Source organism: Kitasatospora sp. NPDC056184, assembly GCF_042268405.1.
GTDB lineage: Bacteria > Actinomycetota > Actinomycetes > Streptomycetales > Streptomycetaceae > Kitasatospora.
Map to the genome: position 1 here is coordinate 554,995 of NZ_JBHJUI010000002.1, position 56,979 is coordinate 611,973.

The 56,979-nt window shown below is 74.8% G+C and carries 46 protein-coding genes (1 of these 46 only partly in view); 23 read left to right on the top strand and 23 right to left on the bottom strand.

Annotated elements, in window-relative coordinates; genetic code table 11:
- Positions 1 to 225: 225 nt before the first annotated feature.
- Positions 226 to 1,005, top strand: a complete 780-nt coding sequence (locus ACFC0B_RS07320) for a GntR family transcriptional regulator (RefSeq protein ID WP_376083447.1) — start codon at positions 226 to 228, stop codon at positions 1,003 to 1,005.
- 63 nt (positions 1,006 to 1,068) lie between these two features.
- On the opposite strand, the gene ACFC0B_RS07325 is transcribed toward ACFC0B_RS07320, so the two are convergent.
- Both ACFC0B_RS07325 and ACFC0B_RS07330 read right to left on the bottom strand, forming a co-directional pair.
- Positions 1,069 to 1,617, bottom strand: coding sequence for a hypothetical protein (locus tag ACFC0B_RS07325; protein ID WP_376083448.1), 549 nt, complete (start codon positions 1,615 to 1,617; stop codon positions 1,069 to 1,071).
- Between the two features lie 125 nt (positions 1,618 to 1,742).
- Entirely contained in the window at positions 1,743 to 2,423 is a 681-nt protein-coding gene (locus tag ACFC0B_RS07330; RefSeq protein WP_376083450.1) for a TetR/AcrR family transcriptional regulator, read from the bottom strand.
- A 68-nt stretch (positions 2,424 to 2,491) separates the two neighbouring features.
- Here ACFC0B_RS07330 and ACFC0B_RS07335 point away from each other — a divergent pair, with 68 nt between their 5' ends.
- Complete coding sequence (locus ACFC0B_RS07335; protein WP_376083451.1) at positions 2,492 to 3,604, top strand: FAD-dependent oxidoreductase; 1,113 nt, start codon at positions 2,492 to 2,494, stop codon at positions 3,602 to 3,604.
- 32 nt (positions 3,605 to 3,636) lie between these two features.
- Here ACFC0B_RS07335 and ACFC0B_RS07340 read toward each other — a convergent pair whose 3' ends face one another.
- The 5 genes from ACFC0B_RS07340 to ACFC0B_RS07360 form a co-directional block, all read right to left on the bottom strand.
- Positions 3,637 to 4,623 (bottom strand): helix-turn-helix domain-containing protein, encoded by a 987-nt coding sequence (locus ACFC0B_RS07340; RefSeq protein WP_376083453.1) that lies wholly within the window; start codon positions 4,621 to 4,623, stop codon positions 3,637 to 3,639.
- Between the two features lie 119 nt (positions 4,624 to 4,742).
- Positions 4,743 to 5,561, bottom strand: a complete 819-nt coding sequence (locus ACFC0B_RS07345) for a carbohydrate ABC transporter permease (protein ID WP_376083600.1) — start codon at positions 5,559 to 5,561, stop codon at positions 4,743 to 4,745.
- Between the two features lie 8 nt (positions 5,562 to 5,569).
- Positions 5,570 to 6,538, bottom strand: coding sequence for a carbohydrate ABC transporter permease (locus ACFC0B_RS07350; RefSeq protein ID WP_376083455.1), 969 nt, complete (start codon positions 6,536 to 6,538; stop codon positions 5,570 to 5,572).
- Positions 6,510 to 7,760 (bottom strand): extracellular solute-binding protein, encoded by a 1,251-nt coding sequence (locus ACFC0B_RS07355; protein WP_376083457.1) that lies wholly within the window; start codon positions 7,758 to 7,760, stop codon positions 6,510 to 6,512. The genes ACFC0B_RS07350 and ACFC0B_RS07355 overlap by 29 nt, the downstream gene beginning before the upstream one ends.
- Before the next feature lie 248 nt (positions 7,761 to 8,008).
- Entirely contained in the window at positions 8,009 to 10,756 is a 2,748-nt protein-coding gene (locus ACFC0B_RS07360; protein WP_376083458.1) for an AAA family ATPase, read from the bottom strand.
- A 589-nt stretch (positions 10,757 to 11,345) separates the two neighbouring features.
- On the opposite strand from ACFC0B_RS07360, the gene ACFC0B_RS07365 reads away from it, so the two are divergent.
- The 3 genes from ACFC0B_RS07365 (at position 11,346) to ACFC0B_RS07375 (ending at position 14,798) form a co-directional block, all read left to right on the top strand.
- Entirely contained in the window at positions 11,346 to 12,203 is an 858-nt protein-coding gene (locus tag ACFC0B_RS07365; RefSeq protein WP_376083460.1) for a helix-turn-helix domain-containing protein, read from the top strand.
- Between the two features lie 337 nt (positions 12,204 to 12,540).
- Entirely contained in the window at positions 12,541 to 13,539 is a 999-nt protein-coding gene (locus ACFC0B_RS07370; RefSeq protein ID WP_376083462.1) for an alpha/beta hydrolase, read from the top strand.
- Between the two features lie 284 nt (positions 13,540 to 13,823).
- The gene (locus ACFC0B_RS07375) at positions 13,824 to 14,798 is read left to right on the top strand and encodes a phosphotransferase family protein (RefSeq protein WP_376083602.1); all 975 of its coding nucleotides are present in this window, start codon (positions 13,824 to 13,826) and stop codon (positions 14,796 to 14,798) included.
- 164 nt (positions 14,799 to 14,962) lie between these two features.
- Here the strand turns inward: ACFC0B_RS07375 and ACFC0B_RS07380 are convergent, their stop codons facing one another.
- From ACFC0B_RS07380 to ACFC0B_RS07390, 3 genes are all read right to left on the bottom strand, one after another.
- Positions 14,963 to 15,499 (bottom strand): ATP-binding cassette domain-containing protein, encoded by a 537-nt coding sequence (locus ACFC0B_RS07380; protein ID WP_376083464.1) that lies wholly within the window; start codon positions 15,497 to 15,499, stop codon positions 14,963 to 14,965.
- Between the two features lie 875 nt (positions 15,500 to 16,374).
- Positions 16,375 to 17,040 carry a nitroreductase gene (locus ACFC0B_RS07385; RefSeq protein ID WP_376083466.1) on the bottom strand — a complete coding sequence of 222 codons (666 nt, stop codon included), beginning with the start codon at positions 17,038 to 17,040 and terminating at the stop codon, positions 16,375 to 16,377.
- Positions 17,041 to 17,247: 207 nt separating this feature from the next.
- Entirely contained in the window at positions 17,248 to 17,871 is a 624-nt protein-coding gene (locus ACFC0B_RS07390; protein ID WP_376083467.1) for a TetR/AcrR family transcriptional regulator, read from the bottom strand.
- A 312-nt stretch (positions 17,872 to 18,183) separates the two neighbouring features.
- Between ACFC0B_RS07390 and ACFC0B_RS07395 the strand changes: the two genes are divergently transcribed.
- Both ACFC0B_RS07395 and ACFC0B_RS07400 read left to right on the top strand, forming a co-directional pair.
- Positions 18,184 to 19,404, top strand: a complete 1,221-nt coding sequence (locus ACFC0B_RS07395; RefSeq protein ID WP_376083469.1) for an MFS transporter — start codon at positions 18,184 to 18,186, stop codon at positions 19,402 to 19,404.
- A 171-nt stretch (positions 19,405 to 19,575) separates the two neighbouring features.
- Positions 19,576 to 21,408 (top strand): sulfatase-like hydrolase/transferase, encoded by a 1,833-nt coding sequence (locus ACFC0B_RS07400; RefSeq protein ID WP_376083471.1) that lies wholly within the window; start codon positions 19,576 to 19,578, stop codon positions 21,406 to 21,408.
- Between the two features lie 330 nt (positions 21,409 to 21,738).
- Here ACFC0B_RS07400 and ACFC0B_RS07405 read toward each other — a convergent pair whose 3' ends face one another.
- From ACFC0B_RS07405 to ACFC0B_RS07415, 3 genes are read right to left on the bottom strand one after another with little or no spacing between them, the layout of a single operon-like run.
- Entirely contained in the window at positions 21,739 to 22,626 is an 888-nt protein-coding gene (locus ACFC0B_RS07405) for a glycosyltransferase family 2 protein (protein WP_376083472.1), read from the bottom strand.
- Positions 22,623 to 23,336 (bottom strand): HAD family hydrolase, encoded by a 714-nt coding sequence (locus tag ACFC0B_RS07410; RefSeq protein WP_376083474.1) that lies wholly within the window; start codon positions 23,334 to 23,336, stop codon positions 22,623 to 22,625. Before ACFC0B_RS07410 ends, ACFC0B_RS07405 begins: the two co-directional genes overlap by 4 nt.
- The gene (locus ACFC0B_RS07415) at positions 23,333 to 24,223 is read right to left on the bottom strand and encodes a PfkB family carbohydrate kinase (RefSeq protein WP_376083476.1); all 891 of its coding nucleotides are present in this window, start codon (positions 24,221 to 24,223) and stop codon (positions 23,333 to 23,335) included. Before ACFC0B_RS07415 ends, ACFC0B_RS07410 begins: the two co-directional genes overlap by 4 nt.
- A 244-nt stretch (positions 24,224 to 24,467) precedes the next feature.
- On the opposite strand from ACFC0B_RS07415, the gene ACFC0B_RS07420 reads away from it, so the two are divergent.
- From ACFC0B_RS07420 to ACFC0B_RS07430, 3 genes are read left to right on the top strand one after another with little or no spacing between them, the layout of a single operon-like run.
- Positions 24,468 to 26,465, top strand: a complete 1,998-nt coding sequence (locus ACFC0B_RS07420; RefSeq protein WP_376083478.1) for an aminotransferase class III-fold pyridoxal phosphate-dependent enzyme — start codon at positions 24,468 to 24,470, stop codon at positions 26,463 to 26,465.
- Positions 26,462 to 27,370, top strand: coding sequence for an inositol monophosphatase family protein (locus ACFC0B_RS07425; protein WP_376083480.1), 909 nt, complete (start codon positions 26,462 to 26,464; stop codon positions 27,368 to 27,370). The genes ACFC0B_RS07420 and ACFC0B_RS07425 overlap by 4 nt, the downstream gene beginning before the upstream one ends.
- Positions 27,371 to 27,382: 12 nt before the next feature.
- Positions 27,383 to 28,642: a hypothetical protein gene (locus tag ACFC0B_RS07430; RefSeq protein ID WP_376083482.1), complete on the top strand. Its 1,260-nt coding sequence runs from the start codon at positions 27,383 to 27,385 to the stop codon at positions 28,640 to 28,642.
- Between the two features lie 15 nt (positions 28,643 to 28,657).
- Here the strand turns inward: ACFC0B_RS07430 and ACFC0B_RS07435 are convergent, their stop codons facing one another.
- Positions 28,658 to 29,533: an SDR family oxidoreductase gene (locus ACFC0B_RS07435; RefSeq protein WP_376083484.1), complete on the bottom strand. Its 876-nt coding sequence runs from the start codon at positions 29,531 to 29,533 to the stop codon at positions 28,658 to 28,660.
- A 49-nt stretch (positions 29,534 to 29,582) separates the two neighbouring features.
- Between ACFC0B_RS07435 and ACFC0B_RS07440 the strand changes: the two genes are divergently transcribed.
- From ACFC0B_RS07440 to ACFC0B_RS07450, 3 genes are read left to right on the top strand one after another with little or no spacing between them, the layout of a single operon-like run.
- Positions 29,583 to 30,620 carry a zinc-binding dehydrogenase gene (locus ACFC0B_RS07440; protein WP_376083485.1) on the top strand — a complete coding sequence of 346 codons (1,038 nt, stop codon included), beginning with the start codon at positions 29,583 to 29,585 and terminating at the stop codon, positions 30,618 to 30,620.
- An 11-nt stretch (positions 30,621 to 30,631) separates the two neighbouring features.
- Entirely contained in the window at positions 30,632 to 32,737 is a 2,106-nt protein-coding gene (locus tag ACFC0B_RS07445; RefSeq protein ID WP_376083487.1) for a beta-galactosidase, read from the top strand.
- Positions 32,734 to 33,684, top strand: coding sequence for an ROK family protein (locus tag ACFC0B_RS07450; protein WP_376083489.1), 951 nt, complete (start codon positions 32,734 to 32,736; stop codon positions 33,682 to 33,684). Before ACFC0B_RS07445 ends, ACFC0B_RS07450 begins: the two co-directional genes overlap by 4 nt.
- Before the next feature lie 24 nt (positions 33,685 to 33,708).
- On the opposite strand, the gene ACFC0B_RS07455 is transcribed toward ACFC0B_RS07450, so the two are convergent.
- Entirely contained in the window at positions 33,709 to 34,770 is a 1,062-nt protein-coding gene (locus ACFC0B_RS07455; RefSeq protein WP_376083491.1) for a polysaccharide pyruvyl transferase family protein, read from the bottom strand.
- Entirely contained in the window at positions 34,767 to 35,969 is a 1,203-nt protein-coding gene (locus ACFC0B_RS07460; RefSeq protein ID WP_376083493.1) for a hypothetical protein, read from the bottom strand. Before ACFC0B_RS07460 ends, ACFC0B_RS07455 begins: the two co-directional genes overlap by 4 nt.
- Positions 35,970 to 36,291: 322 nt before the next feature.
- Here ACFC0B_RS07460 and ACFC0B_RS07465 point away from each other — a divergent pair, with 322 nt between their 5' ends.
- Positions 36,292 to 37,251 (top strand): ABC transporter ATP-binding protein, encoded by a 960-nt coding sequence (locus ACFC0B_RS07465; protein WP_376083495.1) that lies wholly within the window; start codon positions 36,292 to 36,294, stop codon positions 37,249 to 37,251.
- Positions 37,248 to 38,081: an ABC transporter permease subunit gene (locus ACFC0B_RS07470; protein WP_376083497.1), complete on the top strand. Its 834-nt coding sequence runs from the start codon at positions 37,248 to 37,250 to the stop codon at positions 38,079 to 38,081. Before ACFC0B_RS07465 ends, ACFC0B_RS07470 begins: the two co-directional genes overlap by 4 nt.
- Positions 38,082 to 38,229: 148 nt before the next feature.
- Here ACFC0B_RS07470 and ACFC0B_RS07475 read toward each other — a convergent pair whose 3' ends face one another.
- The 3 genes from ACFC0B_RS07475 to ACFC0B_RS07485 form a co-directional block, all read right to left on the bottom strand.
- Positions 38,230 to 41,316 carry an amino acid adenylation domain-containing protein gene (locus tag ACFC0B_RS07475; protein ID WP_376083499.1) on the bottom strand — a complete coding sequence of 1,029 codons (3,087 nt, stop codon included), beginning with the start codon at positions 41,314 to 41,316 and terminating at the stop codon, positions 38,230 to 38,232.
- A gap of 138 nt (positions 41,317 to 41,454) precedes the next feature.
- Positions 41,455 to 41,766, bottom strand: coding sequence for a hypothetical protein (locus ACFC0B_RS07480; protein ID WP_376083501.1), 312 nt, complete (start codon positions 41,764 to 41,766; stop codon positions 41,455 to 41,457).
- 104 nt (positions 41,767 to 41,870) lie between these two features.
- The gene (locus ACFC0B_RS07485) at positions 41,871 to 42,140 is read right to left on the bottom strand and encodes a hypothetical protein (RefSeq protein WP_376083503.1); all 270 of its coding nucleotides are present in this window, start codon (positions 42,138 to 42,140) and stop codon (positions 41,871 to 41,873) included.
- On the opposite strand from ACFC0B_RS07485, the gene ACFC0B_RS07490 reads away from it, so the two are divergent.
- The 7 genes from ACFC0B_RS07490 to ACFC0B_RS07520 all read left to right on the top strand — a co-directional run bounded on the left by ACFC0B_RS07490 (position 42,139) and on the right by ACFC0B_RS07520 (position 50,972).
- Positions 42,139 to 43,371 (top strand): GNAT family N-acetyltransferase, encoded by a 1,233-nt coding sequence (locus ACFC0B_RS07490; protein ID WP_376083505.1) that lies wholly within the window; start codon positions 42,139 to 42,141, stop codon positions 43,369 to 43,371. The two genes, ACFC0B_RS07485 and ACFC0B_RS07490, sit on opposite strands and share 2 nt — an antisense overlap.
- A 115-nt stretch (positions 43,372 to 43,486) precedes the next feature.
- The gene (locus ACFC0B_RS07495) at positions 43,487 to 44,722 is read left to right on the top strand and encodes a DegT/DnrJ/EryC1/StrS family aminotransferase (protein ID WP_376083507.1); all 1,236 of its coding nucleotides are present in this window, start codon (positions 43,487 to 43,489) and stop codon (positions 44,720 to 44,722) included.
- On the top strand, positions 44,719 to 46,149 hold the full coding sequence (locus ACFC0B_RS07500; protein ID WP_376083509.1) for an NAD(P)/FAD-dependent oxidoreductase: 1,431 nt from the start codon (positions 44,719 to 44,721) through the stop codon (positions 46,147 to 46,149). Before ACFC0B_RS07495 ends, ACFC0B_RS07500 begins: the two co-directional genes overlap by 4 nt.
- A complete protein-coding gene (locus tag ACFC0B_RS07505) occupies positions 46,146 to 47,576 on the top strand; it encodes an aspartate aminotransferase family protein (protein WP_376083511.1) in 1,431 nt (476 codons plus the stop codon). The genes ACFC0B_RS07500 and ACFC0B_RS07505 overlap by 4 nt, the downstream gene beginning before the upstream one ends.
- Positions 47,573 to 47,968 carry a hypothetical protein gene (locus ACFC0B_RS07510; RefSeq protein ID WP_376083512.1) on the top strand — a complete coding sequence of 132 codons (396 nt, stop codon included), beginning with the start codon at positions 47,573 to 47,575 and terminating at the stop codon, positions 47,966 to 47,968. Before ACFC0B_RS07505 ends, ACFC0B_RS07510 begins: the two co-directional genes overlap by 4 nt.
- A complete protein-coding gene (locus ACFC0B_RS07515; RefSeq protein ID WP_376083514.1) occupies positions 47,965 to 49,428 on the top strand; it encodes a GMC family oxidoreductase N-terminal domain-containing protein in 1,464 nt (487 codons plus the stop codon). The genes ACFC0B_RS07510 and ACFC0B_RS07515 overlap by 4 nt, the downstream gene beginning before the upstream one ends.
- A gap of 14 nt (positions 49,429 to 49,442) precedes the next feature.
- Positions 49,443 to 50,972 (top strand): GMC oxidoreductase, encoded by a 1,530-nt coding sequence (locus ACFC0B_RS07520; protein ID WP_376083516.1) that lies wholly within the window; start codon positions 49,443 to 49,445, stop codon positions 50,970 to 50,972.
- A gap of 30 nt (positions 50,973 to 51,002) precedes the next feature.
- Here the strand turns inward: ACFC0B_RS07520 and ACFC0B_RS07525 are convergent, their stop codons facing one another.
- The 4 genes from ACFC0B_RS07525 to ACFC0B_RS07540 all read right to left on the bottom strand — a co-directional run bounded on the left by ACFC0B_RS07525 (position 51,003) and on the right by ACFC0B_RS07540 (position 55,248).
- Positions 51,003 to 51,965 carry an ROK family protein gene (locus tag ACFC0B_RS07525; RefSeq protein ID WP_376083518.1) on the bottom strand — a complete coding sequence of 321 codons (963 nt, stop codon included), beginning with the start codon at positions 51,963 to 51,965 and terminating at the stop codon, positions 51,003 to 51,005.
- Positions 51,962 to 52,483 carry a pyridoxamine 5'-phosphate oxidase family protein gene (locus ACFC0B_RS07530; protein ID WP_376083520.1) on the bottom strand — a complete coding sequence of 174 codons (522 nt, stop codon included), beginning with the start codon at positions 52,481 to 52,483 and terminating at the stop codon, positions 51,962 to 51,964. Before ACFC0B_RS07530 ends, ACFC0B_RS07525 begins: the two co-directional genes overlap by 4 nt.
- Positions 52,484 to 52,630: 147 nt before the next feature.
- Entirely contained in the window at positions 52,631 to 53,932 is a 1,302-nt protein-coding gene (locus ACFC0B_RS07535; protein WP_376083522.1) for a hypothetical protein, read from the bottom strand.
- 11 nt (positions 53,933 to 53,943) lie between these two features.
- The gene (locus ACFC0B_RS07540; RefSeq protein WP_376083523.1) at positions 53,944 to 55,248 is read right to left on the bottom strand and encodes a hypothetical protein; all 1,305 of its coding nucleotides are present in this window, start codon (positions 55,246 to 55,248) and stop codon (positions 53,944 to 53,946) included.
- A gap of 272 nt (positions 55,249 to 55,520) precedes the next feature.
- On the opposite strand from ACFC0B_RS07540, the gene ACFC0B_RS07545 reads away from it, so the two are divergent.
- Positions 55,521 to 56,979, top strand: partial view of a carbohydrate binding domain-containing protein gene (locus ACFC0B_RS07545; protein ID WP_376083524.1) — the 5' portion only. Its footprint extends 176 nt past the window's final position; the window shows 1,459 of its 1,635 coding nt (coding positions 1–1,459); the start codon lies at positions 55,521 to 55,523; the stop codon falls past the right edge of the window.

Genomic DNA, 56,979 nt, shown 5'->3' on the forward strand with positions numbered 1-56,979 from the left:
GCGGTGGCCTGGCGGGGGGGGGGGCCCGCATTTTTGTGGGGGGGGCCGTTCGGCGGGCCCCGGGGCCGGGCCCGGGCACCCCCCCCCGGGCCCGCGCCCACCGCGGTCCGCGTCGGCGCCCGCCGGGACCGGCGGGCGCCGATTTTGTGCTATCCCCGCAGAGGTACGAACATTCCATGCGTGCCCCTCACCACCCATCCGACCCCTGACCCCCAGGACGACGCCGTGACCTCCGAGCCCGGCCCCAGGCCCCTCACCCGAGCCGCGGGCAACCCGCTCTGGGCGCAGCTGCGCGCCGACCTGCTGCGCCGGCTCGACGAGGGCGAGTTCCGTGACGTCTTCCCCGGCGAGCACGAGCTCGTCGCCGAGTACCGGGTCAGCCGGCACACGGTGCGCGAGGCCCTCCGGACGCTCCGGGAGGAGGGCGTCGTCAGCGCGCAGCGCGGCAAGGCCTCCCGGTTCACCGCGAGCCGCCCGCTGGAACAGGACGTCGGTGAGGCGTACAGCCTGTTCCGCGCCGTCGAGGAGGTCGGCGCCGTCCAGCGCAGCGTCGTGCGCGCGCTCGACCGGCGTGCCGACGGCGTGATCGCCGCCCGCCTGGGTCTTGAGGAGTCCACACCGCTGGTCTACCTCGAACGCGTCCGCCTGGCCGACGAGGAGCCGCTCGCCGTCGACCGCGTCTGGCTCCCCGCGGACGTCGCCCACCCGCTGCTGGACGTCGACTTCACCCACACCGCGCTCTACGACGAACTCGAACGCCACTGCGGCAGCCGCATCGACGGCGGCTGGGAACGCATCCGCGCCGTCGTCCCCGGCCGGGGAGAGCGCATCCTGCTCGACTGCCCCCCGACCACCGCGCTCCTCGCGATCGACCGCCTCGGCCGCGACACCGACGGGCGCCTGATCGAGTGGCGCCAGACACTCGTCCGCGCCGACCGCTTCGCCGTCGCAGCCGCCTTCTCCGCCCACGACTACCGCCTGGGCGCCCCGGTCCAGACGCCCTGACGCCCTGATGCCCTGACGGCTCGACAGCCCGACGCCTCTACAGCCCGACGGGCGGCGGGCGGATCAGCCGGTCGACGGGACGCTGAGGAGGACGGCCGTGCTGCTCCGGATCGCGTGGCCGTCCAACTCGACCGCGACGGTGTAGGCCGTCCCGGTGGAGGTCGGCCCCTGGGGGATCGCGACGGCCGGGGCCCGGCCCGTGTTCCCGCACGTGCCGCGCGGCAGGTCGAACACGTCGCCGACCATGAACGGGCCCTCGTCGAGGCGGGTGAGCCGGCCGGCGTCCAGACCGTTCGCGGTCAGATGGGCGCTCATCGCCTGCCGGGTGCTCCGGAAGGCCACGGTCAGCTTCGGCTCCCCGTCCGGCGGACGGGCGCGGGCGGTGTAGTGCACGTCCGCCGCGTCCGGGGGCAGCGTGATGCCCCGGGCCTCCAGGGCCCGTTCCAGCGGCACATCGGTTCCCGCGCAGGCGCGTTCGTCGCCGAACGGGTGCCCGTTGCCGTCGGAGAGCCACCGGTAACCGGCCACCCCCGCGACCGCCAGCGCGGCGACCAGTGAAGCGGCCACCGCGGTGGCCAGGGCGGGCCCCGCCCACCGTAGCGATCTCCCCATGCGTCCCACCCTCCCCCTCGACCGGGGACGCTAGCACGACGCGTCAGGGGGAACGGGGCCGGGGCGCCCGGCCGTTCGACCGCGATGCGTGCCGACCGGCCCCGCCGCGCACGGCGAGCCCGGCGTCAGTCCGCGAGGCGGGCCTCGATGCCGTCGAGGAGGAAGCCGAGGCCGATCCGGAAGGTCCGGTCGGCGTCCAGGTGGGGGCCGTCGCGGACGACGGCGGCCAGCGCGGGGTACCGGCCCGTGGCCAGGGTCCGCTTCAGGTAGGGCCCCGAGGCGGCCTGCCACTGCCTCAGGTCCATCCCGGTGGCCCGCTCGGCGCGCCGTTCGGCGATCTCGCGGCGCACCGCGCCGATCACGTACGCGTTGACCGCGGCGACCGCCGGGACGGTGACCTCCAGGTCGGCATCGCCCATCGCGGCCAGCACCGCCTCCCCGACGGCCAGCGCGTGCGGCCCGAGCTGCGGCCTCCCGCCGATCAGGTCGGCGAACCACTCGTGCCGGTGGGCGGCCTGCCGGGTGGCGTCGGCCAGGGAGTGCAGCACCTCCCGCCGGCCGTCCCCGGTCGGCCGGATCTCGGCGTGGACCGCGTCGACCATCAGGTCGAGCAACTCGTCCTTGGTGCCGATGTAGCCGTACAGCCGCATCGGCCCGACGCCGAGCGCGGCCGCGACCTTGCGCAGCGACACCGCCTCCAGGCCGTCCGCGTCGGCCAGCGGGATCGCCGCGCGCACGATCCGGTCCCGGCTCAACGCGGCCGGAACCGGTCGATCCGGCGGCTCCGGCCTCTCCCACACCACCATGCCGTCACCCTACAGGGGTTGAGCGATACAGTGTATTGACCGATACAGTGGATCGCCGGGGGGCCATCATGACCATCGCCATCGTCGGAGCCGGCCTGGGCGGCCTGCTCCTGGCCCGTGTGCTGCACGTCAACGGCATCGACGCCGTCGTGTACGAGCGTGAACCGGAGCGCGGCGCGCGCGGGCAGGGCGGGATGCTCGACCTGCACTCCGGGACCGGGCAGCGGGCGCTGCGCACGGCCGGCCTGATCGACGGCTTCCACGCGATCGCCCGTGGTGAGGGCCAGGACCTGCGGCTGCTCGAACCGGACGGCACCCTGCTGCTCCAGGAGGACACGCCCGACGACGCCCCGCTCGAACAGCCGGAGGTCGACCGCGCCGATCTGCGCGACCTGCTGCTGGACTCCCTCCCCGAGCACGCGGTGCGCTGGGGGCACGAGTTCACCTCGGCCGCCGCCGGCCGGCTGCGGTTCGCCGACGGCGGCGGCGCCGGGTACGACCTGCTGGTCGGCGCCGACGGCGCGAACTCCCGGGTCCGCGCCCTGCTCACCGACGCCCGGCCGGCGCACACCGGCCAGAACGTCGTCGAGCTCGGCATTCCGGACATCGACCGCGCCCACCCCGACCTCGCGGCGATGGTCGGGCGCGGCAACTACTGGGTGCTCGGCGACGGACAGTCCCTGGCGGCGCAGCGGAACGGCGACGGCCGGGTCCGCGTCTACCTCAGCTTCTACCGCACCGACGAGGACTGGTTCGCCGCGAGCGGGATCCCGTTCGACGATCCGGCCGCCGCCCGGACCCGGCTGATCGACCTCTTCGCCGGCTGGGACCCGCGGTTCCTGGCCCTGATCGCGGCCTGCGAGGACACGATCGTGCCGCGGCCGATCACCACGCTGCCGGTCGGCCTGACCTGGCCGTCGGCGCCGGACGTCACGCTGCTCGGCGACGCGGCGCACCTGATGCCGCCGGTGGGGCAGGGCGCCAACATGGCGCTGCTCGACGGCGCCCTGCTCGGCCTCGCCCTGGCCGCGCACCGGGACGACGTCCCCGCCGCCGTCCGGGAGTACGAACGCGAGATGGCCGAACGCACCGGCGCCGCCGCCCGGCAGTCCGCGCGGATCCAGGAGGTCCTGGCGTCGCCGGACGCCGGCCGGAGGATGCTCGCGTTCTTCCGGGGCTGACCGCCGCCGGACGCGAGGAGGTGGCGGGCGCGTCAGTCCGCCGGCCTGCCGCGGACCTGCCAGTCCCTCGGGGAGACGCCGTACGCCTCGCGGAAGGTACGGCTGAAGTGGCTGGAGTTGGCGAAGCCCCAGCGCCGGGCGATCCCCGCCACCCCGAGCTCCTCGGCCATCGGCCGGAGGAGGTCCCGGCTGCAGCGCTCCAGCCGCTGGGTGCGGATCCAGGTGCCGAGGGTGACGCCCTCCTGCTGGAACAGCTTGTGGAGGAGGCGGAGCGACATGTGGTTCGCCTCGGCGATCCTCGACGGCGACAGGTCGGGATCGCGGAGGTTGCGCAGGATGTGGTCCTTGACCCGCTCCAACGAGGCCGCGCTCTGCGAGTCCTGGGACCGGGCCTGCCCGCTGCGGTCGTCGACGAGCAGCGCCAGCAGGTCGAGCGCCGTCGCCGCGGCGCGGCGTCCGACGCCCTCCTCCAGCCCCGCCGCCTCGCGCGCCAGCCGCGTCAGATAGGTCGCCAGGAGTGCGGCGCTGCCCTCGGCGCGGCTGAACGCCGTGGCGGTCAGCCCCCGCAGCGCCTTCTCCGGCACGTCCAGCTCCGCGCGGGGGAAGTGGAAGGACGTGAAGGTGAAGTCCTCGTCGATCTTCTTCCGGAAGGCGCGGGACGAGTCGGTGAGGGAGAACTCGCCCGGCCGGACGAGCGACTCCCGCCCGTCCTGTTCCTTCAGCGCGGTGCCGCGCTCCTGGAGGCTCAGGATGAGCGAGGGAGGTCCGCCGGCGGCGATCATGCGCCGGCCGCGGGTGACCATCTGCGGCCCCGCCTGGATCCTCGATATCCGCACCGGGCCCAGCCGGTGGCTGACGAGCGTCCCGGGCGACGGCACCTCTTCGAGGAATCGCACCGTCATCGGCATGAAGGTGTGGGACACCGCCTCGTGCCAGGCCTCCGCCCGGTCGGACGCGGACAGCGGCGCGGTGGAGAGGGAGGCGCTCCCCTCCTTGACGTCCTGAACGCCGGGTGCCATGGGCTCCCTTCCTCCCGCTGATGTGCCTTCCGGAACACCACCCTGTCAGCGGGGCGGCGGGGGCACATCACGTGAACCCGCTAGATCCGGGAACGGACCGGGCCGAACGGGGCGGCTGCTCACTTGAGGGCCCCGTCGGTGGCGGCGGTGGCGAGGTGGCGCTGCGCGAGGACGAGCAGCACGGCGGCGGGAACGGAGGCCAGGACGGCGGTGGCCATGACGGCGTTCCACCGGTCGGTGTGGGCGCCGAGGTACTGGTAGACGCCCAGGGTGATCGGCCGGACGGTGTCCGTGGTGGTCAGGGTGAGGGCGAAGAGGACGTCGCCCCAGGCGAAGAGGAAGGTGAAGACGGCGGCCGTGATCAGGGCGTTCCTGCTCAGCGGCAGCACCACGGAGCGGAAGACCCGCAGCGGGCCGGCGCCGTCCAGGCGCGCGGCCTCGACGATCTCCCCGGGAATGCTCCGCATGAACGCGTGCAGGACGAGGATCGCGAAGGGGACTCCGGCGGTGGAGTCGGCGAGGACCAGCCCGAGGCGGGAGTTCAGCAGCCCCAGGTCGACGTAGGCGCCGTAGAGCGCGTTGGCGACGACCATGCCCGGCACCAGTTGGGTGACCAGGACGCCGAGCAGCACGAGTCCCGTCCCGCGCAGCCGGAACCGGGCCAGGGCGTAGGCCGCCGGCGCGGCGAGCGCGAGGCTGAGCGCCACGCTGCCGAGGGACACGACGAGGCTGGTGACGAGGTTGGGCCCCTGGTCGCGCAGGGCGGTCGCGTATCCGCCGAAGTCGGGGTGGAGCGGGAACCACCCTCCCCGCACGGTGTCGCCGGCCGGCTGGAGCGAGGCGTTCACCATCCAGTAGACGGGGAAGAGCATCAGCGCGAGCAGAGCGGTCCCGATGAGGGTGGACAGCCATCCGCGGCGGCCGGGCGCGCGCTTCACGGGGCCGCTCACGAGGCGGCCTCCCCGGTGGTCCGGGCGCGTCGGCCGGCGCGCAGGTGGACGAGGGCGAACACGAACGACAGGACGACGAGCAGGTTGCCCATCGCGGCACCGCGCCCGAAGTCGAACTGTCGGAAGGACAGTTCGTAGGACTGGGTGGCGAGGGTCTCCGTGGCGTTGGCGGGTCCGCCGCCCGTCACCACCAGGATGATGTCCAGCACCTTGAGCGTGTAGACCACGCCCAGCACCAGCACGACGCTCACCACGGGCCGCAGCAGCGGCCAGGTGATGTGGCGGAACGAGGCCGCCGGCCCGGCGCCGTCCAGCTTCGCCGCCTCGTACAGCTCGGTGGGGATCTCCTGCAGCCCGCCGTACAGGAGCGCGGTGTTGAAGGGGACGCCGACCCAGATGTTGACGAGGACCACCGAGACCAGCGCCTGCGAGGTGCCGGTCAGCCAGGGGACGCCGGAGGAGGAGAGGTGCAGGCCGCGCAGCACCGCGTTGACGACCCCCGCGTCGGCGTCGAGCATCCACCGCCAGACGGTGCCGGAGGCGACCAGCGGCAGCAGCCACGGCAGCAGGAGGAGCGAGCGCAGCACGCCGTTGAGCGGGAAGCGGCGCCGGAAGAACAGGGCGAGGGCCAGACCGAGCGTGAACTGCCCCAGCACCGAGCCGACGGTGAACAGGACCGTGGTCAGCAGGGTTTCGGGGAACAGTTGCGAGGAGAGGACCCTCGCGTAGTTCCGCAGCCCGACGAACGGCGCGTCACCCGTGTGGAAGCTGGTGACCGTGTACTGCTGGAAGCTCATCACGATGTTCTTGACGAGCGGGCCGCCGAAGAACAGCACCAGGTAGGCCGCGGCCGGCGCGACGAACATCCACTGCGCCGCCCGCTCCCTGAACCGCGCCGGGCCGAACCGCGCCGGGCCGAACCGCTTCGGGGAGCGGTCAGTTGCCGGTCGCGAGCCGCTGCGCATGCCTGAGGGCCTCCTCCGGGGTCCGCTCGCCCGTCAGCGCGGACTGGACCGCGGTGTAGATCCCCGTGGCCGCGGCGGGCCAGTCGACGCCGAGCTGGGCGGTCCGGGCGCGTGCCGCTTCCACGCTCCTCGCGAAGGCGGCCATCGACGGGGTCTGCGCGGCGTACTCGGCGGCCACCGCGGTGCGGGAGGGCACGGTGAAGTGGTCCCGGGCCGCGGTGAGCATGTTCGAGGAGGTGTTCAGACAGGCGAGGACCTGTGCGGCCTTCTCCTGCCGGGCCCTGGAGGGGCCTTCGGGGACGGTCCACACCTCGCCGCCGAGCGGGGTGACCGGGGTCTGTCCCAGCTGGGGGACGGGCACGGGAGCCACGTCCCAGTGCAGGCCCGCCTGCTGGTTCAGGGCCGGGATCCGCCACGGGCCGTTGATCATCATGGCGGTCCGGCCGGCGACGAACTGGTCGTGGACGTCGGCCTGCGTCCAGTTCAGCACCGACTTCGACATCGACCCGCTGTTCACCAGGTCGACCCAGAGCCGGAGCGCCTGGGCGGCCTGGGGGGTGTCCAGCTGCCGCTCGTCGCCGCCGTTGGACCACAGGAAGGGCAGGAACTGCCAGGTGCCCTCGAAGGTGGCGTTCGCGTCGACCGCCATGCCGTAGCGCCCGGGACGGGTCAGTGCGGCGGCGGCCGCCTTCAGCTCCTCCCAGGTCCTCGGCACGGCGACACCGGCCTCGGCGAGCATGTCCTTGTTGTAGATCAGGGCGACGGTGCTGACGTTGGGGGCCAGTCCGTACACCTTTCCCCGGTAGCTGCCCGCCGACCGGATGCCCTCGGCGAACCCGTCGGCGTCGATGCCGAACTCGTCCAGCGGGGCCAGCGCGCCGGTCTGTGCGATCTGCTGCAGGTCGGGGTTGTCGAGCATCAGCAGATCGGGCAGGGTGCGCGACGAGGCCTGCTGGAGGACCTTGGGGACGAGCGACGCCCCCGGGACGCTGGTCTGCTCGACCTTCACGCCGGCGCTCCGGCCGCACGCGTCGAGCAGGGCGCCCCACTGGGCGTGCTCGGTCGCGTCGGTGTAGTAGTCGAGCGCGGTGATCGAGGTGACCTCGCCCTCGGCGGACCGGGACCCGGCTCCGTCGCCGCACCCGGCGAGGGCCGGTACCAGGAGGACGGTTCCGGTCAGGAGGGCGGCGATCCGCCGCACCGACGGTCTGGCCGGTGACATCATGCTGGTGCCTTCAACGGGTGACGGGGTGACCGGGGGCGGTCGTGGGTGGGGGGACACGGAGCGCCGTCAGCAACGGCCCAACCGGACTCCTCTGTTCGAACGCCATTTAAACACCCCTGGGGTTTCCATCGGATCCGGGTGTCCGGAAGCCCTGCCGCGGCACCACGGCGTGCGGGGCGTCCAGCAGGTAGTCGGCGGCCGCCATGCGCTGGGCCGTGAAGCGCCGGCCGACCGGCCGGTCCCGGTCAGTTGTCGGGCAAGGACGTGACCAGGTTGGCGAGCTGGACCCGGGAGCTGATCGAGAGTTTGCGGAAGACCGACGTCAGATGGGTGTTGACCGTGTGCGGGGACACCACCAGCGCGTCGGCGGCCGACCGGTTGGTGTGGCCCTGGGCGATGAGGCGCGCGACCTTCTCCTCGGAGGCCGTGAGGGACCCCCAGCCATGGACGGGACGCGGTGCGCCGGCCGCCCGGCGGCCGCCGGCCCCGGCGCCGTCGAGGGCGCGCTGCAGGCGTGCCGCCGCGGCGTGGGCGCCCGCCTCGGCGAACGCGCCGCGCGCGTGGGCCAGCGCGGCCACCGCCCGGTCCTTGCGGCCCGCCGCCAGGAACGCCCGCCCGAGGTCGGCGTACGCGGCGGCCCGGGCCAGCGGGCGGGGGCCCGCCCCGAGCAGTTCCACGGAGTGTTCGAGCAGGGCGGGATCGTTCCGCACGAGCCCGCGGGCCTGCGCCGCGATGCCGGCGGCGGTCGGCACGGACGGGTTGCGCTCCGCGTGGGCCTCGGCCTGCGCGGCGAGCTCCTCGGCGAGTGCGTGGTTCCCGTCGCGCAGGGACATCCGGACCGCGGAGTCGACCCAGTCGCGCAGCAGCCGCCAGCGCATGAACGATCCTTCCCGCTGGACCTGGCGGATCCGGTCGACGGCGAGGCCGGTGTCCCCCTCGGCCTCGGCGTGGACGGCCTCCAGGAAGCGGACCGCGGCCGTGTTGCCCGGATTCGGCTTGGCCGCCAGCCCTTCCCGCGCCGCGGCCAGGTGCTCCCGCGCCGCCTCCCGGTCGCCGCGCAGCAGGGCGGTCCGGGAGCGGATCACCCGGCCGTTCACCTGCTGGACGGGGACCCGCACCTCGTTCTCCAGGCGCTCCATGGTCGCGAAGCCGGCGTCGGCGTCGTCGAGCCGGCCGAGCCCCAGGTCGTGCTGGCCCTGCGCCCACAGCAGCATGGCCTGACGCGTCGTCCCGGCCTTCTCCGCCGCCCGCAGGAGCAGGCGCTCGGCGGACCCGAAGTCGTCCAGGTGCAGGTGCGCGACGATCTCCTCGGGGAGGAACACGGAATCGACGGCGCTCAGCGCGGCGAAGCGCTCCAGCGCGAGCGCGTTCTCACCCGCGTTCAGCGCGATCTCGCCGAGCCCGGAGAGGGCCAGCACGTGGGCCTCCCGGTCCCCGGCCGCGGTCGCGTCGCGCAGCGCGCTCTCGCCGGCCTCGCGTGCCGCGGCGAGATCGTGGCCCCGGGACAGGGCCAGGGCGCGCAGGGCGGCCAGCCGCGCGCAGATCTCCGGGGCGGCGCCGCCCACGGCCAGGGCGGCCTCGGTCCGGCGGCGCAGCTCCTCGGCGAGGTCCATGGTCCACAGCGTCCCGCCGAGGGCGGACTGGAGCCGGCCGAACACCTCCAGCGGCGGACGGTCGGCCAGCAGCCGGTCGCCCGCCGACAGCGCCTCCCGGTTCCGGCCGGCCCGGGTCAGCGTGAGGATCGCCTGCTCGCCCACGGAGAACCTCAGCGGACCCGGCGCCGGCACCAGGTCGAGGGCGCGCGTGATGAGGTCGGCCGCCAGGCCCGGCGTGACCGGCAGCACGTCGTCGGACGCCCGCCGCAGCAGCGCCACCGCCTCCTCGTCCCCGGGCAGCGAGCCCCGGAGGAGGTGCGGCACCGCGTCGGCCGGCGGCCGGCCCGCGGCGACGAGGCGGTGCGCCGCCTCGCGGTGCAGGGCCTTGCGGGCCGACGGCGGGATGTCGGCGTAGACCGCCTGGCGCAGCAGGTCGTGGCGGAAGACCAGCTGCTCGCCGTCGTCGTCCAGGAGCCCGGCCCGCACGGCCTCCTCCAGGGCAGGGATCAGCGCGGCGGCCGGCCGGTCGCAGAGCGCGGCGGCGTCGTGGAAGCCGAACCGGCGTCCCAGCACCGCTCCCATCCGGAGGAAGCGCAGCGTGTCCGGCCGCAGGGACCTGAGGCGGCCGCGCACGCCGACCACCAGCCCGGAGGGCACGGCCTCCGCCGAGGTGTCGGCGGTCCGCAGCCCGGCCAGCATCTCGACGGCCAGGAACGGGTTGCCGCCGGCGCCGTCGAGCAGGTCGCGGACCCGGGCGTCGACCGCCGTGCCGAGGGTGTCGTCGGCCAGCTGGCCGATGGCGGCGCCGGACAGCGGGCCCAGGGACACCGTGACGGTCGGCAGGCTGCCGGTCGCGGCCGCGACGATCTCCTCCGCCGGTTCGGCGGGCTCCCGTCGCCCGGTCAGGATCCAGAGCACCGGCGAGGTCCGCAGGCGGGTCGGGAGCTGCTGCAGGGCGAACCGGCTGAGCGCGTCGGCCCACTGCACGTCGTCCAGGCCGATCAGCACCGGTGTGCTGCCGGCCCTGGCCTCGATCGCCTCCGCCAGGCGCTCCACCAGCCAGATCCGCTGGTCGTGATGGCGGGCGAGATCGGCGAAGGCGTCGCCGGAGAGCAGTGGCGGGTCGCCCTGCAGGACGCTGGCGGCCAGGGAGGACAGCGGCACGACGTGGTGCAGTTCGTCGGCCCTGCCGAGGCCGACCGAGAAGCCCGCCGCCCCGGCCCTGGAGGCGGCCTCGGCGAGCAGGGTGGTCTTGCCGATGCCCGGTTCCCCGTGGATCAGGGCCAGCCCGCCGCTTCCGGTGCGGGCCACCGAGGTGATCAGCGCCTGGAGCTCGTCGAGCTCGGCCTCCCGTCCGCGGAGGCCACTGCGGGACAGCGGACCGCCCGACCCTGCCATTGACGCCTTCCCGTTCGCACCCGTCCGCCGGAGCCGTGTCCGGCTCGGCCCGTGTCCGGCCCGTGTCCGGCCCGTGTCCGGCCCGGCCCGTGTCCGCGGACGATCCTGTTCTGCCGCCGTTCGCGGCTACCCGAGGGTACGCCGTCCGCGGGCACCGGGTGTCCCGGGGCCGTCCAGGGCGTCACCGGAAGCGGCGCCGGCGGCCGATGTTCCGGCGGCGCACCGCGACGTGCCGGTCTGCGCACCGGTGACGGGGTGGGACGGGGGTGCTCCGCCGTCGCGGCTGTTCGGTCCGGCTCGCCGCCCCGGTTGTCGCCGTCTTGCCGCCCCGGGCCGAACGCCCTTGCCGCAAGGGCGATTTCACGCGCGCCCGGACCTGTCCGACGGATCGGCGGCGCCCGCGGCGGCCGCTCGTCCGGACCGGCTCGCGCTGCGGGGACGGCGATTGTTGAATGTTTGTCGACCTGTTTCGGGCCTTGTATGAATGGCGCCGGAAGGATCTTGAACACCGTCGTGGTGAGCGGCCGTCCCCATGTCCCCGGCTCCCACGAAATGTCCCCAGCACCCTACGAACCGATCGGAGCCCCCGGTGATCCCGTCGGGACCCTCCCCCCTCCCCGAGAACGAGTACCCCCGGCTCGCCCGGGACGCCGAAGGCTGCATCGACATCCTCGCGGCGCCCCCCGGCGTCGACCCCGAGGACTGCCTCCACGTCGTCCTGCACGCCGACGGCTCGGCCCTCGTCCGGCGCCACGGCACCAGCACGGTGCTCGCTCCCGGGGACCTGCTGATCGGCACCTCCCCGCATCCGGCGGGCCTGCTGTGGGACGCCGGCTGCCGGATGGTCCGGTACCGCGTCCCGTGCTTCTACCTGGGCGTGTGCCGCGACGACGTCCGGCGGACGGGCGGGCTGCTGGTGCGGGGGAGCGAGGGGGTCGGGTCGCTCGCCTCGCAGCTCCTGCGGACCCTTGCCGCCCGGGCGCGGGCGCACCGGGCCCGGCCGGGCGACTACCTGGCGCGCAGCGCCTCCGACATCCTCGCCGTGGTGGTCACCGAGCTGCTGGAGCGGGAGGCCCCGGAGGATCCGAGCGGTTCGGCGCGGCTGCTGGCGCGGATCCGCGCCCACATCGAGGAGAACCTCGCCGATCCCGAGCTGGCGCCGGCGTCGATCGCCCGGTCGCAGCACATCTCGGTGCGCTACCTGCACAAGCTGTTCCAGCAGGACGGGACGACCGTGGGCCAGTGGGTGCGGCAGCGCCGGCTGGACGCCTGCCGCCGGGAACTGGAGCGGCCGTCCCACCGGCCGGTCAGTGTGGCCGCCGTCGCGCACCGGTGGGGGTTCGTCAGCCACTCCCACTTCAGCCGCGCCTTCCGCGAGGCCTACGGGATCTCGCCCCGGGAGTGGCAGGCCTACGCCGCACGGGTCGACGGCCGTCGGCCCTCCTGAGCCCGCGTCTGTGCTCCCCGTGCACCGACTCCTGCCCCACAGCGCACGATCGCACCCCGGGAGGGGGCACGGGACGGGCGGGCCGGAGCCGTGGAACAGAATGGAACCCGGACCCGGGGTGCGCCGCGGACCGGTGCCGGATGACGCACCACTCGCCCCGGCATAGAATCCGTGCACGATCAGACCACTGGGGCCGACTCCCGGCAGTAGCGTCGGGTGGCGTGCTCGTGGCGTGTTCGCGGCGTCGGCGGGTGGCCTTCCGTCCGGTGTGGACCGGGTGGACACCCGGGGCACGTGCCGCGTGCAGCGACTTTCCGATCACGCCAGGAGCGAAGAGTTGTCCGACCCCACGCCCCACCGGGCCCGAAGACTGGTGCTCGACCGGGAGCTCCAGGAGTTCCTGGACGCCCGGGCCGGAGCGGCGGCGACGGAACTTCCGGACCTCTCCTTCCTCGCCCTCGACAGCCTTCCGAGCGTCAAGCCGGACGCCGACCAGGATCCGGACGATCCGTACGGCACCGAGACGGAGTGGCTCGTCCTTCCCTGCGGACCGACCGGGCGGGTGCGCGTCCAGGTGACCAGGCCCGCCGGCACCTCCGAGCCGACTCCCGTGGTGCTCTTCCTGCCCGGCCTGGGCTGGTCGCTCGGCGACGCCGGCTGCTACGCGCGACTGGTGCGGGACTTCGCCCTCGGGGCGGACGCCGCCGTCGTGTACGTGGACTACGACCGGGCGCCGGCGACGCGCTATCCGGTGGCCGTCGAGCAGTGCTACGCGGTGGCCCGCTGGATCCACGAACACGGCCGCGCGATCGGACTGGCGGGGGACCGGATCGCCGCCGTCGGCGACTCCGCGGGCGCCAACCTGGTGGCGGCCCTGACGCTGCTGGCCCGCGAGCGCGGGGACGTCCGGCTGCTGCACCAGGTGCTGCTCTGCCCGGTGACCGACGCGGACTTCGACACCGCGTCCTACCGCCGGTTCGCGACGGGGTACTTCCTGCACCGCGCGCACATGCGCCGGTTCTGGGACGACTACCTGCCCGACGCGTCCCGCCGGACGGAGGCCACCGCGGCACCCCTGCGGGCCCCCTTGGAACAGCTCGCCGGACTTCCCCCGGCGCTCGTGGTCACCGCGGAGGCCGACGTACTGCGGGACGAGGGCGAGGCCTACGCCGCCAGGCTCCGCGCGGCCGGCGTCCCGGTGGTGTCGACCCGCTACCAGGGGGTGATGCACGGCTTCCTGCTCGTCGGCGCGCTCCACCCCACCGGGACCAGCCGGGCCGCGCTGATCCAGGCCGTCGACACCGTCCACATGGCCCTGCACCGCCGACCCTGGTGAGGCGGTGCCGCCCGCCGCGCCCTGCTCACGGCCCGGGGATCCCAGGAACCCACGCGTGAGTGGTTCCTCGATAGCCTTGAGCACGGCGGGTTCAGAGCCTGATGCCGGTGACCCGGCGCGATCAACTGTCACCAGTTGCCCGCGGGCAGTCCATAAGGCAGTGAGTGATCTTGACTCGCAGGGACCCGGATGCGGAGTGAGCCAGTCTCCTCCTCGCTGGTGCTCCCGTAGGGTTCGCGGGTTGTCGCGATGGAGAGGTGGTTCGGAACGTGGCACCCAGGACAGTGACGCGGGAACAGTTGGCGGGGGCGGCGCGCGCCGCGCTGGGGGACGGGCGGCGGCTGGAGGGGGTCGAGCGGGTCGCAGGCGGCAGCAAGAAGGGTGTGTACCGCCTGGTCATGGACGACGAGACGACGGCGATTGCCTATTTGTGGGACGACACCGAGAACTACTGGCCGGCGGCCGAGGGCGACGACGACCTCACCGACCCGTTCTCGCCGGGCCTCGGGCTCGATCTGTTCCAGGCCGCGCACGCGCGGCTGGACGGGCTCGGCGTCCGCGTTCCGGCGATCCGTCTCCTCGATCGCGACGGGGCTTACTGCCATGCGGACCTTGCGATCGTCGAAGACCTTCCGGGGGAGAGCCTTGAGGAGTTGCTCGCGCGCGACCCGGGCGCGGCGGCTGTGGTCATGGTCCGGCTCGCGGAGTCGCTCAAGGCGATGCGAGGTCACCGGGCACCGGCGTACGGCAAGGTGGCAGTGGTCGACGCCGGAGGAACGTCGCGCGGTACGTCGTGCGAGGGTGTGGTTCTTGACCGCGCGCTGCGGGACCTCGCCGAGGCGGCCTCGCGCGATCCCCGAATTGTGGGTGTCCGCGGCCGGCTGGAAGAGCGGCTGCTGAGCCTGGCGGCGGCGGTGCGGCCACGCACGGAGTATGCGGTCGTGCACGGTGAACTGGGGCCCGACCATGTGCTGGTGGACGCGGACGGGAATCCCGTGGCGATCGACATCGAGGGATCGATGTACTTCGACGTCGAGTGGGAGCACGTCTTCCTGCGAATCCGTCTGCACGACGCCTACCAGCCTCTGGATGTGGACGGCTTGGACCAGGACCGGCTCGCGTTCTACATGCTCGCGCAGCGGCTTTCGCTGACGGCGGGTCCGTTGCGGCTGCTCGATGGGGACTTCCCCGACCGGGCCTTCATGGCGGGCATCGCCGAGTACAACCTGAAGCAGGCACTGAAACTGGCCCACGCCTGAACCTGCCCATGCATCTCGGTTCTCAGCGGGGGGACAGGGCCGGCGCGGTGGGGGTGGGCGGTGTGGATGTGCTTCATGGCCGTGGGGGCGCCGGATCAGGAGTTGCAGGCGGGTGAGCGCGCTGCCGTGGCCCCGACCCTCGGGCGCCCTTGCCACCGGTTTCGTCAGCCCGTCCAGCGTCGAGGACGCCGAGCCCGCCACGTCTCGTGCCCACTGGTCCGGCGTCCCGCTCCAGCCGTGCGCGGCGCAGTGGACCGTCGCGACCAGGACCCGGCCCCGGTCGCGGACGATGACGGCCACGGCCTGGCGAAGGGTTTCGACTCCACCGCCAGGAGGGTGGACGGGCCCCGGCGGAGCTTGGCGACGACCTCGGCCGCGCCGGAGGCCTCGGCGGCGCGCATCACCGCCGCGTCGCCGTCGGGCGCGGGCTGGCCCAGGGTGATGTTCTCGCGGCAGGTCATCGGCCAGCGCGCGTAGTCCTGGGGGACGACGGCGACCTGCCGCCACAGGGCGTGCGGGTCGAGGTCGCGGGTCTCCCGGCCGTCCCACCGCGCTGAACCGGCCGCGGGCAGGTACAGGCCCGCGAGGAGTTTGGCGAGGGTGGTCTTCCCGGAGCCGTTCTCGCCGACCAGGGCGAGACATCGCCATCCACACCAGGGCGGTGCCGAGGCCGGTCGCGGCGGCGCCGACCACCGAGACACGGGCGCTCTGCGTCGCGGCCCTCCGCGAGGTGGCGTCCAGCCGCCGGCCGACCTGCTCGTACGTGTCGAGGAGGAAGCCGCCCATGGTGTCGGAGCGGACCTGGTCGGCGTTGCCCTTGCTGTGGATGTACCAGCGCAGTTCCTCCTCGCCCTCGGCCGGAGCCTGGGGCCGGGCCCGCGGAGCGGTGGCGTTCAAGCGGTCACCTCCGGGCACGGGGTGCGGACGGGGCCGGCGGGTGCCGCCGGGGCGGGGGGACGGGCCACGGATCCTCCAGACACACGGGGACGGTGCACGGGCGCGCACAAGCGTCCGCGTCGGCCCGCCCGGACGCCCCAAGTAGGTCGTCCGAGGACAGAGTTGGTGATGCTCGTGCGGTCGGGGAGGGTCCGATGATGGAGCTGTTCGACCGAGGCCTTCAAGGGGTTTTCCGGCCGGGCGATCCCGGGCCGAACAGGGACATTTCGATCACCCTGGGGTACGGAAACGCGTGCGGCGGCCGGGGTGGGAACGGGATCGCGCGAGGTTCGGGCGTCGCCTGATTCACCCGATCGGGGTCAGGCCCGCCCGGGAAAGTGCGAGGTCGTTGATCAACTGCGTGCCGTGATGCGTCGGCGGAGCCCGCGTCGCGGTGACCAGGACTGACGATCGGTCGGAGCTCGCCCGGCGGCCGGGTGCGCCTGGCCCGAGGCGTGGCGCGGAGTCGGCAGCCGACCACGGTGGACGGACCTGGCCGCGGCCGCCGGACCGGCGCCGGCCCCTGGTCCGGCCCGCCGGTCGACCGGCAGGCTCCTGCCCGACGACGCGGAGGCGGCCCGGGAACGGCTCGCTCCGCGTCGTCCGCGGACCTGTCGTGTCGATCCCGGCCGCCCGGCGGTCACCCGCCGATGAAGCTCACCGTTTCCGTCATGTCCGCCCGTCCGGTGCGCAGTCGCGGCACGCCGTCCTTCTCGAACCCCACGGAGACGCCGCAGAGCAGCACGAGTCCGTCATCGGCTCCGACGGCCCGACCGACCGTCTCCCGGTACACGGTCCACATCACCTGGGGGCAGCTGTGCAGCCCCTCGGCCCGCAGCAGCAGCATGACCGTCTGCAGGTACATCCCCGCGTCGGCCCACTGTCCGGGCCCCATCGTCCGGTCGAGGTAGCAGAACAGGACGGCCGGCGCCCCGAACGCCTCCGAGTTCAAGGTGGCGATCCTTCTGGGCCGGTCCGGGTCGTCGCGTTCGATCCCCAGTGATGCGTACCGCTGGGCGGCGGCGGCAGCGAAGCGGTCCCGGTACGGCGAGGCCAGCCGGTCCGGGTACATCGGGTACTCGCGCTCGTCGCCGGGGTCCCCGGCCAGTGCCCTGGCTGTCGCGGTCCGCTTGAGTTCCGCCAAGGGTTCACCGGTGACGACGTACAGGTGCCACGGCTGGAGGTTCCCGCTGGACGGAGCCCGCGTCGCTGCGGTCAGCACGCGTTCGAGCACCTCCTTGGGCACGGGCTCCTCGCTGAACGCCCGCACGGCCCGGCGACTGTCCACGGCCTCGTACACATCCACGCCTTCGCGTCCTTCCACTTCGGAATCGTCACCGCAGCCGCGCTCGTCATCCGGCTCCGCTCGCCAACGCCAGGACACTGCCGGGTGCACCCGGTGGGACCTGGCCTGAGAACCGCTCGCCCGGCGATTCACGTGACGGCGGTCCGCGCGGGTTCCGGTATCTGCTGAGCCGGGCGCCGTCGTGAGGCGTCTCGCTTGCTCCCGCCCTCAGCTCCGGTCGGCGCGCGCGCGACCGGTGCCGGTGCCGGTGCCGGTGCCGGCGAGCGCGGCATCGAGCAGGGTCGCCGCGGCCGCCCGCGAGACCGTGGCCGCCGACGGGTCCCGGTCCATGCCCGCCGACGCCCCGGCGCCGTCGTAGAGCAGGTGCAGCTGGTGGGCCAGGAGGCCGGGGTCGGCGACCCCGGCCTCCTGGGCCAGGTCGGTGAACAGCCCGCGGAGCCAGGCGCGGAAGGCCTCCGCGGCCTGTTCGATCTGGTCGCCGGGGTGGGCCTCGGCGCTGGCCCTGACGAAGGCGCAGCCGCGGTAGCCGGGCTCGGCGAACTGCTCGCTCTGCGCCTCGAAGACCGCGAGCAGACGGTCGTACGGGGAGTCGCACCGCTCGACGTGTCGGGTGATCCGTGCCGCGCTCTTCGCGTGCCGGCCTTCCAGGTAGGCGCAGACGAGCGATTCCTTGCTGCCGAAGGCGTTGTACAGGGACGCCTTGGCCACCCCCGCCTGCTCGATGACGCGGTCGATGCCGACGGTGTGCACGCCCTCGCGGTAGAACAGGTCGTCCGCGGCGGCCAGCAGGCGTTCGCGGGCGGTGGGTCGGGCCGCGCTTCTCGTGGTCATGACGGGGCACCTCCATGGCAGACCGGTCTGTCTATGGTAGCCCCGGTCCTCCCACGCCTTCCGGCGGCGCTCCAGGTGTGGTGATCACCGGCGTTGTGGCGCGCGCGGCGCGCTTCGACCGGCCCCGGGGTCCACTGTCGGAGCGTCCGCCGATGCTCCCTCGGGCCGTGCCCGGATCATTTGACTAGACAGACTTGTCTGTCTAGTCTGCTCCAGCAGACAGACCAGTCCACTCAGTCCAACCGCTGGAGAAGAGGGGCCGATGGCAAGGGCCGTGACGAAGAAGAAGCGAAACCCTCCGGTGGCGATGTGATGGCCGGCTCCCTCCCCGCTCTCCAGGGCGAGCGGCCCCGACTGCCCCGCGCCGTCGCCTTCTGGCTGCTCGGAGGCGTGCAGCTGCTTCTGCTGGCCGCCGCGAGCGCCCCCTCTCCCCTCTATCCGGTCTACCAGGCCCGCTGGGGCTTCTCGGCGGCCGCCGTCACCGTGGTGTTCGCCCTCTACGCCATCGCCCTGCTGCTCGCGCTCACGGTGGTCGGCGCGCTGTCCGACCACGTCGGCCGCCGCCCGGTACTCGCTGTCTCGCTGCTCCTCGAAGTGGGCGCCATGGCGCTCTTCGCCACCGCGACCGACATCGGATCGCTGATGCTCGCCCGCACCCTGCAGGGCCTGGCCACCGGTGCCGCGACCGGCGCTGTCGGCGCCGGTCTGGTCGACCTCCAGCCCGGGCACCGCCCCCACCTGGGAACACTGGTCAACAGCGTCTGCTCGTGCCTGGGCCTGGCCTCGGGCGCACTGGGCGCGGGGCTGCTCGTGGAATACGCCCCCGCGCCGACCACGCTGGTCTACGTCCTGCTCGGGGCCGTCTTCGTGGCCGCCCTCGTCGGCGTCGCCCTGATGCCCGAGACCGCGGCACGCCGCCCCGGCGCACTGACGTCGCTCCGCCCGCGCGTGGCGGTGCCCCGCCAGGTCAAGCCGCATTTCGTGGCTGTCCTGCCCGGTCTGGTGGCGCTCTGGGCGCTCACCGGATTCACCCTGTCCCTCGGGCCGTCGCTGAGCGCCGACGTCCTGCACGTCCACAACCACGTCATTGCCGGTGTGGTGATCGCCCTGCTCACCGGCATGGGCGCGATCGGCTCGCTCGCCCTCCACCCGCGAAGGCCGGGCGGGGCGATGACCATCGGTTCGCTGGCACTCGCCACCGGCACGGCACTGACCCTGATCGGCGTCTCGGCCGGCGTCCCGGCCGCCTACCTCCTCGGCACCGCGATCGCCGGCTTCGGCTGGGGTGCCGCACTGCTGGGCTCCTTCCGCACGGTGGGCCCGCCGGCCGCTGCGGAGGAACGGGCCGGGGTGTTCGCCGCCCTGTATGTCGTCGGATACCTGGCCTTCAGCCTGCCCGCCGTCGCGGCCGGTGCGCTCTCCGGCCGGTTCGGCCTGCAGCGCACCGCCGACGGCTACGCGACGGTGGTGATCCTCCTGTCGCTCACGGCCCTGGCGCTGACGTCACGTCAACGCCGGCGCGCCGAGCCGTAGCTTTCGTGAAACTGGCAGTACTGCCAAATGGCAGAAGTGCGAACACTGGGCGACAGGATGCCGAAAGCCCCCGCCGGGCCTTGAGAACGCCCGGCGGGGCGTGGTTCGGTTCGGTCACGAGGGCCGCCGCGCGCACGCCCCCCACCAGCACCGCGTTCCCGAGAGGCCCCCATGAGCACGTCCCGGCCCAACATCCTGTGGACCGTCAGCGAGGACTGCCCGCCCCGCTTCGGCTGCTACGGCGACCCGCTCGCCATCACCCCCCACCTCGACGCCCTCGCCGAGCGGGGCACCCTCTTCACCCACGCCTACAGCCCCGCGCCGGTCTGCGCGCCCTCCCGCTTCGCGCTGCTCACCGGCGTCGCCGCGGAGAGCCACGGCCCGGCCCTGCACCAGCGGGCCACCCCGCACCTCCCCGGGTGGATGACCACCTACCCCGAGCTCCTGCGCGGCCTCGGCTACTACTGCACCAACAACGCCAAGACCGACTACAACAGCGACGCCGACCCGCAGGCCGTCTGGGACGAATCCTCCCGCACCGCCCACTGGCGCAACCGGCCCGACGGCGCCCCCTTCCTCGCGGTGTTCAACTACGACCCGACGCACGAGAGCGCGGTGTTCCGCCGCGAGGAGTTCACCGTCGACCCCGCCGCCGTCCGGCTGCCCGCCTACCTGCCCGACACCCCCGGGATCCGCGGCGACTTCGCGCACTACTACCGCCACATCGCCGGTATGGACGCCTTCGTCGGACGGCTCCTCGCCGAACTGGCGGAGGACGGCGAACTCGACAACACCGTCGTCATCCACACCTCCGACCACGGCGGCGTCAACCCCCGCTCCAAGCGCTGGTGCTACGACGAGGGCCTGCACGTCCCGCTGATCGTCGCCGCCCCCGAGCGCCACGCCCACCGCTTCCCGGCCCCCGGCACCCGCGTCGACGCCGCCGTCTCCACCCTGCGCATCCCGCCCACCCTCGTCGAGCTCGCCGGCGGCGCGGTCCCCGCCCACATGCGGGGCGAGAGCCTCGCCCGCGCCTCCTTCGACACCGACGGCGGACTCGCCTTCTCCATGCGCGGCCGCATGGACGAGCGCCCCGACCTGATACGCACCGTCCGCGACGCCCGCTACCGCTACATCCGCAACTACCACCCCCACCGGCCCTACGGAACGCACCAGGCCTTCGGCTGGCTCGCGGCCGGCTACCGGTCCTGGGAGACCGAGCACCTCGCCGGTCGCCTGGGCCCCGTCCAGGACGCCTTCTGGCACGAGAAGCCGGGCGTCGAACTGTACGACTGCCTCGCCGACCCGGACCAGGTCCACAACCTGGCCGGCGACCCGGCGCACGCCGCCACCGAGAAGCGGCTCGCCGACGCGCTGCGCGCCCACATCCTCGCCGTCCACGACAACGGCTTCCTGCCCGAGGGCTCGCCCGCCGAGGGCCACGACGCCTCCCGCGCCGCCGACGCCTACCCCCTCGCCCGGATCCTCGACCTCGCCGAGGCCGTCGGCCTGCGCGACCCCGCCCGGATCCCGGACTTCCGCACCGCGCTCACCGACCCGGACCCCACCGTCCGCCACTGGGGCGCCGTCGGCCTGCTGGCGCTGGGCGCCGGCACCCTGACCGCCGAGGCCGTCGCGGCGCTGCGCACCGCCGCCAAGTACGACCCCGACCCGCAGGTGCGCATCCCGTGCGCCGAGGCGCTCGCCAAGCACACCGGCGACCCGGCGGGCCCCGCCCTGCTGGCCGCGCTCGTCGACCCCGCGCACCCGCTCACCGTCCGCCTCGACGCCCTCAACGCCCTCACCGCGCTCGGCCCGGAGGCCGCGGCCCCGCACCGCGACGTCGTCGCCGGGACCGCCGACGAGCCCCACGAGTACCTCGGCAACGCCGCCCGGTACCTGCTGCTGCGCATCGACGGCACCTACACCCCGCAGAGCCGGGTCTTCGACATCGAGGGCATGATCGCCCGCGCCGCCGCGGCCGGGCACCCCCTCGCCACGTGATCGGCCCGGTCCGGGACCCCGCCGCGCCCCGGGGTTCCTGAAGGACTCCCCGGACCCGGACGGCTTCGCCGCCGCCGCCACCGGCGACCGCACCGGGGCCGAACGGCTCGGCCGCTCCTCCGTGTTCGCCGGCATCCTGCCCGCCGCGCCGCGCCCCGACCGCGCACCGTGCTGGTGCGGCGCGGCGCGGCCCGGCCCGGCGACACCTGCACGACGCCGCCGCCGGCGTCGGCGGGCACGTTCGCCGTCCACGGCCGGTTCCACGGTGCGCCGGGCGGCGGCACGAGCGGGTCGATCACCGTCGCCCGGCGGCGGGGCCGGCGAGGCGGGTCACAGGTAGCACCGCCGGTGCCGGGCGCTGCCGACGACGCGGCCCGCGCGCAGCGCCAGCTGGGCCAGCAGGGCGGCGCGCCGGTCGGCGGAGCCGAGCAGGTCGGGCGTGCGGAGCAGGAGCCGCCACCAGGCGCCGGCGGCGTCGGCCAGCCGGGAGGACGGCATGCCGGCGCCGGCGAAGTCGCGGTAGAGCTTGGGGTGCGAGCGCCCGTAGCCGTAGGACTGGCGGAGGATGGCCGGTGCGTCGCCGCGGTGCCGGTAGTGCACGACGGCGTGGGGGGCGAAGGCCAGGGGGAACCCGGCCAGTTGGGCGCGCCAGAAGAACTCGGCGTCGTCGCCGCCACCGCGGTAGCTCTCGTCGAAGCCGCCCAGGCGGCTCCAGACCTCCTTGTGGAACCCGCAGTTGGCACCCGCCGGATAGGGCAGGAAGCCGAAGGTGTTCAGCAGGTCGGCGGACTTCTTCGGCGGCCGCGCGGCGAGCGCCACCGGCCCGTTGAGCAGGCGGCGTTCGAGGGCGCCGCCGACGGCCGGGCTGGTGCGCAGGACGTCGACCAGGCCCGCCACCCAGCCGGGGGCCACCACGTCGTCCGCGTCGCACAGGAGCACGTACTCGCCGAGGGCGAGCCGGCAGCCGGTGTTGCGCGCGCGGTTGACGCCGGGGGCCTCGGCGACGGTGGCCACCCGCAGTCGCGGCATGCGCTCCTGCCAGCGCCGCAGCAGCGCCCCGGTGCCGTCGCTCGAGCCGTTCTCGACGACGATGACCTCCCACGGATCCGGATAGCTCTGCCGTCCGAGGGCCTCCAGCTGTGTGGTGATCGTCGTCGCGGCGTTCCGGGCGGGGATGACGACCGAGACCAGGTGCACCGGGCGGGGATCCCCGGTCATCCGGAGCCCCGGGCGGCCGGCCGCGGCGCCCGGACGGCGCGGAGCACCGCGGCGGTGTCGCGGAGGTCCGCCAGCACCGCGTCCGCCCCCGCCGCCCGCAGCTCGGCGGCGCTGCTCGCGCCCGAGGCGACGGCGACCACCCGCGCCCCGCCGGCGCGTCCCGCCTGCACGTCCCGCGGGGTGTCGCCGATCAGGACGGTGGCGGCGGCCTCGAACCCGTGCCCGTACGCGGCCGCCGCGCGCCGCCGGGCCACCGGGACCAGCACGGCCCGCTCGTGCGCGTCGTCGCCGTAGGCGCCGACCGCGAGGTCCATGAACTCCGCCAGCCCGAAGAGCCCCAGCTTCAGGGCGGCGTTGGCCCGCACGTTGCCGGTCAGGACCGACTGGGCCACCTCGCGCTCCGCTCCCAGCGCCCGCAGGGTCTCGACGACGCCGGGCAGGACCCGGCCGACGGTCCGCAGTTCGGTGGCCAGCCCGTGCAGCTGCGAGGTCAACTCGGCCGTGACCAGGTCGGGTTCGACCTCGCTGACGCCGTGCCGGGCGAACAGTTCGGCCATGATGTCCGGCTCGGTGCGGCCCGCGGTGGCGACGCGGTGGAGGGCGGGCCGCCCGGTGAGCCGTTCGAAGGCGCGCGGGTAGACCGCCGCGCAGAGGTGGCCGCCGTCGATCAGCGTGCCGTCGATGTCCCACAGCAGGAGGAGCCGCTTCACACCCGTACCGCCCGTCGCCGGGGGGCGGGCCCGGCCGCGAACGGGCCGCGCTGCGCGGTGCAGGCCGCGCCGTGCCGGGCGGCGAGGTCCAGCGCGTCGGCCGCGCCCGAGCCGGTGGCGAGCGCGTACGTGAGGACGGCCGCGAAGTTGTCCCCGACCCCGTAGGTGTCCACCAGCGGGCCCGGCGCGTGGGCGGGCCGGTAGCGCCGAGGGGGCCGGCCGCAGCGGGTGAACACGCCGCCGTGCCGGCCCTCGGTGCTGACCACCAGGTCCGGCAGCCTCCGCAGCAGCGCCGGGTCGCAGCGCTCGGCCGGGTCGCAGCCGCTGCCCACCAGCGCGTCCACCCGCACCCCGGACTCCAGCACGGTGGCGAACTCGCGCGCCGTCACCACCAGCACGCCCGCCCGCCGGGCCAGACGCAGCAGCGCGGCGTCCCCGGCGGTGAAGAACACCGCGTCGAAGGAGGCCAGTTCGCCCCACGGGATCGGGTCCGCCGCGGCCGGCTGCAGCCGCTCGCCCAGGGTGACGGTGGTGCGCTCACCGGAACGGTCGACCAGGCTCACCGCCGTGCGCGTCGGGCCGGGCCGGGCCGCGGCCACCACCCGTACGGCGCGGCGTTCGAGTTCGGCCCGCGAGCGGCGCCCGGCGTGGTCGTCGCCGAGGGCGGTGAAGAAGGCGCAGCCGCCGGCCAGTTCGGCCAGCCGGACGGCCGCGACCGCGCCGCCGCCGGCCGGGCCCTGCCAGAGCCGGTGCGCATGGGTCACCTCGCCGGCGGCGGGGACCCGCTCCAGGCCCGCGATCGTCGTCCATTCGACGTGCCCCACCACGGCGACCCGCGGCCGGCCCGGGGGAGCCGCCGCCCCGGCGGGGCGGGTGTGCTCGTCCATTGCTCCTCGCCTCCCGCGCCGACGGTCCTCCGCCGGCCTCGCCCCCAGCCGATCACCGCCGACCCGGACGCGCACTCTTTTGTACGCCTGTTGTGGGTACGGCTTCGCGTGCCTGTTGTGGGTACGTCGACGAACCATGAATGGCGGGCCCGCCGGGGCTACGCCATGATGGGACCCCTGGTGCCCCGGCGCCGTGCACCGAACCCCTGGCCGCGCGGCCGTCCGCCGTTCGACGGAGGTGCCCGTGAAGGACGTAGATGCGGTTCTCTTCGATTTCGACGGGACGCTGTGGGATCCGGAGTCCGAGATATTCCGCGCCCACGCGGAGGTTTTCCTGGAATTCGGCCATCGGCTCCCGGCCGAGGTGTGGTCGTCGCTCGTCGGCACGATCGGGTCCGACCTGTGGACGCAGCTCGAACGGGCCACCGGTTGCGCGGTGGACCGCCGCGAGCTGCAGGAACGGGTCGGCCGCCGCCAGCGGGAACTGCTCGGCGGGCTCGGCGGCAGGCCGGGTGTGCACCGGATCCTGGGGGCGGTCGACGCGTTGGGGATCTCCCGCGGGATCGTCAGCAACTCCACCCGGGAATGGGTCGCCCGCTACGCGCGGCAGTGCGGCCTCGCCGAGGGCTGGAGCACCGTGCAGTGCGCCGACGGGGACCGGGCCAGCGCGAAACCGGAGCCGAACCTGTACGTCGCGGCGCTGGACTCGCTGGGAATTCCCGCCGAGCGGGCGGTCGCGTTCGAGGATTCGCCCAATGGCGTGCGGGCCGCGAAAAGAGCGGGAATCCGCTGCGTCGCGATACCGAACGCGATGACCGCGGAACTCGATCTCCAGGAGGCGGATCTGCGGTTCGAATCGTTCGAACAGGTCGATCTGCCAGGAATTATCGGAGGAAAGCCGATGCGAGAGGCCGGCCCCGCGGCGGGCGCCGCCGCCCCGAAGGCCCCGTCCGGCGCGCACGCGTCCGGCGGGGGCACGTCCGGCGGGGACGCCGCGCTGCGGCACTACTACTACCTGCCGGACGAACTCCGGGTGGTCCGCGGCGAGGGCGTGTACCTCTACGCCGACGACGGCCGCCGCTACCTCGACTGCTCCTCGGGGACGTTCAACCTGAGCCTGGGCTACGCCCACCCCGAGATCGTGGAGACGGTCCGCGAACAGGCCGGGCGGCTCATCCACGTCACCTCCAAGTTCCAGACCGACCCGCTGAACGCGCTGGTGGCGAAGCTGGCCGAGGTCTCGCCCGCGAACCTCACCCGGGTGCACCTGAAGTCGGCGAGCGGCTCCGACGCCAACGAGGGCGCCGTCAAGATCGCCCAGGTGCACACCGGCAAGTCCGACGTGGTCACCCTCTTCCGCGGCCACCTCGGCCAGACCCTCGGCATGATCGGGGCCTCCGGCGCGGCCTTCCGGCGCGCCCCCTTCCCCTCCCACCTGCCCGGCGTCGTGCACGTCCCCGACCCGCACTGCCTGCGCTGCTTCTACAAGCAGGAGCGGGCCACCTGCGGGCTGCTGTGCGTCGAGCGGATCAACGACTTCATCGACTACGCGAGCACCGGCCGGGTGGCCTGCGTGGTGCTGGAGCCGATCAGCGGCAACGGCGGCAACGTCGTCCCGCCGGACGGCTACCTGCGGGCGCTCAAGGACCTCTGCGAGGAGCGCGGCATCCTGCTGGTCTTCGACGAGATCCAGACCGGGTTCGGGCGCACCGGCCGGATGTTCGCCGCCGACCACTTCGGCGTCGCCCCGCACCTGATGACCTTCGGCAAGGGCCTCGGCGGCGCCGGGATGCCCATCGCCGGCATCCTGACCGAGGAGCGGCTGACCGGGGTGGAGGGGCACCACATCAACTCGACCTTCGGCGGCAACGTGCTGGCCGCCGCGGCCGCGCTGAAGACCCTGGAGGTCATCGGCCGCCCCGGCTTCCTGGAGAACGTGCGGGACGTCGGCGGGTACGTGCTGGAGCGGCTGCGCGACCTGGCCGGCCGGGTGCCGTTCGTCCAGGAGGTCCGCGGCGTCGGACTGATGATCGGCATCGACATCGTCGACCGCGACGGCCGCCCCGACCCCGGGCTCACCAACCACCTCGCCGAACGCGGCATGGACCACGGACTGCTGCTGCGGACCTCGCTGTACGGGCACGGCAACGTGCTGAAGGTCCGCCCGGCACTGATCATGACCCGTCAGGAGGCGGACGAGATGTGCGACCTGTTGGAACGACTCTTCCTCTCCGTCCCATGAGGGGCCTCGTCCAGGAGCTGTCCGGGCGGATCCGGACGGCCGTGCGCGAGGGACTGCACGAGGTCGGCAGCCGCTACGTGGCGGGCACGGCGAAGGGCGGCGACGCGGAGTTCCCGGTCGACGTGCTGGCCGAGCGGGCCGCCTGGGGGTTCCTGCGGGAGCGCGGCGAGCCGGTGGCCGTCTACACCGAGAGCGAGGGACTGCGGACCATCGGCCGGGCGCCCGAGCACGTGCTGATCATCGACCCCATCGACGGCACCCGCGGCGCCGCCGCCGACCTGGAGATGGCCTGCGTCTCCATCGCCGCCGCCCCCTTCACCGAGGCGCCCGTCATCGGCGACATCCGGTACGCGATGCTCCAGGAGATCAAGACCGGCCACTGGCTGTACGCCGACGCCCACGGCACCGGGATCGAGTCCGGCGGCTTCCCCGCGCCGGTGCCCCGGCTGTCCGCCGTCACCGAGCCCGAGCGGATGTTCTGGTCGCTGGAGTTCAACGGCCACCCGGCGGCGCTGATGACCGGCGCCTACGGCCACCTGATCGACGCCTCGGCCAACACCGGCGGCGTGTACGTGTTCAACAGCGCCTCCTTCTCCATCTCCCGCGTCATCACCGGCCAGATGGACGCCTACGTCGACATCGGCAACCGGCTGCTGCGCGACCGCCCCGCCACCGAGGCGGACTTCCGCCGGGTCGGCCACGGCAGCATCCTGCACCTGTTCCCGTACGACATCGCGGCCTCGGTGTACCTGGCGGAACGCGCCGGCGTCACCATCACCGACGCCTACGGCAAGCCGCTGCACGACACCCTGCTGCTGGACATCGGCCCGCTGAACCAGCGCTCCTGCATCGCCGCCTGCACCCCGCAGCTGCACGCGGCGCTGATCGACTCGATCCGCTGGTAGGAGGCGGCCGCCGTGACCGACCACCGGCACGTCATGACCGACCACCGGCACGTCACCCGGGCCCGCCCGCCCGGCGGGTGGACCGACGCGGCGGCCCTGGCGGCCGTCGCCGACACCCTCGGCCTCACGGTCGGGGCCGAGATCCTGGACGGCGGCTCCCCGGCCCGGGTCCACCGGGCCACCGGCCCCGCCGGGGAGGAGCTGGTGGTCAAGGTCCTGGTGCCCGCGCCGGGCGCGGTGGACGGCCACGACCTGGTCTCCTTCCGCCACAAGCTGCGTCAGATCGACCTGCTGCGCAGCGTCGCCCCGCGGCTGGCGGCGCACTACCTGCCGGTCCCGCAAGCCCTCGACGGTGACGGCTGGGCGGCCTGCACGACGCCGTTCTACGACTCGGCGGACCTCGCGGCGCCCCTGCGGGAGTCGCCGCGGGGCACCCGGGAGTTCTTCCGCCGCTATGCGGCCCTCCTCCAGGCCCTGGTCCTGGACGGGTACGCCGCGCGCTCCCACCCCGCCCCGGCCGGCCACCTGGCGGACGTCGTCGTGGGCCGCTTCCTGCGGCGGCTGCCCCTGCTCGCCCGGGCCCTGCCGGGGGAGCTGATGGCCGCCGAGCGCCTCACCGTCAACGGCGTGCCGTGCCGGGCCCCGCAGCTGGTCCTGGAGCGGCTGGCCGGCCGGCTGGCGCGACTGGCTCCGGCCCGCCTGATGGCCCCCGCCCACGGCGACGCCAACACCCGCAACGTGCTGCTCTCCACCCGCCCCGGCGCGGCGGCCGCGGACTTCCGCCTCATCGACCCGCGCGGCTCCGTCGAGCCCTGGGACCCGGTCTACGACCTGGCGAAGACGCTCTTCAGCCTCAGCGTGTGGGACCCCGCGCTGCGCACGGGCTTCGCGGTGCGCCGCACGGCGGAGCACGGCTACCGGGTGGGCTTCCGGCAGCCGGTGTTCCCGGGCTACCGCGCGGCGATCCGCGCCTTCCTGCCCCACCTGGCGGCCCACGAGGGCCTGTCGGACCTGTTCCGCGAGGACCCGGGCTGGTGGGAGCGGCTGCTGCTGACCCATGACCTGCACGTCCTGGCGGAGGCGCCGTGCCGCCTCTCCGACCGCAAGCCCAAGCCCGACCTGCGGGGCGGGAACTCCACCCCTGCCGAACTCGCCCTCGGCCACTACCTACTGGGCACCCTGCTGATCAACGACCTCGCCGCCCAGCTCGCCCGCCCCGCCGGTGTGGACCCCGCGACCCACCTCGCCCTGGTGACCGACCAACTGCCCTGAAGACCCCCGCCTTCCCTAGAGTCCCCCGCCCGCCAGGTGGGCGAGGGCGGTGTCCAGGGCGGGGCCCAGGAGGGGGTGGCGGGTGCTGCGGAGGACGAGGTGCGGCGGGCGGGGGCAGTCGGCGCGGGGCTGAGGGCCCCGGGCGGGGAGCACCCGGGTGGGCAGGCGGAGGGCCCGCTGGACGCGGGACATCAGCTCGAAGCGGGTCACCACGTCGGCGCCGCCGTAGTGCAGGACCCCCGTGTGGTGCCACAGCCGGGCCAGGGCCGGGGCGACGCTGGGGAGGTAGACGGGGGCGCAGACCAGGTCGGTGCGGGCGGGGGTGGTCGGCGAGGCGAGGCGGGCGAGGAAGGTGTTCGCCCAGGGGCCGCGTCCGAAGACGAGGGGGAGCCGGACGGCCAGATGGCCGCCCTCGGCGAGCAGCAGGTCCTCGGCTGCCGCCTTGGTGCGTCCGTAGACGTTGACCGGGGAGGGCGGGTCGGCTTCGGTGTACCGGGGGCGGGTGCCGTCGAAGACGTTGTCGCTGGACAGCAGGACCAGCTTCGCCGCCGAGCCGCGCAGGGCGTCCAGCAGCACCTCGACGGGGCGGACGTTGAGCCGGTGGGCCAGGGCGGGGTCGGCCTCGGCCGCTTCCAGGGGGACCAGGCCGGCGGCGTGGACGACGAGGTCGAAGCCGTCGGCCGCGAGCGCCGCCAGCCGGGTCTCGTCGCGCAGGTCCAGCCGGACCAGGCCCGGGACCGGCCGGGTGGCGTACGTGCCGACCACCGTGTGACGGGGGGCCAGGTGGTTCCAGAGGCCGCCGCCCACGAACCCCGACGCGCCGAGCAGCAGGATCCTCAGGCGGGAGCCCGGCGGTGCCTCCCACCCACTCGGCCGACCGTACCGGTTCATATCGGACACCCTATGGCACTGTTGGGGAACGAACCGGTGGGAGGCAGCGATGAAGGCCGTCGTGTTCGAGGACGTGGGCCTGCCCGGCCTCCACGATCGCGCCGTCCCCTCCTTCGGAGCGGGCGAGGTCCTGGTCAGGGTGGCGGCCACCGGCATCTGCGGGACGGACCGGGCGATCCTGCTGGGCGAGTTCCCCGCCCGGCGGGGTGTGGTGCTGGGGCACGAGGCGGTCGGCACGGTGGCCGCGGTCGGGGCGGGCGTCGGCGCGCCGGCGCCGGGCGACCGGGTCGTGATCAACCCGACGTACCACTGCGACCGCTGCCGCCCCTGCCGGCGCGGGATGCCGGCCCACTGCGGGGTGAAGGCGGGCCGGGAGGTCGGCGTCGACCGGGACGGGACGATGGCCGAGTTCGCCGTGGTGCCCGAGCGCTTCGTCCACCGGCTGCCCGCCGCGGTGTCCTACCGGCGGGGGGTCCTGGTGGAGCCGCTCGCCTGCGTGCTGAACAACCTGGCGGCGGCCCGGCCGCGCTGGGACGACCGGGTGCTCGTGGTCGGCGCCGGCCCGATCGGGGCACTGTGCGCGCTGGTCCTGGCCCGGCGCGGCGCCAGGGTCACGCTGGCCGAGCGCGATCCGGGCCGGGTGGCCCTCGCCCGCCTGCTGCTGCCGCGCACGGTCCGGGTGCTGGCCGCCGAGGAGGCGGCCGGGGCGGGCGCGCCCGACGTCGCCGTCGACACCACCGGGTCCCTGCCGGGCGACGTCCTCGGCGCGATGGCGCCCGGGGGCACCGTCGTGGTGATGGGCGAGAAGGAGGCCGGTGTCGCCACCGTGCCGCTGCGGGCCCTGGTGACCAGGGGGATCCGGCTGGTGGGGGCGGGACCGTACCGCCCGGCGGACTTCGAACTGGCGGTGGAGCTCGCGTCGGAACTGCCGCTGGAGGACCTGGTGACCCATGTGCTGCCGCTCGAGCGGTACGCCGAGGCCCTCGCGATGCTGGGCGTCGCACCGGCCGGGCCGGGCCGGAAGGAGGCGGACGGGTACCGCGCGATGAAGGTCCTGCTCGCCGCGGACGGGGGCCTCGCCCCATGAGGCCCCGCTTCTTGGACGGCACGCTGTGGCTGGACGGGCGGCCCCGGTTCCTGATCACCGGCGAGTACCCCTACTACCGGGACCACCACGGGCGCTGGGCCGCCAAGTTGGGCGCCATCCGCGCGGCCGGGATCGAGGTGGTGACCTGCTACGTCCCCTGGCGGCACCACGAGATCGCCGACGGCGACGGCCGCCGGTGGTGCTTCGACGGGGACGGCAACCGCGACCTGGGCGGCTTCCTGGGGCTGGTCGCCGCGGCCGGACTGCTCGCCGTGGTGAAGCCCGGCCCCTTCGTCCACGCCGAACTGCCCTTCGGCGGGCTGCCCGACCGGGTCAGCCCCACGCTCGACCCGGCCAGGCCCGCCGCCCGCTCCGCCGACGGCCGGCCGCTGCCCTGCCAGCAGTACGCCCTGCCCTCGGCCCTGGACCCGGGCTTCCTCGCGGACGCGACCGGCTGGCTGCGCGCCGTCGGCCGCTTCCTGCGGCCGTTCGCACATCCGCACGGCCCGGTCGTCGCCGCCCAGATCGGCAACGAGGGGCACTACGGGGAGAGCGCCCTGCCGATCGACGCGCTCGACTACTCGCGGCCCGGCGCCGAGTCCTTCGCCCGCTCCGCACCCGGCACGGACCCGCCCACCCGGGAGGAGGACCGGCTGTCCGCCGACGGCCTGCGCTCCCTGGTCGGCTGGGGGCGGTGGTCGGCCGAGGCGCTCGCCACCGGGATGGCGGCGCTGGCCGAGGCACTCGGCCCCGACGTCCCCGCCTTCACCACCCACGCGCCGCCCGCCAGGGCCGACCGCGTGCCCGGACGGGAGGCCGGACGCCACGACGCCTGGCTGGCCAGGAACCGGGTCGGCGCCGCCACCGCGCTGCCCCGCGCCTACACCAGCTGGACCGGCGACGTGCTGTCCGACGAGGAGGCCCTGGTCAACTACGTGCTGGCGGCCAAGGCCGGACCGGGCCCCAACATCGAGGAGAACTGGGGGCTCCGCTGGGCGGAGGAGGGCTGCGCCTTCCCGGTGGTGCCGATCCACCACACCCTGCTCGGCGTGGCCTGCGGGGCGACCGGCATCAGCGTCTACCCGGCCTGCGCCACCGAGGGCTGGGGCCGGCACCTCGCGGTGGACCGCGCCTGGCTGGCGGCGACGGCCGGCGACCCCGTGCCGTTCGACCCGCCGTACGGGGACGCCGCCCCGATCCGGCTCGACGCCGGCCCCGGCCCGGCCTTCGCGGCGGTACGGGTGCTGACCCACTTCCTGGCCGGGCGGCAGGACGCGCTGGCCGTCTCCCGCCCCGAGCCCGGCGTGTGCTGGGGCGTCCATCCGCCCTACGCGGCCGTCGGCGCCTGGGACCGGACGGGGAACGGGGACCGGCCCGTGCCCTCGGCCGCGCGCACCCTGGTCCCCTTCGTCGCCCACTGCCTGCGGCGCAGCCTGCCCTTCCGGCTGGCCGAACTCACCGGCCGCACGGCCCTCGACCCCTCCGCCGGGCCGCTGGTCACCGTCTCGGGCCGCTTCATGGAGCGGGCCCTGCAACGGCGGCTCGCCGCGTTCGCCGAGCACGGCGGAGCGCTGCTCCTGGTGGGCGAACCACCGGCGCTGGACGAGGACCTGGAACCCTGGACCGAGTTGGCCGAGGCGGTGCGGCGGTGCCGGACCGGCCGGGTGCGCACGGCGCCCCTCGCCGGTCAGCCCCTCGGAGCGGCCGTGGAGAACTGGCTGCGCGACAGTCAGGGACCGCCGGCCGGGCCGGGGCCGTGGCTCGAACTGCGCAGGACCACCGCGGACCCCGAGGAGGCGCTCGTCTTCCTCTTCAACCGCTCCGGCGCCCCGCTGCGGGCCCGCACCGCGTGCGGCGGACACCCGGTGACGGCGGACCTGGTCGGGGGCGGCTGCGCCGTCGTCCAGGTGGCGGGCGGACGGCTCGGGGCCTGCTACGTGAAGGGCCTGAACGAGCGGACCGGCGCCCGGCTGCCGGTCCGGGTGCGGGTCGGCGACGATCTGCTGAGGTCCGACCGGCCGTGCGACCTGTCGGCCCTCGCAGGGCCGGGCGGCTTCGAGGTGCGGACCGCCGCCGCGTCCGGCGAGGCCGGCGTCGTCCTGCCGGAGGCGCCGTGACCGCGGCCCCGGCCGAGGCGGTCGGCATCGACGTCGGCGGCACCAAGATCGCGGCGGTGCGGGTGACGGCCGGCGGCGCGGTGGCGGCGCGCGCCCGCTGCGCCACGCCGCGCCGTACGGCGGACGACCTGGTGGCCGCCATCGCCGGTCTGGTGGCGCGGGTGCGCGGTGAGCGGGTCACGGCGGTCGGGGTCGGGCTGCCGGGCATGGTCGACGCCCGGACCGGGGCGCTGGCCTTCGCCCCCGGCCTGGAGTTCGCGCGCGCCCCGCTGCGGGACCTGATCGCGGACGCCGTCGGGCTTCCGGTGGTGACGGACAACGATGCCAACGCCGCCGCGTGGGCCGAGTACCGGCTCGGGGCGGGGCGGGGGTACGAGCACCTGGTCCTGGTGACGCTGGGCACGGGCCTGGGGTGCGGGGTGGTCGTCGCCGGGCGGCTGCTGCACGGCGCGCACGGCTTCGCCGCCGAGGCCAGCCACCTGACCGTCGAACCCGGGGGCCCGCTGTGCGAGTGCGGGCGGTACGGGTGCTGGGGTGTCGCGGCGCACGGTGTCGCCATCGCGGGGCTCGGGCGGGAGGCCGCGGCGTCCCGCCCGGAGTCCCTGCTGGCCCGGTTGATCGGCGAGGGCGGGGCGGACCCCGGAGAGGCCGTCACCGAGGCCGGGCGCGGCGGCGACGAGCGGGCGCTGGAGATCCTGGACCGGGTGGGAACGCTCACCGGTGTCGGACTCGCCGCCCTGGCCAACCTGTTCGACCCCGCCGTGATGATCGTCGGAGGCGGTCCGGTGTCGGCGGGGGAGCTGCTGCTCGCACCGGCGCGTGCCGAGTTCGTCCGCCGGGTGTACGCGTCCGGCGACCGCCCGCCCGTGCCCGTGCTCGCGGCCCGCTTCGCCAACGACGCCGGGGCGGTCGGGGCGGCGCTGCTGGCGGTCGACCGGGCGCGGTGACGCCCGCGGCCGGCCGGCGGGCACTCAGCGGTCCCGCGCCGGCCGGGGCGTGGCGGGGTCGGCGAGCAGGGCGGCGGCCGTCCGGAGCGCCCGGTCGGCGTCGGGCGCCCGCCGGGCGACGGCCCGGTGCCGGTCGTGCCCCCAGGTCTGCCAGTAGCCGCCGACCTTGCCGTGCCGGTCGTCGACCACGACGTGCGGCAGGCCGAGCAGCAGGCTCAGCAGGTGGCCGTGCAGCCGGTCGGTGACCACGGCCGAGGCGCTGCCGAGCAGCCGGCAGCCGCGCCGGAGCTGGAGCCGGGCGTGGTGGTCCTGGGCGTCGGCGAGCTCGGCCGCCGCCCGGGCGCCCGCCGTGCCGCGGACCTCGGCCGAGGCCGCCGCGATCCGCTGCCGGACGGCCCGCGCCGCGGCGACCCAGTGCGCGTCCGCGCCCTCCTGCCCGGTCCAGTCGGTCCGGTGCACCCCGGCCCCCGTTCCGGCGCCGTCCGGCTCGTCCGGGGCGGCCGACTCGTGGTCAGTGCGCCGCAGCCACAGGATCCGCCGCTCGGGTCGCGCCAGGCGGGGCAGGCCGGTCAGCGCGAAGGCGCAGTCCGGGGCGAGCACGGAGGGCGCGCGGAAGGAGCGGCGGGCCGCGCGCAGGCTGTGCTCGTCGCGCAGCAGCAGGACCAGATCGGGGTGCGCGTCGAACACCGCCCGGGCCCGCTCCAGGCCGGCCGGGTCGCCGAAGTGGACGGACTGCGGCAGCTGGATGATCCGGTGCCCCGGGAAGGCGCTGATCACGTGTTCGCGCGTCCGCTGGTGGCTCGGCCACAGATCGCCCAGGTTGCCGCCGCCGGTGAGCAGGATGGTGCCGCTCGGCAGCCGCTCGGCGAGGGCGGCCGCGCGGAAGTCGTGGTGATCGGCGGTGTAGACGACCTCGGCGCCCAGCCCGTCCAGCAGCGAGCGCGCGCCCAGCCAGATGGCGCTGTCGCCGACGTTGCCGTAGCTGGGGAAGCCCAGCAGGGCGCAGCGGCTCGACGGCTCGATCAACGCGCCGAGGACGTCGGTGAGTCGGCGCCGGAGACCGGCCCACCGGTCGAGCCCGGTCACGGCGCCGCCGCCGTCCCGGGGAACGGCCCGTGGCGGTCGGCCGCCAGCTCGGCCGCCGCCGCGAGATCGGGGCGGCCCAGGGCGGCGGCGTCGCGTCCCGCCTCGCGCATGGCGTCCCGGGCGTCCGCCGAGCCCATCGGGACGTCGCGGAGCCGGTCGAGGTCGAGGACGCGGGGCAGTGTGCCGCACCGCCCGAGCACACCGGCCGACTCCAGGGCGACCATGGTCCGCAGGCACTTCTCGCAGGCGCCGCAGTTGCGCCCAGGGCGGTCCCGCCAGCAGACCGCGAGGTTCCGCAGGGCGAGGTCGGAGTGCGCCAGACGGCGCGCCACCTTCTGCGTCCTGGTGGCGTCGGCGCCGTCGTGGACGATCTCCAGCGCCTCGGTGGACCACAGGTGGTCCAGCACCGGGTGCGACCCGTACGGCGGCAGATGGCGGTAGTCGAAGCTGGCCGCGATCAGGCAGCGGCCCAGCAGGCCCTGCAGCGCCAGCGCGGTGGCGGCGAGCGCGGCGCCGTGGAAGTCCTCCCAGCGGACCAGCGGCGCCGTGAAGGCGCGCAGGTCGGTCTCCACCCGCACCGCCCGGGCGCCGCTCCGGCCGGCCACCCGTCGGACCCGGTCGAGCAGCCGGTCGTGGTCCGGCCCGGCGTGCTGCTCGAAGTTCACGAACAGCAGGTCGGTCACGGGTCGGTGGCCGGGCTCGGCGCGGCGCTCGGCGTCCCCGAGCAGGCTGTAGAAGGAGTCCACGCCCAGGGTGAAGAACAGTCCCACGGCGGCGGGCCCGCGCGGCGCCTCGACGGGCTCGGCCGCCGTCACCCGGACCGGGCGCAGCCGCTCCCACCAGGCCGCGTAGATGTCCACGACGGTCCGCGCCGAGCGCAGCAGCCGGGCGGAGACCGGGGCGTCGACCACCAGGTCCTCGCCGAGGCGCATCGCCGGCATCAGCAGCGCGGCGAGGAAGGCGTCGCCGCGCTCGGGCAGCCAGCCGCGCTCGGGCAGGCGGTCGTGCTCGGGCAGGCGGTCGTGTCCGGGCGGCCGGTCGAGTCCGGGCAGCCAGCCGCGCTCGGGCGGCCGGTCGTTCTCGGCCCCGGGCACCGTGAAGTGGAGCCGTGCCGAAGGGAGTTCCGCACCGGCCCGGACCGCTGCCGACAGCCGCCACCCGTCCGCGGCCGGTTCGCACCTGACGTCCTCGACGATCATTCTTCCGCCCTTCCGGCTGCCGTCCGGCCCGCGCCCCGCACGGTCGTCGGCTCCCGCTCCGCTTCTACCAGGCCGGCCCCGGCCCGCCCGGGCGCCGCCGTACCGCGCTCGCCGGTGTCCACCCGCCCGGGCCAGCCCCCGGACGGGCCGGTTCCCGCAGGGGCCTGCGACCCGGGACCGCGGCCCGTCCGGGCCCGGCGGGCAGGGCCGTTCGGCCCCGTGCGCGCGGATCGCGGGCGCGGCAGGGTGGGGGAGCGGCGGCCCGGTTGGCCGCGGTCCGGCGCGGGAACCATGGATCCGCGCTCACCACGGGAGGTGGAGCATGTCCGCTGCGGGCACGGCGGTGATCGAGCTCAGATCGCTGACCAAACGGTACGGCCGGAGCGTCGGCGTCGACGGCCTGGACCTCGACATCGGCGCGGGCGAGGTGTTCGGCCTGCTCGGGCCCAACGGTGCGGGGAAGACCACCACGCTCCGCTGCCTGGTCGGACTACTGAAGCCGAGCGCCGGAGCGGTCCGGATCCTGGGCCTGGACCCGGTGGCCGACCACCGCCGGGTGTCGCCGTCCATCGGCTACCTCCCGGGCGAGCTGCGGCTCTACCCCGAACTCACCGGACGCCAGACGCTCGACCTGCTGGCGAGCCTCCAGGGCGTGGCCGCGCCGCGGCAGGCCGAGCTCTGCACCCGGCTCAGCCTGTCCCGGGCCGACCTGGACAAGTCGGTGGGGGCGTACTCGCGGGGCATGAAGCAGAAGCTCGGACTCGTCCAGGCCCTGCAGCACCGGCCGGCCCTGACCGTGCTCGACGAACCCACCGAGGGGCTGGACCCGCTGGTCCAGGAGGTCTTCTTCGAACTCCTCGCCGAGGAGACGGCGGCGGGCCGCACGGTGCTGCTCTCCAGCCACGTCCTGCCGGAGGTTCAGCGGGCCTGCGGCCGGGTGGCGATCATCCGCGGCGGGCGGCTGGTGGCGGTCCAGTCGGTGGCCGCCCTGCGCCGCGCCCGGGCCCGGCGGATCCGGTTGGTGCTGGGCGACGGGCGGGGCGAGCGGCCGCTGGGCGCGGCCGAGCGGTGGTCCCCGCGCTGGGACGGCCCCCGGGTGGAGCTGCTGGTGCCCCCGGACGATCTCGTGGCGGCGGTGCGCGACCTGCTCGCCGCCCTGCCGGTCGCCGACCTCACCGTCGAGGAGGCCGGACTGGACGAGGCCTTCCTCGACCTCTACCGGACCGGCGAGGAGCCGGCTGCCGAACCGGGGAGCGGCGCGGGACCGGAGGCGCGGTCATGAGCCGGGCCACCGTCAGCCGACGGCTTCCCCTGGTCTGGCTGGCCCTGCACCGGCGCCGGCGGATGCTGCTGTCGCTGGTGCTCGGCATGGTCGTCTTCGAGGCCCTGATCGTCGTGATCACCGGGACGGTGCCGCCCGCCGACCTGTTCGGCGGCACGGCGAACCCGCCGGACGCCTTCAAGGCGTTCAGCGGCTCCAACGGGGACGTCTCCATCGCCAGCTACCCCGGCCTGCTCGGCGCCGGACTCACCCACCCCTTCTGGATCGCGCTCCAGCTGACCGCCATCGGCGCGCTGGGCGCGGCCGCGGTCGCCGCCGACGTCGAGTCGGGCACCATCGAGCTGCTGATGACCCGCCCGGTCTCCCGCCGCCGGCTGCTGGCCGAGCGGACCGCGGCGCTCGCCGCCGCGTCGGTCCTGCTGAACGCCGCGGCCACCGCCACGGTGGCGGTCGGCGTCGCGCTCTCGCCCGACCTGCGGGCCGCCGTCCCGATCGGCGGGGTGTTCGCCGCCGGACTGCTGGGGTGCGGCTTCACGCTCTGCCTGACCGGGCCGGTGCTCGCCGTCTCGGCCGTCAGCCGCCGCCGGGCGCACGTGGTCGGTGCGGCGGTCGCCATCGGCGCGGTCGGCTTCGCGCTCAACTTCGTGGCCCTCGCCTGGGAGCCCGCCGCCCCGCTGCGCTACCTCAGCCCCTTCCACTACTACACGCCCGGCGACGCCCTGGCCCACGGCACCGTCCCCTGGTCCTCGCTCGCCGTCCTCTGCGCCGCCGGCGTGGCCGGCCTGGTCGCCGCCTTCGCGCTGCTCGACCGCCGCGACCTAGCGATCTGAGGGGCCGGAGGCCGGCGGCCCGTCACCCTCCGACCGGCGCCCCCGGGCCCGGTGCCGGGCAGGTGGCGATCGCGCGACCGCCGCCCCGGACCCGGGTGTTCCGGTCGTCCCGTCGGGCCGGTTCGTCGCCCTGGGTCGGCCGTCCGGGTCAGCTCCGGAGGGTGGCGTGGTGGACGACGTAGCGGTGCAGGCCGTCGCGGTTGGAGGGGAGGGTCCGGGCGTCCGCGAGGGCGGCGAGCCGGGCGGCCCGGGTGGTGCTGAAGCGGGCGGCGCCGTCCTCGAAGGCCATCGGCGCGCGGTCGGGGTGGGTCGTCGGCGCCGGGAGCAGGGCGAGGGCCCCGGCGAGGCTCCGGTCGTCGGCCTCGGCGGCCGCGGCCTGCTGGACGGCCTGCCAGAAGTCCCGGTACCCGACCTTGCGCAGGCCGAAGACGGATCCGAAGGCGCCGAGCAGGTCGTCGAGCGGCAGCGGGCCGGGCCGCAGCAGGTGGAAGTAGCCGGGCCGGCGGTGGTTCACGGCGGCGACCAGCAGCCGTCCGACGTGGTCGACGGGGGTGTAGTCGGTGCTGAGGTCGCTGGTGAAGTAGGCGCCGACCCGCAGGCAGGCCCGGATGAGCAGCTCGACCCGGGAGCCGGGGTTGGGGATGCCGGTGCCGGTGGCCGGCATGACCTCGCCGAGCCGGTGCACGGCGACCGCCATCCCGCGGTCGGCGGCGAGCTGGACGAGGTGTTCGCCGACCCACTTGGAGTGCCCGTAGCCGCTGTCGGGCGTGCGGCCGGCCGGGACCGGGAGCTCCGGGACCGGGACCTCGCCCGCGGGCTCCGCCGAGCAGGCGGCGAGGGTGGAGACGAAGTGCACCATCGCGGGCCGGCCGGTGGCGGCGAGCCGGAGCAGTTCGACGGTGCCGGACACATTGGCGCGGCGGTGGGCACCGTAGCCGCGCACCAGGTTGACCATGGCTCCGGCGTGGACCACGGTGTCGGCCTGCTCGGCCAGCCGGCGGTGGTCGGCCGGGGCGAGCCCGAGCCTGGGGCTGCCCAGGTCGCCGGGGACGGCGTGGATCCGGTGGGCGGTCCGGTCGGACCACAGCCGGTACCGGTGCAGGGCGTCCGCCACGCGCCGCCGGGCCTCGTCCGGGGTGTCGGCCCGGACCAGGCAGTGGACGGCGGCGTCGGTCCGCTCCAGCAGGTCGTGCAGCAGCTGGGCGCCGATGAAGCCGGTCGCGCCGGTGAGCAGCAGGTGGCGCGGCGGTCCGGACGGCGGGGTGCCGGTCGGCCGGATGTCGGCGGGCAGGGTCAGGTCCCCGGCGGACGCCGCGGCGTCCGCCGGGGCGGCGGGCCGGGTGCGGACGCCGTCGAGCGCGGCGGCCTGGAGCGCGATGGTCGGCGCGTGGACGATGTCCCGGATCGAGAGCGGGGTGTCGAAGCGGGCCGACACCGCGAGGGCGAGCCGCTGGGCGCGGAGCGAGTCGCCGCCGCTGTCGAAGAAGTCGGCGTCGGGGCTGGTGACGGGTTCCGGCAGCAGGGCGTTCCACAGCTCGGCGAGGGTGCGCTCGGTGCTGCTCCCGGTGGCGGTCCAGCCGTTCGCCTCGCTCGGCGCGGGCGCCTTCAGGAGGTCCGCGAGGGCCCTGCGGTCGGTCTTGCCGTTGCCGTTCACCGGCACCGCGTCGAGCCTGATGAACCGCTTGGGGATCAGCTCGGCCGGCAGCAGGGCGCGGAGGTGCGACCGGAGCCGGTCCTTCGTCAGGCCGCCCCGCAGGGTGACGAAGGCGGCCAGGTGCTGCCCGCCGCCGTGGTCGCTGACCAGCACCTTGGCCTCGCGCACCGAGGGGTGCGAGGCGATCGCGTGCTCGATCTCGGAGAGCTCCACCCGCACGCCGCCGATCTTCACCTGCTGGTCGCGCCGGCCGTCGAAGAAGAGCAGCCCGTCCGGGCCGTGGTGGCCGAGGTCGCCGGTGCGGTACATCCGCTTCCCGGGCAGGTCGGGGAAGGGGTTCTCGACGAAGGCCAGGGCGGTGCGGTCGGGGTCGCCGAGGTAGCCGGTGCCCAGGCAGGCGCCGCCGATGCAGATCTCGCCGATCTCCCCGGCGGGGGCCATCTCGCCGTGCTCGTCGAGCACGACCGCCCAGGTGTTGTCGATCGGCCGGCCGATCGGCAGCGGGACGGGGTCCTGCGAGGTGACCTCGTGGAAGACGGAGCCGATCGAGGCCTCGGTGGGGCCGTAGGTGTTGGTGACCCGCAGGTGCGGGAGGAGCCGGCGCAGGGCGCGCACGCTGTCCGGGGCGATCTCCTCGCCGCCGACCAGCAGCATCCGCAGGCTCGTCAGGCCGTCGACCAACTCGGGCCGGGAATGTAGCAGTTCGACGAGCGCGGTGAGGATGGTGGGCACGAAGTCGGTCATCGTGACGCGGTGGCGCCCGATGACCTCGACGGTGGCGGTGAGGTCGAGGATGTCGTGCGGGCGGGGGATGACGACCCGGCTGCCGCAGGTGAGCGGCCAGAGCAGCTGCCACAGGGAGGAGTCGAAGGTGTGTCGGCTGTTCTGCAGCACCACGTGCCGCGGGGACGCGCCGAACCGGCGGCCCATCGCGAGCAGCCGGTTCGCCAGGCCGCTGTGCAGGTTGAGGGCGCACTTGGGGGTTCCGGTGGAGCCCGAGGTGTAGAAGCCGTAGGCGAGTTCCTCCGGCCGGGGCGGCGCGGGCGGCGGTCCGGCGGCGGTCTCCGCGTCCGCCGCCGCGTCCGCCGTGCCGTCCTCGCCGGAAGCCGCGACGTCCTCGCCGAGAACCGCGTCGTCCCCGCCGGACACCGGGGCGACGGCGAGGGCCGGGGCGGACCAGCCGTCCGGGGCGGCGCCGGGGGAGAGCAGGACCGCCGCGGGCCCGCACGCGTCGACCATGGCGCGCAGGCGCGGGCCGGGCCACTGCTCGTCCAGCGGGACGAACACCGCGGCGGAGCGCAGCACGGCCAGCATGGCGACCAGCAGTTCGGGCCCGCCGGCCATCACCAGCGGGACGAAGTCGCCCCGGCGGACCCCGGCGCGGGCCAGCCGGGCGGCCAGGGCGTCGGCCCGGCGCAGGAGGGCGCGGTACGTCAGGGTGCCGCCGGGGTGCTCGACCGCGACGGCCTCGGGGGTACGCGCGGCCGCGGCCTCGACGAGGCTCCAGACGGTGACGTCCGGGCGGAGGGGGACGGTGTCGCCGCAGAACTGGCCCAGCTGCCGCTCGGTCGGGGCTCGCATGGCTCTCCCTTGGTTGCTGAACGAGGACGGGGACAGGAGCGGGAACGGGCGCGCCCGGGCCGGCCGGTGGCCGCAGCAGGTGCGGCCACCGGCCGGCCCGGGAGCGGATCAGGAGTTCGGCGGGACCGCGACGGGGTCTCAGACCTCGGTCGCCACCCAGCTGATGTACCAGCCGTGGCTCACGGCGTACTCGACCGGCAGCGGGCGGCCGTCCTGCCAGCGGACGTAGATCCGGAAGCCCTTCGAGGTCGGGGTGTAGATGGTGTTCCCGCCGGTGGTCGTCCACATCGAGTCGCGGCCGCAGAGGTTGGCGGTGTAGACCGGCGTCTCGCTGAAGTTGCCCGCCGAGGTGTCGACGTCGATGTAGATGCCGGTGCCGTTGTCCTCCTCGACGTGCTGCTGCCAGGCGTCGATGGAGGTGTTGCCGGCGATGAACCTGGGGTTGGACATACCTGTCTCCTTGCTGTGGTCAGAGAAACGGGCAGGGGGGCGGATCAGAATGGATCGCTGGCGTACCAGGGATCATCCACCGCAGCCGAGTCTGAGTGAATCTTTCATTGATCACAAGGGCGCTGAATGCGAATCATCGAATTCCGGTTGAGAATATTGATCGCCTTCTCGGCCGGTGAACACGCGGGGTTTTGCGCGGTTCTTGACGTCGCGCGGTTCGATCGTGCTATACCTGTGGCTTCTGACGTGGTCCGGTCATCGGACAGTCGTGTGCGCTGGTCCACCTGTCTCTGGAAACGCGCCGTCTCATATTTCGGACCGTCATGATCGGAATTCCGGAAATCCTTAGAACGCGAGGAGAGCGTGATCAGCATGCCCGAATTCTCTGCCGTTCCCGAGCTGTCCGCCGCAGATTCCTGGGAGGATATTGCTCCGGTCGCTGAGCTGGCGTACGGGGGGTACGGGCACACCGCGGACTACCACGCCTCGGCGGCCTCGATCTTCGAACCCAAGCGTTCGCTGGTCGCCCGGACCGGCGGCCGCACCTGCGGGACCTGCGCCGTCTACTCGTTGGAGATGACCCTGCCGGGCGGCCCCGGGGCGGTCGCCGGCCTCGGCTATGTGACCGTGGCGCCCGAGCACCGGCGGCGCGGCGTGATGAGCGCCATGGTGCTGCGGGTCCTGCACACGCTGCACGAGACCGGGGCCGAGCCGGTGGCCGCCCTCAACACCACCGAGGCCGGGATCTACGGCCGCTTCGGGTTCGGCCTCGCCAGCCAGGCCGCCAAGGTGCGGATCCACCGGTACGCCCGCGACCTGCGCGAAACGGCCGGCGGCGACCGGACGGTCCGGATCGGCGCACCGGAGGAGCACACCGCCGCGCTCGCCGCCGTCTACGCGCAGTGCGTCGGCGAGCGGCCCGGGATGCTGCGCCGGGACGCGGTCTGGGCCGCCCGGGCCGTCCTGGACCTGCCCGACCACCGGGGCGGGTCCGGACGGCTGCTGTGCATGGTGGTCGAGGACGAGGGGGAGCCGTCCGGCTACGCCCTCTACCGGCTGACCGCGGCCTGGGAGGACTCGGTGCCGCGCTACGAGGTGTCGGTGCGCGAGCTGTTCGCCCGCGACCCCGCCTCCGGCGCGGCGCTGTGGCGCGCCCTGCTCGACGTCGACCTCGCCGGCAGCCTGGTCGCCGACCGGCCGGTGGACGACCCGTTGCTGGCCCTGCTCACCGACCCCCGCAGCGCCGCGCCCGTCCTGCGCGACCAGCTCCACGTGCGTATCGTGGACGTGGACCGGGCACTGGAGCAGCGGGGCTACGCAGCCGAGACCGACCTCGTCCTCGACGTCACCGATCCCCTCTGTCCCTGGAACGAGCGCCGGTTCCGGCTGCGCACCGGCCCCGAGGGCGGCGAGTGCCGGCCCACCACGGCCGCGGCGGACCTGCAGCTGACGGTCCGGGAGCTGGGCGCCCTCCACCTCGGCGGAACCTCTCTGGTGCAGCTCGCCCGTGCGGGACTGGTGCGCGAACTGCGCCCGGGCGCGGTCCGGGCCGCCGCCACGGCGTTCCGCCACGACCCGGCGCCGTTCTGCCCGATCGTCTTCTGACGCCGGAGTGCGGCGCACGACCGGTACCGGCCGCCGCGCCCTACGTTTCCCGACACGTTTCCCCGACGCTTTCGACGTTCCCCGACGTCCGACCGACCACCGACCTAGGAGCATCATGCCCGGTCCCGGATACGCGCACTTCGGTGCCGAGGAGCGCCGCAACCTCCTCGAAGTCGTCGACTCCTGGCTCGCCACCTCCGACGCGCACTCCCGCCCACCCGGCGTGGACGCCCAGGTCCGCGGCCTGGAGGCGGAGTTGTCCGCACGCTTCGGCAGTCCCCACTGCCTGGCCGTCAACAGCGGCACCTCCGCCCTGCTGGCCGCGCTCGCCGCGCTCGGCATCGGCCCGGGCGACGAGGTCATCGTGCCCGGCTACCTCTACACCGCCTCCGTCTCGGCCGTCGTGTTCGCGGGCGCCACCCCGGTGTTCGCCGAGATCGACGAATCGCTGACCCTCGACCCGGCCGACGTCCTGGCCCGGATCACGCCGCGCACCAGGGCGATCATGCCCATCCACATGCTCGGCGCGCCCTGCGACCTGGCGGCGCTCGGGCAGATCGCCGACGACCACGGGCTGTTCCTGCTGGAGGACGCCGCCCAGGCCTGCGGGGCCACCTACCGGGGCCGTCCGGTCGGCACCTTCGGGCAGGCCGCGGCGTTCTCCACCAACATCTTCAAGGTGATCACCGGCGGCGACGGCGGCTTCCTGCTCACCCCGGACGAGCGCGTCTTCCAGCGGGCCTACTCCTTCCACCACCACGGCTGGTTCCCCTACGGGAAGGAGACCGGGGACGGGGACCTGCTCTTCGGCCTCAACCTGCGGATGAACGAGTTCACCGCGGCCGTCGCCCGGGCCCAACTCGCCCGTCTGGACGCCATCCTGGACCACAACCGGACGCTCGCCCGAGCGCTGTCCGCCGCGATCCCGGCCCGCGACGGCCTGCGCCCGCGCCTGCTGCACGACGCCGACGGCGACTGCGCGACGCTGCTGGTGTACCTCTTCGACGACGCCGAGAGTGCCGACGCGGTGGCCAAGGAACTGGGGAGCCGCACGCTGCTCCACTCGCCCAAGCACTACTACGGCGGCCTGCCCGAACTCACCGCCCTGATGGCCGGCGACGCCCGCCCGAGCCCCTTCCGCCGCCCGCCCGACCGCACCCGGCACGACTACCGGGCCGGCGCGCTGCCGCGGACCGACGACGTCCTCGCCCGCTCGCTCGCCCTGACCATCGGGCTCACCGACACCTACCTCGGCGCCGACTTCGGCCTGACCGCGCGCAGCGGACCGGACGAGGTCGACGCCGTCGCCGCGCGGTTCCACGCCGCGGTAACCGGAGTGCTGGGCCGGTGAGCACCGCCGACCCGACCGGCCGCGCCGGTCCTCCGGGCGGGTCCGGTCCCGAGCCCGACGCCGATGTGATCGTGGTCGGCGCGGGCTTCACCGGACTGGCCGCCGCGCACGAACTCGCCCTGGCCGGCCTGCGCTGCCTGGTCGTCGAGTCGTCCGACCGGATCGGCGGCCTGGCCGCCACCTTCCCGGTCGGGAACGGGCAGTTGGAGCGCTTCTACCACCACTGGTTCGACTCCGACCGCGAGATCTTCCGGCTCTGCCGGGAACTCGGCTGCGAGGACCTGATCGAACGCCACCCCACCAGCACCGGCGTCTACCACGCCAACGCGGTGTACCGCCTCTCCAGCCCGCTCGACGTGCTCCGCTTCGCCCCGCTCCCCCCGGTCGACCGGATGCGGCTCGGACTGTCGGCCGTGCGGGCCGGCCGGGTGCGGCACTGGCGGGAGCTGGAGTCGCTGACCGCCGAGCAGTGGCTCGTCGGGCTGGGCGGGCGGCGGGCCTTCGAGGTCGTCTGGCGCCCGCTGCTGGAAGGCAAGTTCGGCGCCTACGCGCCCCAGGTCGGCGCGACCTGGATGTGGACCAAACTGCACCTGCGGGGCGGCAGCCGCTCCCGTGCGGGCCGGGAGGTGCTGCACTACCTGCGGGGCGGCTCCGGCGTCCTGCTGGAGGCCTGGCGCGAACGGCTCCGGCAGCTGGGCGTGGAGGTGCGCACCGACAGCCCGGTCCGCTCCGTCCTGGTCGGGGAGCGGGGCGTGACCGGGGTCCGGACGCGGAACCGCACCCTGCGCGCCCGCCGGGTCCTGGTGACCACCGCCCCCGGGCTGCTGGCCGACATGCTCGACGACGCCGCCGGAGCCCACCCCGCGCTCCCGGGGCTGGTGCGGCGGCTGCGCGGCGTGCCGTACCTGGCCAACCTGTGCCTGGTCCTGGAGAACCGCCGGGCGCTGTCCGACACCTACTGGCTCAACGTCACCGACCCGCGGTTCCCCTACGTCGGCGTCATCGAGCACACCAACCTCGACACGCCGGAGCACTACGGCGGCCGGCACCTCGTCTACCTGTCGAAGTACCTCCCGGTCGACGCCGAGCTGTACCGGATGAGCGACGAGGAGGTCTACCGCCACAGCCTGCCCCACCTGCGCCGGATGTTCCCGGAGTTCCGGGAGGACTGGGTGCGCGGCTACCACGTCTGGCGGGCGGAGCACGCCCAGCCGGTGATCACCCCCGACTACTCCCGGCGCGTCCCCGAGCCCGAATGCGCCGTGCCCGGCCTCTACATGTCGAGCATGGCGCAGGTCTTCCCCGAGGACCGCGGCACCAACTACGCCGTGCGGCACGGCCGGAACGCCGGACGACTCATCGCGGACCGGATCCGCACCCGCGCGCACGCGGGGCCCCGCGCGGCAGCGACCGAGGAGGCGCAATGAACGACCTGCTGGACATCGAGGCCGCCGAAGAACTGACCGGCCATCAGATCCAGGAGCTCTACCGGAGTTTCGTCAGCCGCAGCCAGGTCTCCCTGATCGGCGCCTTCGGCTTCGGACACGACCTGGTCGAGAGCGCCGAGGGCTGCTGGATCACCCTGCGCGACGGCCGGCGCATCCTCGACTTCACCGGCGGGATCGGGGTCCTCAACCACGGCCACAACCACCCGAGGATCCTCGCCGCCCGCCGGCGCTTCGCCGAACGGGGCCGGATGGAGGTCCACAAGAACTACCTCTCGCCCTACGTCGCGGCCCTCAGCCACAACCTCGCCCGGCTGCTCCCCGGCGACCTCGCCATCAGCTACTTCCCCAACTCCGGCGCGGAGGCGGTCGAAGGCGCCGTCAAACTCGCCTACAAGTACCACGCCGGCCGCCGCGGCACCGTGCTGCACACCGACATCTCGTTCCACGGCAAACTGCTCGGCGCGGGCAGCCTCACCGCCTCGCCCGAACTCCACTTCGACTACCCGAGGATCCCCGGCACCGACTACTTCGGCTACGACGACCTCGACTCCTTCGCCCTCGCGCTGGACCGGCACCAGGGCGTCGACGGCGAGAGCGACGTCTACGCCGTCGTCCTGGAGCCGCTCAGCGCCTCCAGCCTGCGCGAGTGCTCCGGGCACTTCCTGCGCGAGGTCCGCCGGCTGTGCACCGAACGGGACATCGTGCTGATCTTCGACGAGGTCTACACCGGCTGGGGCCGCACCGGCGCGCTGTTCCACTTCATGCACCACCCCGGGCTGGTCCCCGACGTGGTAACGATGTCCAAGTCCTTCGGCGGGGGCAAGGCCTCCATCGCCGGATACGTGGCCCGCGAGCCCGTCTTCCGCCGCGCCTACGACACCCTCCAGGACGCCACCCTGCACAGCACCACCTACTACGGCTTCGGCGAGGAGACCGCCACCGCGCTGGAGGCCGTCGCCGTCGCCGTCGAGGACGACTACCCCGGGCGCGCCCGCAAACTCGGCGCCGTCCTGGAGACGGGCCTGCGGGACATAGCCGTCCGGCACCCCGCCCTGGTCGCCTCGACCGCCGGCTGCGGCGCCCTGCACGGCGTCTTCCTCAAGGCCGGACCGGCCTCGCTCGACCGCGTGCTGCCGCTGCTCCCGGCAGCACTCGGACGCGACCCCCGGCTCCGGACCAAACTGATCACCGGCGCGGTGATCGCCGCCCTCTACCGCGACCACGGCGTGCTCACCTTCTTCGGCTCCAACCACGGCCTGCCGCTGATCGTCGCCCCGCCGCTGGTCGCCGAGGAACCCGAGGCGCAGACCTTCCTGCGGGCGCTCGACGAGGTGCTCGGACAGGGCGCGGTGCGCCTGCTCGGGAGGCTGGCCAAGGAACTGGCCACCGGGAGGTTCCGCTCATGACCGTCGACCTCCTGCTGCGGATCTGGTCGCTGCGCTACCCAGCCCTGCGCGGGGCGGACGCCCGCGCCGCGGCCCGCGCCCACATCCTGGGCAGCCTCACCCGGCTCGCCCCGCACTACCGCGTCGGCCTGCTCGTGGCCCTGCGGCTGGTGCCACCCGCGCTCCTGCTGCTGACGGGCCGCCGCCCCGCCACCGCCCCGCCGTCCGCCCTGCTCGGCGGGCTCCGGCGGGTGGAGCGGCTGCCCCTGCTCGGCCGGGCGGTGCGGACGACGGAGACCCTCGCGCTGTACAGCGGGCTCGACGCCGCCACTGCCGGGAGCGGGACGGCGGATGCCCGGGCCCGGCGCGACGCCCCGGTACCGCGGACCGCCGGCCGGGCGGTCCCCCGATGAGCCGCGCACCGCGCCCGGTCGACTGCGACGCCCTGGTGATCGGCTCCGGCGCGGGCGGCAGCGTCGCCGCCCTCGGACTCGCCCGGGCCGGACGCGAGACCGTCGTCCTCGAAGAGGGCCCGCGGGTGACCACGGCCGAGATCGCCGCCTCCTCGCCCGCGCAGAACCTCCGGCGCCTCTACCGCCACGCCGCCCTGGCCCCCATCCACGGCCGGCCCGTCATCGCCTTCGGCGAGGGCAGCTGCGTCGGCGGCACCACCGTCGTCAACGGCGGGCTGCTCTGGGAACCGCCCGCCGGACTGCTCGACCGCTGGGCCGACCGGGCCGGCACCGACGGCTACCGCCGCACCGACCTCGACGGCCACCTGCGCGAGATCACCCGCCGCCTCGGCGTCGCCGCCCAGCAACCCGGCGACGGCAACCGCGATTCCCGCCTGCTCGCCGAAGGCGCCGAACGGCTCGGCTGGCACTGGGCCCCGGCCCGCCGCGCCGCGCCCGGCTGCTCGCACGCCAACCGCTGCCCGACCGGCTGTCCCACCGGCGCCAAGCAGAGCATGCTGCTCAGCTACCTGCCCGCCGCCGAACGCCACGGCGCACGCGTCCTGCCCCGGACCCGCGTGGTGAAACTGAGCCACCGGGGGCCGACCGTCACCGAGGTCCACGCCGTGCTCCCCGACGGCGAACCGGTGACCTACCGCCCGCGCACCGTGGTGCTCGCGGCCGGGCCGGTCGGCAGTCCGGCCCTGCTCCAGCGCAGCGGCATCCACCGCCGCGAGGCCGGCCGGCGCACCGCCTTCCACGTCAACCTGAAGGTCGTCGCCCGCTTCCGCGAACCCGTGCGGGCCACCCGCGGCACCATCTTCACCGCCCAGCTCCAGCACTTCCAGGACGAGGGCCTGCTGGTGATGCCCGCCAACCTCACCCCCGGCGCCCTCGCGGCCGCCCTGTCCGGCCACGACCCGGACACCGTCAACACCCTGCTGGCGGAGCTGGACCGGGTCGCCCTGTTCACCGCCCAGGTCCGGGTGGAGGGAGGGTTCGCCGTCACGGCCCTGCCCGGAGGCCTGACCGTGCTGCGCCACCGGATCACCGCCGCCGACGGCCGGCTGCTGCGCTCCGCGCTCCACCGCACCGCCCGGCTGCTCCTCGCCGCCGGCGCCACCGAGGTCCACCCGCCCTTCCCGGGCCCGCCGGTCCGCTCCGAAGCCGAGGCCCGCCGGTGCGCCGAGGGCGGCAGCCTCGCGCACTGGCCGCTGGTCTCCGTGCACGCCATGGCCTCCTGCCCGATGGGCGCCCCGGCCCGCGGCGGACTCTGCGACCCCCTCGGACGGCCGTACGGATTCGACAACCTCCACCTCTGCGACGCCTCGGTGCTCCCGGGCGCGACCGGCATCAGCCCGCAGGGCACCGTGATGGCCTTCGCCCACGAGATCACCGAACGGCTGCTGCAGACCACCTGACGGGAGAGCACCGTATGACCTTCGACCTGGCACCGCACCGGCTCCCGGGCGTGATCGAGCCGGACGGACCCGAGGTGAGCTGCGATCTCGCGATCCTCGGGTCCGGCATGGGCGGAGCCACCCTCGCCTACGCGCTGCGCTCCTCCGGCGCGCGGATCCTCGTCGTCGAACGCGGCGACTTCCTCCCGCGCGAGCACCAGAACTGGTCCCCGGAAGCCGTCTTCGTCCAGGGCCGCTACCGCAACGGCGACCAGTGGCACGACGCGCAGGGACAGCCCTTCCACCCCGGCGTCCACTACTACGTCGGCGGCAACACCAAGGTCTACGGCGCCACCCTCCCGCGCTTCCGCGAGATCGACTTCGGCCCGGTCGCCCACGCCGAGGGTGACTCGCCCGCCTGGCCCATCGGCTACGCCGACCTGGAACCCCACTACGGCCGGGCCGAGGAGCTCTACCGGGTGCACGGCACCCGCGGAGAGGACCCCACCGACCCCTGGCGCTCCACCGACTACCCCCACCCGGCCGTGGAGCACGAGGGCGCCGTCGCCGACCTCGCCGACCGCCTGCGCGGCCAGGGCCTGCGCCCCTTCCACCTGCCGACCGGCATCGACCTGCGCGAGGGCGGCGACTGCGTGCGCTGCGGCACCTGCGACAGCTTCCCCTGCCTGGTCGGCGCCAAGAGCGACGCCGACGTCCGCGCGCTGCGCCCCGCGCTGGCCACCGGCGACGTCCGGCTGCTGACCCGCACCCTGGTCGGCCGGCTGCACACCGACGCCGGCGGGCGCCGGGTGACGCACGCCGTGGCGACCCGGGACGGGAAGACGGTGACGATCCGGGCCGAGCGCTTCGTCGTCGCCTGCGGGGCCGTCAACACCGCGGCGCTGCTGCTGCGTTCGGGCATCGCCAACGGATCGGGCCGGGTCGGCCGCAACTACATGGTGCACAACAGCACCTTCCTGGTGGCGGCCGACCCCGCCCGCCGCAACCAGGCGGTCTTCCAGAAGACCCTCGGCCTCAACGACTGGTACCTCGCCAAGGGGCGCCGCGCACCGCTGGGCAACGTCCAGATGCTGGGCAAGCTCCAGGAGCCCATGGTGCGCGCGGCCCGCCCGAACGTGCCCGCCTCGGTCCGGCGGTTCGTCACCCGCCGCAGCGTCGACCTCTACCTGACCAGCGAGGACCTGCCGACCCGGGACAACCGGGTCGCCCTGGACGCGGCCGGGCGGATCACCGTGCACTGGAAGCCCAACAACCTCCGCGCCCACGCCGAGCTGGTCCGGCGCACCACCCGCTCGCTGCGCGCGGCCGGCTACCCGCTGGTGATGACCCGGCGGATGGGCATCGAGACCAACTCCCACCAGTGCGGCACAGCCGTGATGGGCACCGACGGGGCCACCAGCGTGGTCGACCCGGCCGGACGCACCCACGAGCACGACAACCTCTTCGTGGCGGACTCCTCGGTGTTCTGCTCCTCGGCGGCGGTCAACCCGGCCCTGACCGTCGCCGCCAACGCCTTCCGGATCGCCGGGGGAGTGCTGGCCTGATCCGCCGACCGTCCTGATCCGAACGAGGGCCTAACCCTCCTGGCCCGCGGCCGAGTTCAGCAGGTCGCGGGCCAGCAGTGCGGCGCCCAGGCAGCCGGCTTCGTAGGCCAGCTCGGCCGGCCGGACCTCCGGCACCACCTGGAAGGCCAGCCGGGCCGCCAGCTGCTCCCGCAGCGGATCGAACAGCAGCCCGCCCGCGCCCGCCAGCCCGCCGCCCAGCACGATCGCGGACGGGTCGAACAGGGTGACGGCGACGGCCAGCGACTCGGCCAGCACCTCGACCACCTCGGACCACACCCGCACCGCGTCCGGGTCGCCCTCGCGCGCCAGCGCGGCCACCCCGGCGGCGTCGGCCGGGCCGTCGGCCCCGGCCAGGGCGCGGTAGTGCCGCAGCACCGCCGGTCCGCCCACGATGGTGGACACGCAGCCGCGCTGCCCGCAGCCGCACGGCTCGCCGCCCGGCCGCACCACCAGGTGGCCGAGCTCGCCGGCCTGCCAGTGCGCGCCGCCGAACGGCCGTCCGCCGATCATCACGGCGGCGCCGACGCCGGTGCCGATCGGCACGAAGAGGAACACCTCGTGCCCCCGCCCGGCCCCGAGCCGGGCCTCGGCGATCCCGCCGGCCCGCACGTCGTGCCCGAGCGCCACCGGCACCCCCGCGCGCTCGGCCACCAGCCGGCGCAGCGGCACGTCCCGCCAGCCGAAGGCGGCCGAGAAGACGGCGACGCCCGCCCGCTCGTCGACGATCCCGCAGCTGGCCACGCCGACCGCCCGGACCGGCGTGCCGCGCGCGGCGGCCGCGGCCTGGGACTCGGAGACGATGTCCAGCAGGCTCTCCACCACGGCCTCCGGCCCCCGTCGGGCGTCGGTGGGCCGGTGGGTGACGGCCAGGGCGGTGCCGTCCGGGCCGAACAGGGCGGCCTTGACGACGGTGCCGCCCAGGTCCAGGCCCAGGACGACACCGCCGTCCGCCGGAGTGGTGCGAGGACTCACTCGGCGAGCTGCTTGGTGCTGAACGGGATGACGACGCGGTGGTTGACCTCGTCGCCGTGGACCGGGTGGCCCTCGGGGGAGAGCATCGAGTAGGCGGTGACCTGCGCGCGGTAGATCCGGATCGGGGAGTCCCCGGCGAAGTCCCGCGGCGGGCGGAAGCGCCGGGCCCGCGTCGCCTCGTCCGGGTAGCGCCGCCGGTAGTACAGCTCGCAGCCCTCGGCCAGCGCCTCGCCCTCCAGCACCTCGGCCCGGGCCAGCGCGTAGAGCGCGTCGCCGCCCCCGCCGGCCGGGTTGGAGTCGTAGAGGACGAGCGAGACCACCGGGTTGGCGGCGATGTTCCGCGAGTGGAGGGTGTCCAGGCCCGACTGCCAGTAGAACCGGTCCTCGTCGTCCCAGGCGTGGGCCACGGGGGCCACCCACGGGACGGCCTGCGGGGACGCGGTGCCGAGGGTCAGGTAGCGGGTGGAGCGGAGAAGCTCGCGAGCGGAGGTGCAGAGTTCGTCGTCCGAGCTGGGCATGAGTGCCTCCGGTTCGGTGTCGGTTGCTCCCACCGGGCGTCCTGCGGCCGGGCGCCGGGACGCCGGTTCTTCGCGCCCCCAACTGTACCGACCTCGGGCGACGGTCAGTAGAGGGCCGCGCCCGGCGCGCCGCCGGGCAGCGCGGGGTCAGGGGGAGGGGGACGAACCGAGGACGGTCTGGAACACACCCCCCTGGGCGACGTTGACGACGCTGCTGCGGCTGACCCGGCTGAGGTGGCCGAGGACGCGGTGGTCGAGGACGGCGACGGACAGGTCCCGGGTGAGGGCGCCCGCGGTGGCGGGCGCGACGCGTTCCTGCACCAGCCAGCCGCGGTGCCGCGGGGAGCCCACGAGCGCGGCCCACTCCTCCGGGCCGTGCTCGCACCCGAGGTGCACGGTGTTGCCGAAGTAGCCGTAGGGGGCCTTGAGTACCAGCCGGGTGCGTTCGGCGACGGCCTGCCCGACGGTGATGCCGTCGCCCAGTTTGCGGCTCCAGGGCACGATGGCCGGCAGGACCGCCCGCAGGTCGGGCGGGAACAGCTCCTCGAAGCGGGGGTCGGACAGCACCGCCAGGCAGAGCTTGTTCTCCGCCACCCAGCGCTGGGCGAGGACGTTGGGGACGACCAGCCCGCCGTCGGTCACCGCCGCACAGAACCGGTCCCAGCCGTGGACGGGACGCGGGTCGGCCGGGATGTGCTTGAGGTGGCCCAGCCGCAGGCCGGTTCCGGGGGCGTAGTCGGACGGGTCCATCATGGCCGCCGTCCGGCCGCCGCGCCGGGCCTGTTCGGCGATCAGGTGGCGGTCGTGGTTCCGGCCCCCGGTGTGGAAGAGACCGAGCCGCCGGGTCTCCTCCTCGGCCAGGCCCCGCGCCCGGCCGTGCGCCACCAGCCAGGCCGCGAACCAGCCCTCCTCCTCGAAGCGGCCGGCCGGCACCCGCCACCGGTCGAGGAGGGCGCCGATCTCGGGGGTCCGGCGCCAGAACCGGGCCACCGCGCCCGCGCCGATCAGGTTTCCGGGGCTGCTGGCGTTGAACTCCAGGATCCGTGCGGTGCCCAGCCGGTCGCCGAACAGGTCGACCCGGCAGAGGTCCACGGTGAGGGACTCCGGGCGCGGGTGGCGCACGATCCAGCGGTGCAGGACCGGTGGGACGTCCAGGAAGTCCTGGAGGAGGGGGTGTCCGGGATAGGCCCGGACGATCCGCTCCAGGCCGTCCACGGCGGTGAGGACGCGCCGGTGCAGCAGCGGCTCGGCCGCCGGGTGGAGCACGCTGACGGCCGGCGGCACCGGGAAGGGCACGGGCGGCGGGGAGGAGACGTACACGCGCTCCGCCAGGACGCTTCGGCGGACCCGGTCGCGGGCCGCCAGCAGCGCGGCGTGCAGGGGGTGCGGGGGCACGCCGGGAAAGGCGGTCAGATCGCGGTCCGGGTCGATGAGCGGCAGGTCGTCCATGCTCCCCGCCTTCAGAGGTAGAGCGGGTGGAGGCGGCCGGTGCGCGCGACGTTGAGCCGCGCCTCGTGGCCGGTGCGGACGAAGGCGGAGACCAGCCGCCCGTTGACGGCGCCCACGGCCAGGTCGTGGTGGACAGGGGCTCCGTCGGGCCCGCCGCGCAGCCGGGGACTGGGGAGGTACTCCTGGACCAGCCAGCCCTCGGCCGCGGCCCGGCCGACCGCCTCGGCCCAGGCGGCCTCGCCGGTCTCCGGCCCGACCACCACGCCGCGGCCGTTGGCGTCCAACGGGCTCTTGAGGACGTACCGTCGGCGCTCACGGGTGATCCGGCGGACGGTCGGTCCCTCGCACAGGGCGAGGTTGCGCGACCACGGGACGGCCGGCTGGACGCGCCGGTGGTCGTCCGGGTCGAAGAGGTCGGCGAACCGGGGGTCGGAGAGCACGGCGAGGCAGAGCTTGTTGTCGCCGATCACCCGGGCGCGCAGGCCGTTCTGCACGAACAGGGCGCGCTCGCGCACGGCTCGGAGGTACGGGCCCAGGTCGCCGGCCAGCACCCCCAGGTCCCGCATGCCGATCTTGGCGTAGGCGTGCCGGACGGGCCGGCCGTCCAGGGCGGCGGCGCCGTCCGGGCCGGTGCGCAGCTCGCGCGGGTCGGCGTGCAGGACGCGGACGCCGAGGGCGCCGAGGCCGTCCTGGTAGGACCGGACGGCGTTGCGGTCGGCGCGGTGCGGGTACAGCAGTGCCACGTCGTCCGGCCGGTGGCCGGTCTCCCGCTCGGCGAGGTCGAGCAGCCAGCGGCCGGTCCACGCGGTGTCGTCGGCGGGCAGCGGCCGGGGCAGGCCGATCCCGTGCCGGGTGAGCAGCGGCCGCCAGGCGGTCCGGGCCCGGCCGACCACGGCCAGTCCGCCCGGGCCGTTGGCGTTGGTCTCCAACACGCCCCACCGGCCGTCGGGTTGGGGGAGCAGGTCGAGCCGCAGCAGGTGCACCCGGGTGTCGCGGGCGGCCGCCGCCTGCGCGCGCAGCGACTCCGGGAGGGTGAGCACCCGGTGCAGCCGCGGGTCGTGCGCCCAGGCGGCCACGACCGCCTCGATCATGCGGTGGTAGGCGGCGGTGAAGGCCGCCAACTCCTCGCTCAGGCCGGGTCGCAGGAGCAGCGGGAGCCCCAGCGGCCGGGCCTTGCGGACGGCCGGGTCGCCCACCGTGTGCGCCTCGGCCAGCGCCCGCCCCTCCGCCGTCGCGGCCACGGCCGCGACCTGCCGGGTGAACGCCTCGTCCAGTCCCGACCAGCCCTCGTCGTCGGCGCCGATGTCATCGGCCATGAGCAGCACCCCGCCCCTCAACTGGTGGAACGCCGGGACGGCGGACCGAGAGTAGTGGTACCGCTACTCGGCCCCAAGTAGGCATTGGTCCAGACCTATTGACGGGCCTTGCCGTCGCTCCTACGATCCGGACCGGCACATCCCCCACATGTCCCCACCCAGAGCCGGGCGTCGCGCCCCCACAGCGACGGTCATGTCCATGACGCCCGGCGGGAAGCGAGCACAGCATGTTCCGTCGGAGGTCGCGTACCCCACAGCCGCAGCGGGCGGTCGTGGAACGCGCGTCGCAGGTCCACCGGACCGGCGGCGCCCCCGGATCGACCCTCCTGCAGCGCTCCCTCGCCGGGGTGAGCGCCGCCGTCCTGATCGGCGCCGGCCTCGCCGTGGCCGGCACGGTCAGCGCCGGGGCCGCCACCCCCAACCTGGTGTCCAACCCCGGTTTCGAGAACGGGCTCTCCGACTGGACCTGTTCCGGCAGCTCCGGCGCGACCGTCAGCAGCCCGGTGCACGGCGGCACCTCGGCGCTCAAGGCCACGCCGGGCGGCCAGGACACCGCCCAGTGCACCCAGACCATCAGCGTGCAGCCCAACTCCCAGTACACGCTGAGCGCCTACGTCCAGGGCAGCTACATCTACCTGGGCGCCACCGGCACCGGCCTGAGCGGCACGACGTCCACCTGGACGGGCAGCAGCGCGTCGTACAGCCAGCTCAGCGTCAACTTCTCCACCGGGGCGAACACCACCTCGGTGACGGTCTTCCTGCACGGCTGGTACGGGCAGCCCGCGTTCTACGCGGACGACGTGGCGCTCTCCGGCCCCGGCGGCACCACCACGCCGCCGACCACCCCGCCGACCACCCCGCCGACGACGCCTCCCACGACGCCGCCGACCACCCCGCCGACCACCCCGCCCACCACGCCTCCCACGACGCCGCCGACCACTCCGCCGGGCTCGACCTGCCCGACGAAGCCCAAGCCCGCGGGCAAGGTCCTCCAGGGCTACTGGGAGAACTGGGACGGCGCCGCCAACGGCGTCCACCCGGGCATGGGCTGGACCCCCATCACGGACAGCCGGATGGCCGCGCACGGCTACAACGTCATCAACGCCGCCTTCCCGGTGATCCTCTCGGACGGCACCGTCCTCTGGGAGGACGGCATGGACGCCAACGTCAAGGTGTCGACCCCCGCCGAGATGTGCCAGGCCAAGGCCGCCGGCGCGACGATCCTGATGTCGATCGGCGGCGCCGCCGCGGGCATCGACCTGAGCTCCAGCACCGTCGCCGACAAGTTCGTGGCGACCGTCGTCCCGATCCTCAAGAAGTACAACTTCGACGGCATCGACATCGACATCGAGACCGGCCTGTCCAGCAGCGGCAGCATCAACACGCTGTCCGCCTCGCAGGCCAACCTGATCCGCATCATCGACGGCGTGCTCGCCCAGATGCCGGCGGGCTTCGGCCTCACCATGGCCCCCGAGACCGCGTACGTCACCGGCGGCAGCGTCACCTACGGCTCGATCTGGGGCTCCTACCTGCCGATCATCAAGAAGTACGTCGACAACGGCCGGCTGTGGTGGCTGAACATGCAGTACTACAACGGCAGCATGTACGGCTGCTCCGGCGACTCCTACCAGGCCGGCACCGTGCAGGGCTTCACCGCGCAGACCACCTGCCTGAACAACGGCCTGACCATCCAGGGCACCACCATCAAGGTGCCCTACGACCTGCAGGTGC

Excerpts from the sequence above, each read along its gene's own strand:
- ACFC0B_RS07335 (WP_376083451.1), top strand. The coding sequence starts at position 2,492 with ATGACCATCGCCATCGTCGGAGCCGGCCTGGGCGGCCTGCTCCTGGCC.
- ACFC0B_RS07330 (WP_376083450.1), bottom strand. The coding sequence starts at position 2,423 with ATGGTGGTGTGGGAGAGGCCGGAGCCGCCGGATCGACCGGTTCCGGCC.
- ACFC0B_RS07400 (WP_376083471.1), top strand. The coding sequence starts at position 19,576 with ATGAGCACGTCCCGGCCCAACATCCTGTGGACCGTCAGCGAGGACTGC.
- ACFC0B_RS07390 (WP_376083467.1), bottom strand. The coding sequence starts at position 17,871 with ATGACCACGAGAAGCGCGGCCCGACCCACCGCCCGCGAACGCCTGCTG.
- ACFC0B_RS07510 (WP_376083512.1), top strand. The coding sequence starts at position 47,573 with ATGACCGTCGACCTCCTGCTGCGGATCTGGTCGCTGCGCTACCCAGCC.
- ACFC0B_RS07360 (WP_376083458.1), bottom strand. The coding sequence starts at position 10,756 with ATGGCAGGGTCGGGCGGTCCGCTGTCCCGCAGTGGCCTCCGCGGACGG.
- ACFC0B_RS07495 (WP_376083507.1), top strand. The coding sequence starts at position 43,487 with ATGCCCGGTCCCGGATACGCGCACTTCGGTGCCGAGGAGCGCCGCAAC.
- ACFC0B_RS07350 (WP_376083455.1), bottom strand. The coding sequence starts at position 6,538 with ATGCGCAGCGGCTCGCGACCGGCAACTGACCGCTCCCCGAAGCGGTTC.
- ACFC0B_RS07480 (WP_376083501.1), bottom strand. The coding sequence starts at position 41,766 with ATGTCCAACCCCAGGTTCATCGCCGGCAACACCTCCATCGACGCCTGG.
- ACFC0B_RS07515 (WP_376083514.1), top strand. The coding sequence starts at position 47,965 with ATGAGCCGCGCACCGCGCCCGGTCGACTGCGACGCCCTGGTGATCGGC.
- ACFC0B_RS07440 (WP_376083485.1), top strand. The coding sequence starts at position 29,583 with ATGAAGGCCGTCGTGTTCGAGGACGTGGGCCTGCCCGGCCTCCACGAT.
- ACFC0B_RS07470 (WP_376083497.1), top strand. The coding sequence starts at position 37,248 with ATGAGCCGGGCCACCGTCAGCCGACGGCTTCCCCTGGTCTGGCTGGCC.
- ACFC0B_RS07530 (WP_376083520.1), bottom strand. The coding sequence starts at position 52,483 with ATGCCCAGCTCGGACGACGAACTCTGCACCTCCGCTCGCGAGCTTCTC.
- ACFC0B_RS07460 (WP_376083493.1), bottom strand. The coding sequence starts at position 35,969 with ATGATCGTCGAGGACGTCAGGTGCGAACCGGCCGCGGACGGGTGGCGG.
- ACFC0B_RS07340 (WP_376083453.1), bottom strand. The coding sequence starts at position 4,623 with ATGGCACCCGGCGTTCAGGACGTCAAGGAGGGGAGCGCCTCCCTCTCC.
- ACFC0B_RS07415 (WP_376083476.1), bottom strand. The coding sequence starts at position 24,223 with ATGGACGAGCACACCCGCCCCGCCGGGGCGGCGGCTCCCCCGGGCCGG.
- ACFC0B_RS07485 (WP_376083503.1), bottom strand. The coding sequence starts at position 42,140 with ATGCTGATCACGCTCTCCTCGCGTTCTAAGGATTTCCGGAATTCCGAT.
- ACFC0B_RS07355 (WP_376083457.1), bottom strand. The coding sequence starts at position 7,760 with ATGTCACCGGCCAGACCGTCGGTGCGGCGGATCGCCGCCCTCCTGACC.
- ACFC0B_RS07490 (WP_376083505.1), top strand. The coding sequence starts at position 42,139 with ATGCCCGAATTCTCTGCCGTTCCCGAGCTGTCCGCCGCAGATTCCTGG.
- ACFC0B_RS07325 (WP_376083448.1), bottom strand. The coding sequence starts at position 1,617 with ATGGGGAGATCGCTACGGTGGGCGGGGCCCGCCCTGGCCACCGCGGTG.
- ACFC0B_RS07425 (WP_376083480.1), top strand. The coding sequence starts at position 26,462 with ATGAGGGGCCTCGTCCAGGAGCTGTCCGGGCGGATCCGGACGGCCGTG.
- ACFC0B_RS07475 (WP_376083499.1), bottom strand. The coding sequence starts at position 41,316 with ATGCGAGCCCCGACCGAGCGGCAGCTGGGCCAGTTCTGCGGCGACACC.
- ACFC0B_RS07465 (WP_376083495.1), top strand. The coding sequence starts at position 36,292 with ATGTCCGCTGCGGGCACGGCGGTGATCGAGCTCAGATCGCTGACCAAA.
- ACFC0B_RS07505 (WP_376083511.1), top strand. The coding sequence starts at position 46,146 with ATGAACGACCTGCTGGACATCGAGGCCGCCGAAGAACTGACCGGCCAT.
- ACFC0B_RS07540 (WP_376083523.1), bottom strand. The coding sequence starts at position 55,248 with ATGGCCGATGACATCGGCGCCGACGACGAGGGCTGGTCGGGACTGGAC.
- ACFC0B_RS07435 (WP_376083484.1), bottom strand. The coding sequence starts at position 29,533 with ATGAACCGGTACGGTCGGCCGAGTGGGTGGGAGGCACCGCCGGGCTCC.
- ACFC0B_RS07535 (WP_376083522.1), bottom strand. The coding sequence starts at position 53,932 with ATGGACGACCTGCCGCTCATCGACCCGGACCGCGATCTGACCGCCTTT.
- ACFC0B_RS07405 (WP_376083472.1), bottom strand. The coding sequence starts at position 22,626 with ATGACCGGGGATCCCCGCCCGGTGCACCTGGTCTCGGTCGTCATCCCC.
- ACFC0B_RS07395 (WP_376083469.1), top strand. The coding sequence starts at position 18,184 with ATGGCCGGCTCCCTCCCCGCTCTCCAGGGCGAGCGGCCCCGACTGCCC.
- ACFC0B_RS07520 (WP_376083516.1), top strand. The coding sequence starts at position 49,443 with ATGACCTTCGACCTGGCACCGCACCGGCTCCCGGGCGTGATCGAGCCG.